The organism is Photorhabdus africana, assembly GCF_035181445.1.
In the GTDB taxonomy this organism is placed as follows: Bacteria; Pseudomonadota; Gammaproteobacteria; order Enterobacterales; family Enterobacteriaceae; genus Photorhabdus; species Photorhabdus laumondii.
In genome coordinates this window covers 1-57,671 of sequence record NZ_JAXBVE010000019.1, presented here as the reverse complement: position 1 = coordinate 57,671, position 57,671 = coordinate 1, and the positions used below count along the sequence as shown (strand labels likewise).

Genomic DNA, 57,671 nt, shown 5'->3' with positions numbered 1-57,671 from the left:
ATTAATCTACCGGAATATATCAATTAATAGAACTTTTATAAAATTATTGGCTGATAACGCTATTTATTTTGGCAAAAATTTATAAATACCGTTTTTAGATAGTTATAAATAGCCATTTTTTAATAGAAAATATTAGCTTGTAAGTTTTGTAATTATATATTTGAAAATTATTTAACAATAAAAAGAAACTAAACAGAATGCACCAAACTGTAAATATGTTCCTATAAAACGACCGACTAAGTCAAATTTTGTGTAATGCCAAATTACTAATATTTAACTATTTATAATATATGGATTTTTTTCATTATTTTTTACTATTTTTCATATTTTGCCATCAAATTATTGTAAAAAATTAGTGGGTTCATCTGAATTCAATCAAATACTAATTGATTAATTAGATTATAAGTTCAAATTAATGTCTTTTTTCGAATGTTAACTCCGAAATATTATGCACTCTTAGTGTTTTTGACTGAAAAAAACAGTTTGGTGCATTTTGTTTGGTTTAGAAAATATTAATCCGAGATTTTTAAACTATTTTGCGCTGAATATCAGGTGTATGGCGCTGGAGTCCTGCACGGTTATTTTTTTATGGTTATGGGTATTTTATCCTTAAATTCAAGGAATTAGTTCACATGAGATTGAATAAATTGGTTATGGCCCTGGGGTTAGGTGTGGCTTTGGCTGCGGGTTCGGTAAATGCAGCGAATCCTAGCCAAGGTCACGGAACGGTGACTTTTACCGGGTCTATTACTGATGCACCTTGTTCTATCACCCCAGAAACGGTTGATCAGGTAGTCCCACTGGGCTCTATTTCTAGCGCATCTTTGCAAAACGGTGGCCGCTCTTCTTCCACGCCATTCAAAATCTCTTTAGATAACTGTACGACTGAAACGATAAGTACAGTCACCACGACGTTTGTTGGCGCTAAATCTGGCATCGTCGGCGGTAATGGTTTACTCGGTATCGAAGGCATTGCTAAAGGTGCGGGTATTGCGATCACGGATGCGGGCGGTAACAAAATCAAACTGGGTACCCCTTCACCCGCTGTCGCTCTGCATGATGGTAATAATGATCTGCATTTTGCTGCCTATCTTCAGGGTGATACTTCACCTGATGCCGTCGTTCCAGGTAATTTCACCGGCATTGCCAACTTCCAGCTGACTTATCAATAAGTCTTTTCATGCACGGAAACGCTGACAAGGAGGCGGGCGTTTCCTAATCAAAAGTTTTGGATAAGTTGAGTTGGAGAGAAGTCATGAGCCGATATGCTGCCGTTGTTGTAGTGCCCTGCCTGTTAATGTTTTCCTGTGTTATTGAAGCTGAAACGGCTGCTCCACAAGGAACGCAAGGATATGGTCGCGTTAGCATGCAAGGCACCATTATTGATACGGCCTGTGCGATTGACGCAGGTAGTCGTGACCAGACGATTGAGTTAGCCACGATCCCGGTAAGCCGGATGATACATGATGGACAGGGAGCAGTGCGCCCCTTTTCCATCCGTTTGATTAACTGTGTACTGACTTCTGCCACCTTGGGTAAACCCGATTGGCGCCACTTTCAGGTGACGTTTGATGGCGTACCGGATGGGAACAATTTCCGGTTATCTGGTGTGGCTCGCGGAGTCGCGTTACAAATTACAGACATATACGGCAATCAGGCATATCCGGGAACTCCTCTACCGGCGGAGGGGTTACAGACGGGGCGGATGACCCTTAATTACGCAATGCGATTAGTGGGTAATCACCAGTTATTGCAAGCGGGGCAGTATCGAACCACGGTTCGGTTCAGGCTGGATTATCACTAATCATCGATCTGGGAATGTTATGGCTTTGTTTTTGGGTTTGACCACTGAATATGACAGGGTGGTCTCGGTTCGGTGTGTCCTGAAACCTCTGATTGTTTTGGTATTGCTTACTTTAATCGGTACTCATGCTGTGTATGCGGAAGAGGAAATTGAATTTAATACGGACGTGTTGGATGTTCAGGATCGTTCTCGGATTAGTTTAAAAGAATTTTCCCGCGCGGGTTATATCATGCCGGGGGATTATCAGATGGCGGTACGTCTGAATAACAGCGAACTGCCGGAGATGCCGGTGACTTTTATGGTCCCACCGGATGATCCGAAGGGGAGTGTGGCGTGTTTGCCGCCTGAGCTGGTGACACAGTTGGGGCTGCGGGCGGAATGGGAATCAAAGATGACCTGGTGGAACAATAATCAGTGTCTGGAGATTAAAACGCTGCCTGGCATGACAGTACGCGGTGATCTGAGCAGTGACACGTTATACCTGAGTATGCCTCAGGCCTATCTCGAATATAACTCACCAGACTGGGACCCGCCGTCACGTTGGGATGAGGGAATTTTCGGAATGATGTTTGATTATAACGTCAATGCTCAGATCGCTAAACCGGCGAAGGGAAGTGAAAATCAGAATGTCAGTGCTAATGGTACGACCGGGATAAATTTGGGGGCGTGGCGTCTGCGGGCAGACTGGCAATCACAGTATAACCACGTTACGGGGCGGGCAGGGAGCACGGAGAAAAACTGGGATTGGAGCCGTTATTACTTGTATCGGGCAATACCACATTGGCAGGCTAAGCTAACGTTGGGTGAGGATTACCTTAATTCAGATATCTTTGACAGCTTCCGTTTTACCGGTTTGAGTCTGGTGACGGATGACAATATGTTGCCGCCGAACCTGCGAGGCTATGCGCCAGAGGTGACGGGGGTGGCGAAAACCAATGCCAGAGTGACGATTCGTCAGCAGGGACGGGTGTTGTATGAGACCCAAGTTGCGCCAGGGCCATTCCGTATTCAGGACATCAATGATGCAGTGAGCGGCAAACTGGATGTGCGGGTAGAGGAGCAGGATGGCGGTTTACAGGAATTTCAGATCGATACCGCGAATATTCCCTATTTAACGCGTCCGGGCCGGGTTCAGTACAAACTGGCCGCGGGTAAGCCGACTAACTGGAAACATCACAGTGAGGGATCGGGCTTTGGTCTTGGTGAGTTTTCTTGGGGAATAAACAATGGTTGGTCGCTGTACGGTGGGATATTGGGGGCCGGGAATTATAACGCGTTGTCATTGGGGATTGGGCGTGATCTGATGGTTTTTGGCGCGCTTTCCTTTGATGTCACTGAATCCCGCGCCCATTTACCGGCTGAGGACCAAACATTGACTGGTGGCTCTTATCGTCTCAGTTATTCCAAGCGTTTTGAGGAGTATGACAGCCAGGTGACTTTTGCCGGTTATCGTTTCTCGGAACGTGACTTTATGAGCATGAGCCAGTATCTGGATCGCCGTTATCACGATGGTGATGCGGAGAGTAATAAAGAACTTTACACCATTATGTTGAATAAGCAGTTTACGCCTATTGGGACCAGCATCTACTTAAATTACAGCCACCAGACTTATTGGAACCGTTCGAATAACGATCGCTATAACTTATCGATATCACGTTATTTTGATATTGGCAGTTATAAGAACATTAACCTAAATCTGTCTGCTTACCGTAATAAATATGAAGGTAAAAATGACGACGGGATGTATATGACATTATCCCTGCCGTGGGGTAATTCAGGAACGGTCAGTTATAACGCAATGGCCAACCGGCAAGGTAACTCCCACACGGTAGGTTATTACGACCGGATTAATGAAAACAGTAACTATCGTTTAGCGGTTGGCTCCAGTATTGACGGCAAGGCCGCGGCTAACGGTTATTTAACTCATTATGGTGACCGTGCTCAACTGACGACCAGTGCGAGTTATCAGGATGGACGTTATACCACGGCGGCGCTTTCTCTCCAGGGGGGAATGACCATGACGCCGAAAGGCGCGGCATTGCATCGCATTAATATGCCGGGGACCACCCGTTTGATGGTGGATACCGATGGTGTCGGTGGCGTACCGGTGAAAGGCTTCGGCGCGATTACCCATACCAATATGTTCGGTAAGGCGGTGATCTCTGATGTAAACAACTATTACCGTAACAGTGCGAGTATTGATTTGAACAAACTGCCGGACAATGTGGAGGCAATCCGGTCGGTACAACAAGCCACGCTGACGGAAGGGGCGATTGGTTATCGTAAATTCCAAGTGATATCCGGTGAAAAAGCGATGGCTATGATCCGCTTGTCGGATGGTAGCTCGCCACCGTTTGGGGCAACGGTGCTGAATGAGGATCAACGGGAGATCGGTATCGTCAGTGATGGTGGGAATGTCTATCTAAGCGGGATCAATCCGGCAGAGAAACTGGATGTGCGTTGGGATGGAGAGTTGCAGTGTGTGATTGAGCTGCCACATCAATTACCAAAAGTCGAAGAGATGGCTTCGTTATTACTGCTCTGCCAGTCAATCGACGGTAATAAATAGTTTTATTCTAAGAATGAGTCATTGAATATGAAATTGAAGAAAACAATCAATGTAGTCACGATCGCTATCCTAAGTCTGTCGGTGATCAGTGAGGCAATGGCGGCGATTGCGCTGGATCGTACCCGGATTGTGTTTAACGGTGGGGACAAATCCACCAGTATGGATATCAGCAACCAGAACAAAGAGTTACCGTATCTGGCGCAGGGATGGATAGAAGATGAGCAGGGTAACAAAATCAATGGTCCGTTAGTGGTGACACCACCGGTGCAGCGGGTGGAACCGGGCGCTAAGAGCCAGGTGAAAATACAGTCACTGCCAACAATCGCACAGTTACCCCAAGATCGGGAAAGCGTGTTCTATTTTAATTTGCGTGAAATTCCACCGCGCAGCAAGAAACCGAATACCTTGCAGATTGCGCTACAAACCCGGATCAAGCTGTTCTATCGTCCGAAAGCCATTTTTGCCAGCCGTACCGATTTGGATAATCCGTGGCAAGAGAAGATGACTTTGACGCGTCAGGGGGACCGATATCAGGTGAACAACCCGACACCCTATTACATCACCGTGGTGGATGCAGCAAGCCAGCTTAAGGGTAAAACGGTGGTGGACTTTAAGCCATTGATGATCGCGCCCAAAAGTAATGTGGTGCTGAGTGGGAGTGCCGGGGCCTTAGGGAGTGCGCCGGTGCTGACATATGTCAATGATTATGGTGGCCGGCCGCAATTGATTTTTAGTTGTTCAGGCAACCATTGTCAGGTGGCTCAACGTTCGTCGTGACGGGCGAAGCCGGGAGGAACGACGATGAACATCAAGCGGATAGGCTGCGTACTTAGCTTGGAATATTACGTGACGCCAGTACGGACGCCGAGAGCACTGGGGGTTGGGCAATATCGCGCGGTGGTGGATTTCAGGGTGAATGATGACTAATTCTCTGTGTTCTCTGCGAATAAAGAAACGGTATCGCAGGCAAAAAAAATGGCGAGTATTACTGCTTGGCTGTTTATTGAGTGTGAGTGCTCAGGCTGATTTACTGACAACAAGGGGAAATATAGCCGCAAGACCTGCCGGTAATTTTTCGGGTAAAACCCCGGTCAACATTTACGGCGTGGTTATCGCACCTCCACCTTGTGTGATGAATAATGGCAATACTATCGATGTAGATTTTGGCGACGTGATGATTACCCGGATTGATGGGGTTAATTATATGCAACCCGTCAAATACAGCGTGAAATGTGAAAAAATGCCAGCCAATGCCATGAAAATGATGATATCGGGTAACACCGCCAGTTTTGATCCAGCGGTGTTGCAAACCAATCACACTGGGCTTGGTATCGCTGTTATTCATAACGGACGAAAATTGCCCGTCAATGACTGGATGAAATTTAACTATCCTGATTTTCCTGAATTACATGCGGTGCCGGTAAAAGATATGGCTACGGTATTGAAAGGCGGCGACTTTGGCGCGGGTGCGACCATGATGGTGGAATACCAGTGAGCAGGAGACTGCAATGAACCATTTGATCTATCGTGTTTTCTGGGGGGCGTGCGTGGGGCTAATCAGTGTGATGCCGGGACAGGCAGCCGATAATATGTGGTTTCACGGCACACTGCTTGAAGCGCCTCCTTGCGTTATTAATGACGGCAATATGATTGATGTCTATTTTGGTCACAATGTTGGCATCCATCAGGTGGATGGGGTGAATTATACCCAGCCCGTGAATTATCAGTTGGTCTGTGCGCCTAATATCTCAGGTTGGCGTTTAGGATTGACAGTGATTGGCCCGCCAACCTCATTTGATGCCGCCGCGTTGCAAACCAATATTACGGATTTAGGCATTCGTCTGACGTTGGATGGTAAAACATTCACCCTTAATGAGCGTATTCCGGTGACATCACAGAAACAGCCGGTAATACAAGCGGTGCCGGTGAAAAAACCAGGAAGCACGTTGCCGGAAGGGGCATTTGAAGTGACGGCGACATTGCTGGCGGAATACCAGTGAAAGGAAACTCAATGAAATATTTAAAATTATTCGTGTTGCGGGTGGGTCTTATGGTTATTGCTGCCACGGTTTATGGTCATCAAGGGGTACAGGCTGCGGATAATATGCGTTTTCACGGTGCATTGATTAAAGAACCTTGCACGATTAAACCGGGTGATGAAGATATCCAGCTCGATTTTGCAACAATTGCTGAAAAATATTTGTATCTGCATGGTAGGACCCATAGCGAACCTTTTCTGCTCAGATTATCTGGTTGCGATATGAGTGTGGGCAAATCGATCAAACTGACATTTAGCGGCATAGAAAATAGGCAGTTGCCGGGCTTATTAGCATTAAGTGCGGGAAGCCAAGCCGATGGGATTGCCATCGGTATAGAAACGGCAGAAGGCAAACGGTTGCCGTTGAATAAAGAGGGGGATGCCTATCCGTTAAAAGAGGGGGAAAATTTGATTGCACTGCAAGCCTATGTGCAGGCAGAACCCACTGCGCTAGCTAACCAGACGATTACGCGAGGCGTATTCCATGCGATTGCGACATTTAGTCTGAATTATGACTAATTTGCCCAGTTTTATTAGGTAACTTAAATGAAAAAGTTATTCTCTGTTTGCCTGGTATTTTTATCACTGTTTTCATCAAGTGCGGCTGCATCAATATTTTCATATATCACTAAATCCGAAGGTGTTCCTACGAATGCCTATTATACTTTTGTCATTGAACGTTGGGACCAAGAAAACGATTTTACGCCAAATCCTTGTTATGGTTATTCTGCATGTTGGATATCGGTTAACCATCGCCATTTTGCTGATGGTTATTCAGGGCAGCCCTATAGGATATTTAATACTCGCGTGGAGAGATTCAAGACAATGAAACAAGTGCAGGCGGAGATATTGAAATATACCAGTTTTCCGATCACCGGAGTGGCAAAACATTTCGGCCCTGCGATTCGGTCTCATCAGGAATGTGTCGGGCTATTTTACGAAACCGATCAAAATGGCTTTCATGGAAGATTATTACCTGGATCTTTATGTGGTGTTGCACCGCCGCCGATAGGCTTTTGTCAAGTCAGTGAAGGCTCAGTTGAGCTTAATTACGGCAGCATTGATGAGGCAAAACTAGACGGTGCAACTCAAACGGGAAATATCAATGTGACCTGCAATGTAGACATAAAGATTATCGTGATAGCAACGGGCCTTAATGGAGAATTTGTACCGTTGAGAAACGATGGTAGCTTGAAAGCTAAGTTGCTATTAAATGATAGCAAAGGTGAAGATGGTGTGGCTGTGTTTGTACCGGCTGGAGGAAATGTACCCGTTACAGTGAAATCAATTTTACAAAAAAATGGCAGAGTAGAGGCCGGACCTTTCTCAGGATCAGGGACAATAATTTTGGCGATGCCATAAAAAAGGTGTTTTTTTAATTTAAAGGCTGGGATGAAAATGAAACAAGATCATCTATTAGTAGGGAAGCGTATTCAAAAAAGAAGGAAAGAGTTGGGCATGACCGCGGTAAAATTGGCGGAAAAAATAGGCATTAGTCAGCAACAACTCTCACGTTATGAGAGAGGGATAAACCGAATTAATTTATCCCATTTGGTGCAGATCGCTTCAATATTGGAGACACCGATAAACTGGTTTTTCCTTGATTGTAGTTATCCTGCAACCAATAACAGCATCAATAAATTAACAGACCAATATATCCCTATTGCGGAAGCGACATTGGGTAAATTTGGATGTTAACTGAACTCGACGCCAATCGGGGGATCGATAAACCCGTTGATGGCTGAGTTTCGTGACCGACGGAACGGTCACTTTTATGATTTTTCTGTCAGCCATGTTATTACCACAAATTAAAAAAACCACTCTTGTTCATATCCCCTTTTGACGAAGTTATTAGAATTCAGATAGTCGTTTGAATCCGCCATCGCCATGTTGAATAGCTGCCATCATTATGGAATTGAGTTGAAGATCATGGCTCAAAACGAATCCTTAATTAATCCCTTCAATGCTGAAAATCAATAAGAATAACTAATGTAATGCTTTTGCGATGCTGGAGAGTCGTGTTTCTGCGTAAGGGTAAGAAAGTGTAAACGTGGGGGAAAATGTTACTCGAAGTAGCGGTGTGGCTTTCAATGACATCAGTTTTTGATATGGGATAAAAAACCGAACATTTAGAGTTATTTTGTTCGGTTATTGTCAACCGCCGGGGCAGTATACGGAAAATTTCATCACTTAAAAGCGATTTTTTGTATTATTTTGTAAAAACTTACTTAATTTTTTGATTCCAAAAGGAAATTATTTCTTTCGTTATGGATATTGCGGCCTGTTTGGAGGTCGTTTTTTGAGCGATTTGATATTCATTTTCTTATGCAACAGGCTGAAATCCTGAAACCAAATGGCATAAGGCAAAAGTAATTTTGTAATGTGAATATTAATATTCATATATTTCATATAGTTAATAACCAAACAAAATAACTCTAAATGACCAGTAAATGCACCGCGCTAGCGGCCCGGTTGTTTAATCTGTCATGGTGTTGTTTTAGGCAAAATGTATTAACGACGAGATGTAGATAAGGAATTAATGAAATGAAAAAGCAAATGATGAAAACCAGCGTATTAGCCGCAGTGCTCTTAAGCATGGGGATGGGGATGGCACATGCTGCTACGGGCGATGTGCTTGGTCACAGTACAGTGGTCGTGAATGGCTCCGTAGGAGCGGCAACTTGTGAAGTCAAAATCGACAAAGGCCCTGAGATCAAACTAGGCAGTGTTATCGCGAGCGATTTTAAGACAAAAGACACCTTAATCGCTCCGCAGGATTTAAAAGTTTCACTAACTAACTGTACTAAAATCACTGACTCAAACGGCAAAGTTACATCCAACGTCGATTTGCAAATTGTTGGACCAAACACCCAAGATGGAAACAAATACTTTGGCTTGAGTAGTCTCAAAGTCGGGCACGTAGCGGTGGGTATAGCAGAGAAGAGTTCCGCCATCACCCTTCTGGAAAATGGTCATAAAATTCCATTTGCTGGCATTAGTGATGCCTTGGCTACTAAAAATAAAGAATTTACAGTTGGGCTGGTTGCAAAAGACCCTACCACTTTAGAGGCAGGGATGGATATAAGTGCACCACTGACTTTCCAACTTATTGAGAGATAATCAAATTTATCATTAATCAACGCCATCAGGCATCAGGAACACATAGCAGTGAAATTGGACAGGGAGGTCCAATTCTTGCTTACGTAACACCAAAACAGACATTTTCAGGTGACCCAGTGAAAAGATTGATGACAGCGATGATAGTGGCCGGTCTGTTAGGCTGTCCGGTCACTTCCGTACAGGCGGAAGGAGTGGGGATCAATGCCACCCGCATTATCTACCCGGCTGATAGCCACGCGACAACCGCTTCAGTACGCAACAGCAGTAAAGAGGCCGTCTATCTGATGCAGGTGACGGTCAGTTCTACCCCAGAGGGGGGCAAAACCGCGCCATTTATGGTAACGCCGCCCCTGTTTCGTATGGAACCCGGCAGCCAGAATCAGGTCCGTATCATCAAAACAGGCCAGTCGCTGCCTGCTGACCGGGAATCCCTGTTCTGGTTTACCGCGAAAGCCATCCCGTTAAGCCCCGAATCCAGTAATCCCTCGGGTAAGCAGATCACCGGGGGCGTACAGATTGCTCTGGCTAATACAATTAAGCTGATGTATCGCCCGTCAGGGCTGCCGATTGGGCCGGAAAAGGGCTTCGGTGCTTTGCGCTTCAAACCGACAGCCGAGGGGATAACGGTCACGAATCCGTCACCCTATTACATCACCTTCGCCTCCTTAAAAGTGGGCGGCCAAGAGCTGATGACGCAGAAACAGAAAGAGAGCATGGTCTCACCGTTCTCTGCCTTGTTTTTCCCCCTCAAAGGCGTGAATTACCCGGCCAAAGTGAGCTGGACAGTGATTAATGACCTCGGTGGAGGATCATCCTATCAAGGGGAGATACCGTAATGTGCAAACCGTGGACTTTTATCGGACGGACAACGCTGGCCGGTCTGCTCTGTACTGCCTCCCTGCCCGGGGGAGCCAGTTCAAACACGGCAGAACTGACGCTGGCCCTGACGCTGGAACAGCCAACCTGTGAACTCAACGTACAGACCTCCCATGTCGAGTTTTCATCCATACCGCTTAATGAAGTGCAACGCAGTGCGGAACATATCGCAGCGGCGGACAACAAGCCTGTGACGCTGGCGTTGTCAGGTTGTGCGAACTCAGCCAGAGCGGGCCGTACTCCGGCGATTAAAATAGCCGGCCCCACGCCGGAAAACCACCCGACGTTATTTCGGGATGAAGCCTCCACTGCGGCAGGAAACGTGGGATTTGGCCTGCGTTATCAATCACCGGGAGGCGGGCTGGGAAGCTACCTGAAAAATGGCGATTATGTGGATTTGGCATCACCGGGTAACACCGTTAAAGACGGCCAAATTACCTTCCAGATGGATATGCGACATGAATCCGGCACGGCGGTCCCCTCCCCCGGTGAACTGACCGCGCATATTCAATTTCAATTTGACTATCACTGAGTGTCGCTCAGGTAACAGGTTTCAGGAGGCGTTGTGGAAATAGGTCGGATGCGCACAACGCGGTACAGGCTGGCACCACTACTCTTCTGGCTGGGGTTAGGTATGGCCGGCACAGAACCCTGTCAGGCAGCCGGTATCAGCCTGAATAAAACCCGGGTGATTTTTACCCAAGGGGCGCGGGCACAGACGCTGACGGTGGTTAACACCACACCTCAGGCGTGGCTGGTTCAGGTGAGGATCACGGGCGATCAGGCGAAAACCGCACCGGCGTTTGTGGTGACGCCGCCGCTGTTCAGGCTGGAGGCCAACAGTCAGAACAGTTTGCGTATTTTGCCGACTTTTCATCTGCCTCCCTTTCCGGTGGATCGGGAATCGCTCGGGTATGTCCAGATGAATGCTATCCCCGCCGCCCATCCGATGGCGAATGAGCACGCTCGGGATCAGGCGTCGATGAGCGTGGGAATGCGAATTAAGTTTTTCTGGCGGCCGCATGGCTTGCCGATGTTGCCGGAACAGGCGTATGGACAGTTGCGATTTCAGTCGCAACCCAATGGCATTAAGGCGTGCAATCCCACGCCGTATTTCCTGTCGCTGGACAGCCTCACGCTGGACGGACAGACGCTCGATCTGAATCGCTATCCCTCCATGATAGCGCCGCAGGATTGTGTGACCTATACCGGACAGGCAGGCAAAAAAGCGGTGAGCTGGTCGATGATTAATGATTACGGCGGGGCTTCAAACCTGTTTACCGCCAACGTGGCGGGTTAAATTCGCCCTTGTTTTATCCAGAGGTGGAAAGTGAAGAGAGTCAGTAACGGGAACAGGCAAGCACACGCGGGATCAATGATTTACCCCTTCTGTTTCGCCCTGCTGCTGGGCGGCCTGTTAAAGGCGCAGGCGGCTGAGAATCAGGGGTTATCGTTCTCCCCGATGCAGTTATCGTATGTCGCTAAAGACAGCCCCGGCGGGGTGACCCTCAGTATGACCAACCATACGGCGCAGGGCTATCTGGTACAGGGATTTGTCAGCCCGATGGACCCCGATACCGGCCGCTTTGACACCCAAACCGGGCAGGTTCCCCCTTTTGTTGTCCTGCCGCCGTTAAAGCGGATTGAGGCCGGCGGGAAATTTTCGTTCCGTATTCGCCAGCTTGGCGGGCAGTTACCGCCGGATCGGGAATCGGCCTTTGTGGTCTCGCTGCGGGCTATCCCCGGCGTCGCCGTACCGGACACGCGCGTGCCTGAGCGCCAGACCGGCAAGAACTCGCAGGTGCAGGTCGCTTTACAGATGAATATCCGGCTGTTTTATCGCCCTAAAGGCGTCCCCGCCCGGGATAACACCGCGGTGGCAAAACAGGTGAAAGTTTCCCTTCAGGGGACGCAGTTGCGAGTGGAAAATCCCACACCCTATTTTCTGGCCTTTTCGGTCCTGAAAATGGGCACACAGCATGTGGATGACCACACCCGCCAGACGATGGTGCCCCCGAAAGGCATACAAACCTATTCGTTTACCGCCGGGGGACAGGGGCCACTAATCTGGCGTTTTCCCGGCGACAATCAGGATCGCCACGTCCCGTTATAAACCCGCCGCATCGGCGGACGGTATACCGGCAAAGCGACCTCAATATCAACAGCACAGGCTTAAATTAGAAGCAGAGATGAGCTATGGCAATAAACACTTTATTTCCGTCTGCACTGCGGACGGGTAACCAGCGTGCGCCCGGTCAACCGGGTGGTTTCCGGCCGCGTCCGGTATACCTATGTCTGCTGTGTTCACTGACGGCAACGGCCCTGCCCGCCTCGGCGCGGGAATACTTTAATCCGGCGTTCCTGATGGGCGCTGACGGTGAACGCAGTCATGTCGATCTTTCGGCGTATGAAAACGCGGGCTATGTCGCCCCCGGGCGCTATCTGGTGGATGTCTACATGAACCAGAATCGGGTGGACAGCCGCGAGATTGAATTCAGGCAGGTTAACGGCCATCTCCAGCCGGTATTAACCGTCGCACAACTGGAAGGATATGGGGTCAATACCCGTGGATTACCGGCTTTTCAGGGTAAAACGGATGACAGCCTCATCACCGATCTGACGAAACAGATCCCGCACGCCAGCGCCACACTGGATTTCGCCCGTTTGCGTCTGGATCTCAGTGTCCCGCAGATCGCCATGCAGCCCCACTATTCCGGGATGGTTGATCCGTCTCTGTGGGATAACGGGATCCCGGCCTTTTTGATGAACTACACGGTCAACGGGTCGGAAGGGCGTTATGACCGTCAGGGAAACTGGGGAGGATCACGTTCCCGTAATCTGTTTGCTTCTTTTCGTAACGGATTGAATCTGGGGCCGTGGCGTCTGCGCAGCACACAAACTTACAGTTACAATCGTCAGCGCAACGAGGGCACCTCCGGCTTTTCCACGCCGGCCCAGACCCAATGGCAGGTGAGTAATACCTATCTGCAACGTGATATCCCCTCACTGCGCAGTGAGTTCACGGCGGGTGAAACCTATACCGGCGGCGACATTTTTGACAGCATCCCGTTTCGGGGCATGAAACTGGCTTCTGAGGAGGCGATGTTACCCGACAGTCAGCGCGGTTTTGCCCCGGTGATAACCGGTGTGGCGAACGCCAATGCGCAGGTGACGGTATCCCAGAATGGCAACATCATATATCAAACCGCGGTGGCACCGGGACCGTTTCGTTTCACCGACCTCTATACCACCGGGAGTGCCGGCGACCTGACGGTGACCATCAAAGAGGAAAATGGCCGTACCCGCGTCTCGACAATCGCCTCGTCATCCCTGCCGGTGATGCAACGTCCCGGCGGTGTTAAATATGAATTGACGACCGGTCAATATCACGGCGGCAACCTGACCGATGGCAGCCGTTCCCCGGTATTTGCGATGGGCACGCTGGTCTATGGTTTGCCCCACAATATCACCCTGTATGGCGGTGGACTGGCCGCAGGCAACTACCAGTCGGGTGTATTAGGCTCGGGGGTGTCGTTAGGGGCATTCGGCGCACTGTCTGCGGATGTGACGCTGGCCCATGCACAGTTGCAGAGGAGCAAAGATCAGGAAGAAAGCGGACAATTCGGCCAGTCTTATCGCGTGAAATATTCTAAAAACTTGCTGAGTACCGGTACCGGCATTGATCTGGCCGCCTACCGCTATTCCACCCAGCATTACTACAGTTTCAGCGATGCTAACAGCATGGGCTACAGCCTGAATGAATATCAGGCACCATGGGCGCTTGACCGGCGTCAGAACACCTGGCAGGTGAACCTGCGTCAGACACTGGGACGCTGGGGCAGTCTTTACGCCTCCGGGACGCGCAACAATTATTGGAATGGCCGTACCGACAACAACCTGAGTCTGGGTTACAACGCGATGCTGATGGGGATCAGCTATAACCTGAGTTATAACATTTCTCGTATCAAGGGCGAAGGCCACTGGCCGGAAAACCGTCAGGTGTCATTCAATATGCAGGTCCCGCTGAGCCTGTTTGGATCATCGTCGGCATTACGGGGCGTTTACACCCGCTATACCGCTTCGCGCGACTCGCAGGGTAACCTCTCTCAGCAGACCGGCATCAGTGGCATGTTATGGGATAACCGCCTGAGTTATAACCTCCAGCAAGGCTGGGGACACAGCGGCCAGCAAAACAGCCGGGCCCTGTCGCTGGGTTATCAGGGCAGTCAGGGGAGCGTTAATCTGGGTTACAACGACAGCGCAGACAGCCGGCATGTTACCTATGGCACGTCCGGTGCCCTTCTGATCCATCCTTACGGGGTAACGCTGTCACGCTCGCTGGGAGATACTGCCGTGTTAGTCCGCGCGCCCGGGGCGAAAGGGGTGACGGTCAGCAACGGCAACGTACAGACCGACTGGCGTGGCTACGCCGTACTGCCGGGCGGATCGGTCTACCACAAAAACACCATCAACCTAGATCCGTCCACTTTGCCGGAAGGGGTCGATATTGACCAGACCAGCCGCAACGTTTACCCGACCAAAGGGGCGGTGACGCTGGCTAATTATCAGGTTCGACTGGGCAGCCAGTTGCTGCTGACCTTGACACATCATGGCAAACCCGTGCCCTTTGGTGCCACCGCAACGCTGGCAGACAACGCAGCCCAAGCCGGCAGCGGCATTGTGGGCGATAACGGCCGGGTTTATCTGAGCGGCATGCCGTCCGCCGGTCATGTGAAAGTTAAATGGGGAAACGAGGCCAATCAACAATGCACCACCCGTTATCAGGTATCGTCCGATACCCCCGGGAAACTGGTGCAGGCCGATGCCGTGTGTCTATAAGCGTGACCTTCATGTGGGCAGCCTGAACCGGCGTGCCCGATGAGATATCGCCAGTCTCGCTTTGACGTCCGGGGCACCCCCAAAGCAAGGTTAGCCCCAACCGTGAAAGAGCGAGGTGAACAGATGAGTAATTTGGAGAGAGAAAGATGTTAAACACTGAACGTTTGTGGGGCGGTGATGCAGAAAACCCCGTCCCAACCATCATGGGGCTGGGGGCGTCACTGCTCTTTTTATTGACCGCATTACCCCTCCAGGCGGCTGAGACTTATCAGGACTGCGGGACTGAACTGGTGAATAAGGTGAGCAATGTTACCGTCACCGGCTATGCCATGATGCCGAACAACAAAGATAAGCGTGATTATTCACGGGATGAAATCGTGGGTTATACCACCAGTGGCCCGCTTGACTGGTCGACAACCTGTCGCGTCCCCACCGGGACCCAGTTGATGGCCTACACCGTAGGATCGGGGACCGACTCATTGATCTCTTCGTCGTCACCGGGTAGCGTCCGGGTAGGAAAGGCTGGCGACTTTATGGTTGATATCGGGCAATCGTCACTCTCTTGCCAGACGCATGGTTCACCCAATACTTATCAATCAGCCAGTCTGGTCAAAGGAAATGCTGGCGTTAACCTTCCCTGCGTCCCGGATGCCAACGGTCTGGTTGATATCAGTGTTCGCTCAGTGACCGGAGCCATTTACCCGGACCATGACGGGAATTTCAATGCAAAACCCGGTGGAAGTTATTTGTCTGTGGGCTCTATCGGCTGGGCTTCAACGGCCGTATCGGGTTCCAGCAGCATACCGAACCCCCTGTGGACCACGGTTATCCTTTCACCGGTCAAAAAGCCGTCCACCTGTGCAGTAGTGCTTACTCCGTCATCGGTGGATTGGGGAACGGTGAAAAGAGCCGGTAAACAGGCGGGAGAGACACTGGCGTCGGCCAGACAGATCGGGATAAACAGCACCTGTTCCGGTGATGACGAGGTATTTCAAAATTCACGCCTGCTCTACCGGATCGATGGCCCCTTCGTGCCGGGCAAACCGCATGCGCTGGCCTCGTCAATAGATCAGGTCGCCTTCGCGTTCTTCGATTTTGCCAATAAACCCTTATCACTCAGTACCGGGCACAGAGGTACAGGGGCGGAAGCGAGATATGTTAAGCTCGGGGACGACAGTTATACCGCTTCAACGCAACTGTCTGTGGTACCGGTTCTGTTGAAGACTGACGGCGCCGGAGGGCTAGCCAGAGCCGTCGCGGTCATTTCCGTGTGGTCGGATGTTAACTTCGTCGACCCATCTGCTTAGTTATTGTTATCGTTGCAGCGCCTACCGGCGCTGCATAAACCAGCTTTTTCGCTCCCTTGCCGCCGCGATGCATCTTGAAATCCATAGGGTATATACCGTATCTAACCTCGCATTTCTGTTATTTCTATTTCTTTATCGAAGCGTAAATGCTCATCGGCCGCCATAGGGATCAACCAACGTAAATTATAGATCACATTATCGGGTAATGAATTTGCTTCATAGATATTAACGATCTCTTTTTCAATAGAATTGACAGAATAGACACGATCATCATACATATAGAGAAAATTTACCTGATAAACGTCAGGACGAGTTAAGACGGTAAATAGTCGCCACTCTTCAGGACGTGTTTCAATGCCAGCTTCTTCTGCAAACTCCCTTGCCATTGCCTGTTGGGGGCTTTCTCCCGCTTCTATTTTTCCACCAATCCCATTGAGCTTCCCTTTTTGCCAACTGGGTTGTAATTTTGAAATGAGGGAGACATGTTTTTTATCTTTAGAAAACATAAACCCTGTTACATAGTTAATCATTATTTTCTCCACGCTTTTATTTCACTACTAATGTCTGATTCCTGTCTGGTCCATATGAAATATACTTAATTGGGACACCAGCATAGTCTTGAATAAAAGATAAGAAGTCAATTAGCTCAATAGGTAACTCCGTTAAATCTGTATAGGATGAATTAAGTGCGCTCCAAGATTTAAATGTCTTATAAATAGGTTTGGCTCTATCGAGCTGCAATAATGCATCATCGCAACAGACGAGTTTATCATCAATTTCATAGGCAATAGCGGCTTTTATTTCATGTAAACCAGCAAGAACATCAACATTCGTTATGGCGAGTTCTGTTACACCATTGAGTTTCACCGCATGTTTAATCAGGGATAAGTCCAGCCAGCCACAACGCCTTGGCCTTTTTGAAACGGTGCCATATTCATTCCCACGTTCTCGAATATAATCAGCCTGTTCTGTCGATAATTCGGTGGGGAATGGCCCGTTGCCGACACGGATCATATAGGATTTCATCACACCGACAATATGCATTTTCTGTGCCGGTATACCTATCATCGCAAAGCAGGTTTGCACTAATGTCTGATATGCCACGGTATAAGGATAAGTACCAAAACTATTATCTAAGAAAGTAGCTTGTGATGTTTCAAGTAAAACACCTTCTCCCGAATTAAGTAAATCACCGATAATGTCATTAGTGAACGTGAAATAGGGTTTTATCCTCTTGCCATATTGATGTGTTGTTTCTAACATCTCTTCAAAATCTAATGAAGCTTGTGCATTAAAAACATGGTTGATCTGCTTTTCCCTGATACCCCAAAGAAACTCTAATTTACTTCTTAATTTTTCTTTATCAAGGGTATCAATAAGACGAATGCCATGACGATTGGCTTTGTCTTCAACACAGGCCCCGACACCAACACCAACTGAACCTATCTTCTGCTTACCTTTATATTTTTCTGACGCTCGATTTAACTCAGAGTGTATTGGTAAGACGATATGGCATCGTGGATCGATAAATATATTAGAATCAATTTTTTCTTTTTGTATAAAGTCGATCTCTTTAACCAGAATGGGAAGACTGACTAAAGCGCCTTGGCAGATATATAAATTCTTTTTGTTGAGTGAGGCCGGTAATTGGGAAAATGAGCCTCTTAGATTGCCATGTTGTACACAATGACCTGCATTAGCGCCGCCATTAAATCGAGCAATGTTATTGATGTTGCCAGACAAATAATCAACAAATTTTCCTTTACCTTCATCTCCAAATTGGAGTCCAACTATAGCCGTTAACATGAATCTATTCCTTAATTACTTATTTGCTTATTCCAAAAAATAATAACTAAATCATCATGTTGGATGATGATTTTTAAAATGAATAATCTGTTTTAAAATCTTTTAAAGCTAATGTGCTAACTATCTATTCGTATACTGTTATATACCCGTTATCTTTCAAGTTGCCTCTTTGTTGGCTGCACTCGCTCACCCCGGTCACATAGTTATCTATGCTCCCGGGGATTTGCTCCCTTGCCGTCGCGATGCATCTTGAAATCCATAGGGTATATGAACCAAAGAATCTGCTATTAATAGCGCTTCACTTAATGTATCAACAATAGGAACACCCGCGGTTTCAAGACTGACACGGCTGTGGGTGCCTCCGGTATAAAGAATGGCATGAGTGCCTGCTGCTAATGCGGCAATTGCGTCATCAGTAGCGTCTCCAATAACCACACTTTGCTCGGGAGCAACATTGAGTTTTTTGAGATGGTTAGCTAACTGCTCTGATTTGCCGGTTGTCAATAATGGCGTATTTCTACCATCTATTTGGTTAAAGAATTTGCCAATACCATGATTATCAAGCATAGGGACTAATTCATTATGCTCCATCAGTGAACATAATGATTGGGTTGCACCTGTTTCATAGCGGGAAGCGAGGAGTTGGCTCACACCTTCCGTTAAACTGGCTTTCTGAATACCTGGCCGATAGTGAAAATTAAATGTTTTTCCGATCACTGACCATTCAGAAGATGAAGGTTCACGTCCAATGACTTGTTTATAGAAAGTTTGTACGGGAACACAATAATATTCCCGATATTGCTCCAGCGTTAGAGGGTCAATACCAATTTCTGCCAATGCGAAATTGGTTGCACTCAATGAAACATTGACATCATTAAGTAATGTACCATTCCAATCCCAAATAATATGTGCTGTTGTCATAATTAACTCCCCCCTTTTCCAAATTAACTTTTGCGCGCTGAACATTCAGGACATTGATATGCAAGGGCCTTAAATGCATCAATTGGCTGTTCATAATTCAGTGATGTTTGTGCTTTTAGATTTAATAAAAAATGCAATAATTTGGCTGCCCATGTTGAATCTGTCAGGGTGTCATGAAGCACAGACAATAAACTGTATGAATAAGCAACCCAATCCGCCGTGGTTGTATGAGCATATTTATCATCAGCGAAAGGCTGATTAACTAAACGATTCAGGACCTGATGATGTCTGAAACACCAAGGCGTCAAGACATCTAAGGTTTCAGGATTGAATACACGATCAGCATGCCCATAAACGCGAGTACGTAATAATTTTTCCCAATGTAGTTCGACGGCACGGGCCTTTGGGCGTTGTCCGGTTTGGGCCATGACCAGATCGATTGCCTGACGTAAGGTATCTCCTGTTCCGCAATTATCATCAATAATTGTCACGGTTCGCCCGGATGGAATTTTGCGCCCCCAGAGATGATTGCTCTTGCGAGACGTATCATCGTAACGTGAAACTTTTACTAAATTGAGTTCACTATCCCATGCTGCGGCGGTGACTGCCGCTGCCGCTGATCCTCCTAACATGATGCCAACAACGGAGGAGTTGGAGCATATGTCAATTTGGGCGGCGGCCAAAGTTAACAGATGATTGTCCCCTTCAATAAATGGTCTGGGCACTTGGTGTTCCGTAGACAACGGCAATTTCAGGTCATGGATCGGCGAGGGTGAAAAAGTAAATGGTGTTCCCGTCAGCGTTGAACTGACGACCTTAGCGTACTCCTTGATTCCATCGATGAATGGCACAATATCTTCGTTAACAATTTGCGGTGCATTTAATAAACTATCAACGATTCTGAGCAATTTTGCCAAACTATGATCGGCCAATATATATTTTGATGGGGCAGTACACAGCTTGTCGTTACACTCAAGTTGAGAGATGTATTCTGTGTAATATTTCGCCATCATCAGTAGTTCGTGACAAGATTTTTGTTCGTAATAGGCGGTACCACGAGATCCGACGAATGCTGGCTTCTCTGTGAGTAAACCAGGCAGCGCCATTACTTCTTGAGTTAAATAGTCTGTTTCCGGTATGCCACGCAATTCGCCCAGTAAACCAATAGAGCGAAGATCCAATGCAGGAGATAAAGATTTAGACATATTCAACGTCTCGGTGATTGTGTTGCAGCAAGGGCATCCTCAAGAGGAACCTTACCAATATGTAGCGCTTGACCAAGAATGGCGCCTTCGACACCGATAGTGGACAAATCGGCTAAAGCGCGGAGATCATCCAGGCTCGATATGCCGCCGCCGGCAATGACGGGGGATGACGTTTTCGCGCAGACTTCCTGTAATAGCGTGAAATTTGGCGAACTCATCATGCCTCCCCGCTCAACATCGGTTACGACGTAGCGTTGGCAACCCTGTTTGTCGAGGCGCTCAAGGAGATCCCAGAGATGACCTTTGCTGACATTCCATCCATGCGTTGCCAATTGGTAACCTTCCGATGTGCTTTTTACATCCAGAGCAATGGCGATCTTATCGCCATATTCTGCAATGGCTCGGGCACACCAATCTGGATTTTCTAATGCTGCGGTCCCTAAATTAACGCGCTGGCATCCCGTTGCTAATACTTTGCGCAAGATGGTTTCATCTCTGATTCCACCACAGACCTGTACGTTAATATCGACCGCAGCCAGGACATCGGCAATAAGATGGCTGTTTGAGCCACGTCCTGACGCAGCATCAAGATCAACAACATGAATCCATTTTGCTCCGGCATTTTGCCAGGCTAGTGCGACTTCTGCCGGGGTCCCTAAAGGTCTCCGTAATGTTGGATTTTCACCTCGGGTTAATCGAATTGCGGAATTCGATGTCATTGCTATTCCGTCAACAATATCCACAGAGGGAAATATCTCGAATGTTTCCTTACTTATCATTAAATGCATCCTAATTAATTATACCCGTCATCTTTCAAGTTGCCTCTTTGTTGGCTGCACTCACTCACCCCGGTCACATAGTTTGCTATGCTCCCGGGGATTCGCTCCCTTGCCGTCGCGATGCATCTTGAAATCTATAAGGTATATTTATAAATTAATAACGTTTTGTGATTAATGAAATTACAAGTTGTAACGCAATAAATATGCCCAATAATAGGAAGGTTAACTTAATGAGCTTAATAACCGTTCATCAATTTATAATAGTGGAAAGAAAAAATTTCTCAATAAGGTTATTCGCTGAATATAACAATTTGGATAACTTCGTTCAGCCAATTAATCTTATATTTACTTAAGAGGAGTTAATTTGTAAGGCGGTAAAAAGAGATTCAGTTTAAATATATAGCAAATGAATTTCTCTAATTTTTATAGGGAAAATTTCGTGTTATTCATCTAATATTTTAATTATTTTAAATAATATAATTCTTTTTTTTATGTAATTTATTAAATATACTCTAACTTATCTCAAATAAACGTGATTAATAATTGTTTTTATTAGGGTGGTTAATTTTAATCATAAGGGGGATATAATTACCGAGAATTTAAAATAGTAACGATGATTAATATGTAACTACATTCTATTCATTCCGTGGAATTGTTTTTTATATTGTATATAAACATGTTGCATAAGGGGGGTTAAAATATTTTATTTTTGGTAAATATAATTTCATTGGTGATTCTATATGGCTGTATATTTATAATGATATTGATTTCAACGTTTAAAATGTAGAATTTCGCTTATTAACCTGAGGTTATTATTCAATAATAGCATCAATCAGCTTCTGAGAAACCGTTGAGAATTGACTTCCTTTAATGACTGACTATTTTGGATGTTGGCAATAGTGCTTATTTATGACTTTAAATTAACAAGAGGCACTTATTGGGTACCTCTTGTTGCGGGAGTTTAACGGGAAGAAACTACTTTAAGGCGACTGGCTGAACAGTTATACCCTATGGATTTCAAGATGCATTGCGGCGGCAAGGGAGCGAATCCCCGGGAGCATAGCGAACTATGTGACCGGGGTGAGCGAATGTAGCTAGCAAAGAGGCAACTTGAAAGATAATGGGTATATTTTAATCATTCAAATATCGAGTCGCTTAGTTTGCCATTTTTTAGATTTCCAACGCCAGATATTAGTGAGCCCACGTAACCATTCGTCACAGAAGAAACCGATCCAGATACCTAAAATGCCCATTTCCATTTTGATCCCTAAAAAGTACGCCACTGGAATAGCAATACACCACATAAAGAATATGGCTGCATATAGCGGGAAACGAGCATCACCGGAAGCACGCAATGCGTTCACCATAACAATATTTGCGGTACGGATTGGCTCCAGAAAAACGGAGAGCAAGAATAGTGGTAACAACAGTTTGATAATGGCTTCATCTTGCGTCAGAAAATGCAGAATCGGCATTCTCAACAGCCAGAAAGCAGTGACCACGCCAATAGTGACGATACAGCCGATTTTCAGACTATTAATGCCACGAATATAAGCATCTTCAAACCGCTTTGCACCGACCAGATGACCAACCATAATTTCGTTACCAATGCTGGTGGCAATGCCAAATAACATCACAAACAGTGATAGCTGGAAATAGAGTGTTTGTGCTGCCAGTGGAATTTCACCCATCAGTCCAATGAATGCTATGGCTGCCATATATTGCAGTATCCACACTACGTTTTCACCCGCAGCGGGTAAACCGATATATAAGATTTTGCCCAACATACCTTGTGACCAGCGTAGGAAACCTGCCAGTGTAAATTTGATCCGCAGGCCATAACTGAGCAGACAGAATAATAGGATCACGGCAACAATCCGGCCAAAGACTGTAGACCAGGCGACACCTTCCAGACCATATTTAGGTAATCCGAAGAAACCATACAGGACGATCATATTACCTAGCACTGTCAGCACGTTAGCAATCAAAGTAACATACATTGCCGGTTTTGATTTCCCATAAACCCGTAAACAAGCAGCCAGAATAATCGAAATAGCTTCGGGGATAAGACAGATACCCAGAATGTGCAGATAGTTAAAACCATCTTCCATCAGATGTTCCGGCATATTCATGATATACAAGATCTTATAGCCGAAGAAGATGGTAATCAGTGCACAGCTAAACCCAAGCAAAAAGTTGAATGCAATAGAAATATGGATCGACTGGCTGGCTTTATCCCGTTTGCCTGCACCAATATATTGAGCAATAACGACACTGCAACCAACACTGATAAAGTTGAAGATAGTGATAAACAGATCAAATACCTGATTACCTACAGCCATAGCAGCCAGATAAGAAGTAGAAACATGGCTCACCATATAAGTATTAATTAATAAAGTGGCCAGATGGAGAAGAATATCAATAAAAATCGGCCAGCTTAACGAAAAGAGCGAGCGCTCAGTAACATCAGTTTGATGCATTTGAAAAACCTGCTTATTGAAAAAGGTAAATGAATTATTGCTTGAGATGCCGCATATTCAGAAAATATTCAGGCATTGTACATGGTTTATTTATCCGTTAACAGAGATGAGATATAAAAAGATGAATTCTGTGATGGGGTTTTTTCTGCTTGAACAATGCCTTGTGGTACCAAGCAAATAACGATCAATGAGCATCATAAGGGAGATGATTGGCAGCAAATATTAGCATTGCTATTTGTCGGATATGTTAGAAGAATTGATAAATTTAATTGTAAATAATTAAGATACTTAAATGATTATCTGAATTGATAAAAAATTTAAACGCCAAATTTTAAAAATATTTAATATAATTATTTTAATGTGTTATGGATATTTATTCGATACCAACTTTATCAATTAATTGATGTCCTATATACTTAATGAATCATTAGATAATTTTATTTAAATGTTATGTATGATTTTATTAAGTTAATACACCATTATATTTTCTATGAATTGGCTGAAACGTAGCAGATAGCCGTCAGGATCTTGCACAAGAAATTCTCGTTGGCATGCAATGACTTCATCAATACGGTAGTGATTATCTTTAACTTCTCGGTATAGTTTGATGTTATTAACTTTTAAGTTGTGCAGTAAAGGTGTTAAATCATCAACTTCAATCTGAAAATTCACCCCCCTCCCAAGAGGATAATTTAATGAGGCTGTGTTCCAGCCATCATCATGTAACGCTTCAAGCATGAGTTGTGCTTCACCAAGTGCTAAGTATGCAAAATCTGGATTACCTCGTCGAATAAGCAACTGGAAGCCGAGAATTCGTTGATAGAAATCCAGAGATAGAGAAAAATCAGTAACCGTAAGTTCTGGAACCATACGATTCCAATAGGGTTTATGTTGTTCCATATTTTATCTGTTCCATATTTTATCTGTTCCATATTTTATCCAGAATAAAAGTATTATAGTCTAATGAATTAAATAGTAACAAGTCTAATAAAGCTATTTTTTATTCCTGTAAAGATCTGGTGAATAATTCTATTAATTTTTACGTTATTTAACTTGGTTTTTTTAACCGCCTATGGTGGGGTTTCTGTGTTAGTAATTTATACCCGTTATCCTTCAAGTTGCCTCTTTGTTGGCTGCACTTGCTCACCCCGGTCACATAGTTTGCTATGCTCCCGGGGATTCACTCCCTTGCCGTCGCGATGCATCTTGAAATCCATAGGGTATATTTAATTGATGTGGTTAATTGCATTGTTATATTTTTTTATTAAATCTATTATCTATCTCTCTTGATAATTTATCTGATTCATTAAGTTGAATCTATATATAAAATTATATTTCTGATGTTTTCTATTTTTGTGGAATTGGTCACGGATAATTTAAATATTATCTATATCTTAATGGCTGATTTTAATCAGGGAATAAGTTAATTTTATGATTTCTATATTTTTACGTTATTATTTTATCTGTTCTTGTAATATGCAGGCATGGTTTAATGTCGATCACCGTATTTCTCATTTTTTCCCTGATTAACTGTTCTGGTTATATTTAAAATTAAATCTTGTAATCACTACATTTATTTTGGCGTATTTCTGGCTGTTTTTGGAAATTTGTCTGAATTATGCGGTATAGCTAATTATTGGATAAAAATATATATGAAACGTATTCCAGAACCTTTCCGTATTAAAATGGTAGAAAATATTCGCATGACTACTCGTGCCGAACGTGAAAAAGCATTAGAAGAAGCTGGATATAATCCATTCCTATTACCCAGTGACGCGGTTTATATTGATTTGCTGACAGATTCTGGCACTGGAGCAATGAGTGATCGCCAGTGGGCGGGGATGATGATGGGGGATGAAGCTTATGCAGGTTCCCGTAACTATTATCATCTATGTGATAAAGTCAATGAATTAATTGGCTACCAATATACTATTCCAACCCATCAAGGGCGTGGAGCAGAACAGATTTTATTTCCGACATTAATTGCTCGTAAAAAAGCGCAAGGTGGTGCAACGCATCCGGTCTTTATTTCTAATTTCCATTTTGATACGACAGCGGCTCATGTTGAATTAAATGGCGCGAAAGCGATTAATGTTGTTACGTCAAAAGCCTTTGATACAACCACCTATTATGATTGGAAAGGCGATTTTGATATTGATGAATTGGAAAAAACGATAGCAGAATATGGCGCTGATAATGTTGTCGCGATTATTACAACCGTTACCTGTAATAGTTCCGGTGGTCAGCCCATCTCTCTCGCTAATATGAAAGCCGTGTATGAGATTGCAAAGCAACATGATATTCCTGTGGTGATTGATTCAGCCCGTTTCTGTGAAAATGCTTGGTTTATTAAGCAAAGAGAAAAGGGTTATGAAAATAAATCCGTTAAGCAGATCGTCAAGGAGATGTATCAATATGGTGATATGTTAACCATGTCAGCTAAAAAAGACCCCTTGGTCAATATTGGTGGTCTTTGTTGTTTCCGTGATGATGAAGATCTCTTTAATGAAGTGCGTATCCGCTGTGTGCCAATGGAAGGGTTTGTGACTTATGGGGGGCTTGCCGGACGCGATATGGCGGCATTGGCAATTGGCCTTGAAGAGGGGATGAATGAGGATTATCTGGCATATCGTATTAATCAGGTGGCTTATTTAGGTAATAGATTAAGAGAGGCAGGTATTCCTATTCAATATCCAACCGGTGGTCATGCGGTATTTGTTGATGCTAAATTATTATTACCACATATTCCAGGGGAGCAATTCCCCGCTCATGCACTGAATAATGAATTATATCTGGAGGCGGGAATAAGAAGTGTGGAAATTGGTTCTTTGTTATTAGGTCGTGATCCAAAAACCGGAAAACAGAAACCATCACCAATGGAACTTTTGCGATTAACTATTCCTCGTCGCGTCTATACTAATGATCATATGGATTATATTGTAGAAGCCTTTATTTCCTTGAAGGAGCGAATTCCTCAGATTAAAGGATTAACGTTTACTTATGAGCCATCCGTATTACGGCATTTCGTTGCAAAATTAAAACCAATTTAATAATAAATATTGGGATGCTCCTTGTTTAAGAGCATCCCTAATTTTACTGCTTACTATACCCAATGGATTGAAAGATAACGGGTATATATAAAGCCACGCTAGGGTAATGCATATGGCTACTTTGCCGATAAAAAAATCGTCTCCATCTTTATTTGGCGGCGCCATGATCATTGGTGGAACGATTATTGGTGCGGGCATGTTTTCTTTACCGGTTGTCATGTCAGGAGCATGGTTTTACTGGTCAATTGCCACTTTGATTTTTACCTGGTTTTGCATGTTGCATTCAGGATTAATGATATTGGAAGCCAATCTTAATTATCGAATTGGCTCAAGTTTCAGTACTATAACAAAAGATCTGTTGGGCAATGGTTGGAATATCATTAATGGTATTACCCTTGCTTTTGTTTTATATATACTGACTTACGCTTATATTTCCGCGAGCGGTTCGATTATTCAACATGCTATGCGAGAAGTATCGATAGATTTTTCATCTGGGTTTGCTGGTTTTTTATTTGCTCTTGTTGTTGCATTTATTGTCTGGTTAAGTACTAAAACTGTTAGCCGGATGACGTCGATTATTCTTGGTGCTAAGATATTAACTTTCTTTATGACGTTCGGCGGTTTGGTTTATAATGTTAAACCAGCGGTATTGTTTAATACAACTGAAGTTAACCCAACTTACTGGCCTTATGTATTAATGACTTTACCCTTTTGTCTGGCCTCCTTTGGATATCACGGTAATGTTCCTAGCCTGATGAAATATTATGGAAAAGAACCAGAGAAAATAAAGAGATGCCTGTTTATTGGGACATCAATGGCCTTGGTGCTTTATTTGATCTGGTTGGTTGGAACAATGGGAAATATTTCCCGACCTGATTTTGTCGAAATCATAGCAAAGGGGGGCAATATTGATGTTTTGGTTCAATCATTAAGCGGAGGATTGAACAGTTCTGCTCTGGGCTTATTATTGACTCTCTTTTCTAACTTTGCGGTTGCCAGCTCATTCTTGGGTGTCACGCTTGGGTTGTTCGATTACTTGGCTGATCTGCTTAAATTTGATGATACCAAACTGGGGCGCTTTAAAACGGCATTAGTGACGTTTCTTCCGCCAATGGTTGGTGGAATGATTTATCCGAATGGTTTTATTCATGCGATAGGTTTTGCTGGCCTTGCTGCAACAGTTTGGGCTGCTATCGTTCCCGCGTTACTTGCCAGAGCATCCCGTAAACGATTTGGTAGCCCTATGTATCGAGTTTGGGGAGGTAATGTGATGATCGGCTTGATTTTGCTATTTGGCGCACTAAATGCTGCTGCCCATATCTTATCAAATTTTAACCTGCTGCCTGTTTATTCATAAAAAAACTCCTGCGGTGGGGGCCGCAGGAGCCTGGTGTTGACGGAAATAAGCTCCGAAAGGGAGAGAACAAAGCCGGTATTTTTATGTGTTAATTTAGTTTGTTAACTCCTAACATCTTATAGCAAGGTTATTAACAGGAAGTTCTTATGGCTTCCCTTTAGAACACGAATAGTTAACTGCTTTAATTTATTTTAGTACAACGTCCTGACAGACATGTCGTAAATTCATCCCTGATAGAACAATAGCATTAGAATGCCCTCTTTTGGCAACTTTTTGCCTAGTCATTAATTAGTTGTATATAATCTTTCAGTGTCAGTGTTGTTTTTGCAACAGTATTACCGCTGGCGCTAAGCCACCATTTGCCGGTATTCGCTAATCACTTGTTGGCAAAAATCAGGTGAATTCACATGATGAGGGCTTTTAATAATTGTATACAAGGGGTCGTCACGCCAAACATTGTCAGGCCGATAGCCGGTTTATCTTCAATAGTGTTCTCTTCATGAAAATAGACTGCCCCTGCAATTTGGTTGGCCGCATTTTTGATCAGATCCCTGACGTAGAAAATTTCTGCGCGCTTGGTATCAAAAATAGTAGCGATATAAACATAGCCTTGACTTTTTTTCATTATAATTATGAATACTTCCCTAGTGCTGACTACTCATTCATGGACAGATTATAGTCAAGATGAGACTCAAGTATCACTGTTGTGTTACCAAATTGAGACAGTCATCTCATTTTATATATAAATAAAATGAATCAATTTGGTCGTTTTGTAGATGGTTGAGTAGAGTGATGATAGCGAAAAAATATTTTAACCATAAGTGTTAATATACCCTATGGATTTCAAGATGCATCGCGACGACAAGGGAGCGAATCCCCGGGAGCATAGATAACTCTGTGACCGGGGTGAGTGAGTGCAGCCAACAAAGAAGCAACTTGAAAGATGACGGGTATGTAGCGATTTTTATTGTGAAGAGTCATGGCAATGATAGATTCGAAGACGAAAACTCATTTTACTGGTACTCGGAAAAAAACTTATACATTGCTAATCAATGCGGCATTGGAGCTTTTTGAACAGGGGGCGATACCTTCGGTTTCTGAATTGGCAATGCATGCTGGTGTTTCCAGGGCAACGGCATATCGCTATTTTCCGACACAAAGTGATTTAATTGATGCGATTGTTGGCGCCAGCCTTGGGCCGATCCTCACCTGGAAGCCTGCTAGTGAAAAGACCGAAGAGCGGATTACTGAGTTGTTGGATTTTGCTTATCCCCGAATGTTTCAATACGAAGGAGCATTGCGAGCTGCTCTGTTAGTTTCCTTGCAACAATGGTCTCAGGGATGTTTATCTGAGGGTAAGCAGGAAAAGAAACTGGTACGTGGGCATCGTAAAGATATCCTGGCAATGGTTGTTGAACCATTAAAAGGGCATTTTCCGCCGGATACTTTGGAAAATGTCATTCGGTCTTTTTCCCTAATTTATGGCTCCGAGGTCTTTCTGGTGATGAAAGATATCTGGCAGATGGATAATGCGGAAATTATTGAGATCACCAAATGGATGGCAAAAGCAATAATTAATCAAGCGTACAGAGATTCTGAATTATAGGTATTGTTTATAGGTATTGTGGTAAGTCAATTTAGTCACAACCTTTACTATTGACGAATTTTTCTGGTGTGAATATTTTGTCTGATATTTTATATAACTTGTGGTTATTCCTATGAAAAATATTCCTGTTTATGATGATGTCGTTGCTGCTGCCCGCAAAATGTGTGAGCCATTGCGAGGCCAGAGGGTAGGGATTATTGTCAGTGGCGGTAATGTGGATATCGAACGTTACTGTTCGTTGCTGGCAAAACAACCTTAGACGTAATAAGTCACGTAGAAGGGGCTCTTGATATCCGCAGAAATTATAATCTATTTTTTACAGTGTAATTATTGCTTTTTGTATTTGAATATTAATTATATGGCTAATATTATATATTAGCTGTTACATGTTTTTTGTTAATGTTTCACTGTATTATAATTTCATTAATATATGTTATGCTTATCATATATATCCTAATTGATTGTTAATCTATTAGGGTAAATTGAATAATGTATATTTTTAATTCAACTTATGTCTAAGTTGGCAATAGAGCACGAATATAAATTATTCTAGTGATTACTTTCATATACCTTATGGATTTCAAGATGCATCGCGACGGCAAGGCAACTTGAAAGATAACGGGTATATTATTGAATTAATATGATGGTGGCAGCTATTGTCTAATACGCTTCCTCTAATAACAAATCTTTTATGACGTCTAAAATAGGTGATTATATGACCACAGAAAATAGCATTATTGATGATTTTAACGGTAAAACAAAGACTCTGGGATGGGATATTGTTGCTGCCTATGATAGAACTAAAATAAATATGCTGTTTGAACAGCAATATGTAAGAAAAGTAAGTGAAGGTACACATTTTTCACCTATTTTCTGGGAAAGCGGAAATAAAAAGATAAAATTTGACAACTTGATATTGGGAGTACCGTTAATTTCCTTTGAAAATTCATCAATTGAGAGTTCTCAGGCAACGGTAAAATTAAACTTTATTTCTGGCACGATAGTAGAGCTTTATGATGATGGTAGAGTAAAGAATTATCAAAGAATTACGCCGAATAATGATTACCATATGGCAATAACCGTAGACTTGATTGCGGCGACAGGTTCTGTTGGTAATGATGGAAAAGTTGTCGTTGAGTTCAAAAAAGGGACTTTGGGTGAGGTCAATGTTATCAACGATGCGCCAGCAGAAGTTAAGGAGTTTTTCCGTAATTGGCTCAAAGATAATGACGTAACTTATGAGTTAGGTATTTTGAAGCTGGATAATACGGTTGAACTGGTTCCAAAAATGTTTAAAATTAGAACGCAACCGGCACCCGGTGCTAATTTATATGGTTCTGATAATTATGGTCATGGAGCGGTGTTGTTATTTATTGCAACAAACTATAATCCTAACGGTGGGGTATTACCAACTAACTCAAGTAATTTTCCTTATTTGATACCGGATAATCGTTCTGCGGTATTAATTATCAGTAATAAGACACTTTTTGAGAATATTCTTAAGCCGCAATATGAACATTTATTACCTAGCCCAACGGGTGTAAATTTAGAATTGGTCAAGATTGATAGCCAGAAAGATGACTCAGCTAGCTATTTGAATATAACAAGTGGGTATGCTGAGAGCGATGAACCTGTACAATGTGAAGGAGGAGGGTATAAAGTATGGACGGGAACGGTGAAATATCATGATAACAGTAATATGTGGTTAGAGAACGTCAAGATCCCCTATTCAGGAATGCATATTAAACCAGGCAAAGAAAAAATTGTCTTTTCTGGGGAGGATAATAATGGCCACTCTTATCATTTTACCCAACTAGTTGGTATTCTTAACGATTCTGCGATAAGTGGTGGTTGGTACAAGTCTAAAATTGATTTTTATATTGATGGTTCGATAGATATTACGCCTCATGTAAAATCTAATGATAAGATTGAATTTCTATTAAATAATAGAATGAGCACCAGATATGACAAACAAGATGAACCTGTTTGGGGAATACACTTTTACCCTAAAGAAAAGTTTATTAATAAAACAGCGGAAATTGTTAAAGATGTTGTTGAAAATAATTTATCCAACGTTGCAAAGATTGAATTAGATAGCATTAGTCTATTTGCAGTTGAGCACCTTTTATTCCCTGAAAGCAATTATCTTGAATTTGATAAAGTGTATGTACCTGGGGATATGGTGCTGTTTGGTGATATTTCTCCAACATCAACTGCTTTTAAAATCAATGATCTTCAATTAACTATGCCAGTGAAAACTAAGCATAAATTTACAACCAACATCAATGCAACGGTAAATTGGTCTATTGCTCCAGTAGAATTGGGCAGTATTGATGCGAATACGGGAGATTATACGGCACCGGCTAAGATAAAAGGGAATAGCCAAATTGTGACAATTACTGCGACAGATTCAAAAACAAACGCTAAAGCTTCAGCGGTTGTCACTCTGTTGCCTTCCTCAGTATCGGTTAGTCCTTCTTTTGTTGTTATCAATGAAAATGATGTTAATAAGAATGTCAATTTTACTGTTTATGGCAATAAGAAAGTGAATTGGCGTGTGGAAACGGGTACTGGCTATGGTGTTGTTGATGCGAATGGCAAATATACGCCTCCAGCTTCTTTCCCGGCCGGATATAATATGGTTACGGTGACGGCTGTTGCTGATAATGGCGATTTAGATAAAGTTAATATTTTGCTTATCAGTAAAAGTACTATAGCGGAATTCAAGATTGATCCTAGCTATAATCAAGAGTTATTAACACCCGATGCCGTAATAAAGTTCTCTTCTGTCGGTAATGATTTGACTTCTCCAAGTGAATGGAGCCTTATGCCGGCAAGAGGAAATATTAAGGTAGGTGAACCAGAAGTCATAAAAAATGAGTTTGGTGATGACATCGAAAAATATACTGCAACTTATACTGCACCAAATGATATTACTCGTTCGGAAATTGTTTTACTCAGAGTGACACATAAGAATAAACCCAATCGTGCGGGATATGCTCTGATTACACTTGAGCCGAAAATCAGTTGATAACTAACTGCTTTTAATAACTATCAGATGATGCAATAAACTTCTTATTCTTTATTGCATCTCTGTTCTCAATCCTATTATCGTTTTTAGATAAAATACCCATCCATATATTTACAATAAATAAAGGCGACTCTATGAATTATGATATCAGCCCGTTGCTAAAGAAAATAGGTAATAAATATAACTTTACCGATAAGATAATGGAGTCAGGTTATAAATCTATTTTTGATATTATAAGAATACCCCGTCATCTATTTTTAGAGAAGTATAATTCAAATCATCAGGTAGCAGATATTTATGATATGGCAAACAGCTATGCTATACAAATAGCCCGTAAATTTCGCCAGCAGCATTACAATCATAATACATATGCCAGAAATTATTCTTCGCTTTCATTAAAAGAAGGTCCTCAATATCAATCCTTATTTCAGGATAACTGGCAGCAGTATTGCCAAAATGGCGCACCGGAAGCAAATAATTCACCGGTTGCTTATTTAGCAGAGATTTATAAATTAGCGATGGATATTGAATCCAATTCGGATGCTGAGGCCATTAAAATAGATGTGCGACGCTCTGATTTAGCGCATTTAATGCTGGATGAGGTGAGTATTAATCAGGAGATTTCAGCACTGTCATTGGTTAATACTATGTTAAGTCAACGTTTGGAAGTTATATTAAAACAACAAGGAAAGACAAATTTATCCAGTTATGATCTTTTGGCTAATATACGTTATCCATTTCAACTTCCTTATGATTATGCACAAAACCAAATTAATCTAACATTTGATAATAGAAAACTTTTTTGTTTGAAAATGATGCAACAGACAGATAAGCGTTATCCTTATTTTCTTAAATCTAATCTGAATACTGCTAATGGAGAATTTTTCTCCCCTTTAGCAAATCAGCTAGGTATTTACCAACAAAAAATAATTAATGAGCCCTTAAACCCATCTAATAGCCAATTCTATCGGGATAATTACGGTGTTAATAGTGCAGACTTACTTGAATTGTTATCGACTTTTATTGCACAAACAACTCTTTCTGTCGCAGAAGTTGAGCAATTATTATGTATAAAAGGAATATCTACCAATAAAGGGGGGACATTAGAGCAAAATAATGTGAGATTATCTCAAAATGTGCTTAATTTAGGTATAGCTGCGGCTCCTTATCGTTATGGTGCCGTTTTTATTAATGGACCGAATGCAAAAGAGAGTGATTTCCTACATTTGTATCGTGAGTTTGCCTCAAGTGATAATTTACTACAAGTGGTAAATAAATTATCAGGTGTGAATCATGAACGCTTTGATAGATTAAATCGCATGATACGGTTGTGGAAATGGATTAAATTGCCGGTAGATAAAATTGATTTATTGGTGACTGCAACGATGCGGGCAGAAGGGGATGCAAATAAGCAATTACAGATGAATGAGAATACCTTGCGTATGTTAAGTATTTTCCATCATTGGAGCAAAAAATATCATATTTCACCTGATGATTTTGCCGCATTGATATATCAAATTACGCCTTTCTCGACGGGTACAGCGATTCCTTTCTTTGATCAGATATTCAATTTATCTTCGTTATTTGATGCACCATTGGTGATTGATGAACGTGAGTTTTATTCAGAGACAAAACAGGATGATACTATTATTAGTAAGTTGTGTGCTGGATTGAAAATTGAAGCGAAGGATTTTTCTCTATTAGCGCCATTAGTTGCTGAATCGATAGGTGAAAAGAGTTTAACATGTTCACTTCCTGTTGTTTCTGCATTTTATCGCATTGTGCAATTGTCGAGAATTTTGGGATTAACACCACAGGAAGGTGTGGTTATTTTAACGTTGATAGGTGGAAATAAAGTATTAAAGCAGGTCACGGGTATGCCTTATTTATCGCAATCAGGAAATAATAGGCAAACAGATATTTTGGATATTATGATTGCAATGGAGCAAACCATAGAATGGTTGAGAATAAATAAATTATCTGTTGGTACTCTGCAATTATTCTTATTACCGGCTAATGAAGTTATTATGACCGGAAATGCGGCGCAGGTGGCCTTTATTAATCAAGTGGGATTGCATCGTAATTCAGAAAGTTTAACCCTGGAAAGTTTATCATCAAATATCTTACCAGCATTAGATGATAATAGTGATTTGATTGATTGGTTAACTCCACGTCAAACTGTTTTAAATGCAGTATCTCATCAAAAATATGGTTTAGTTAAGCCTGATGTTAATATTACTGATGAAATTAATAAAGCAATAAAAAGTATATTACTTAATGATAAAGTCAAAGTATCTATTACTGAGCAATGGGCTGCAGTTATTACTCAAGCCCAATCTGCACAAAATGCAATATCGGCCAGTATGTTGGCAAATGCATTTCAGCTATCACAACCGTTTCCTTTATTTATTCTAAACTGGATCGGCTCAAGTAGTTATGATTTTTTATTGAAGTCATTTGAACTGTTTGATAAGAAAAATTTACAGCCAGAGATGATCAGTCAGGATTATTTGATACTGATGTATGATTTATCGCGATATATTTCAGTGATTAAGACTTTCCGACTGAGTACTGTGATGTTGCATCATTTTTCTGAACATCCTGAATGGTTTGGCTGCCAGAACACGCAACTTTCTTTGTCGGTTATTTATTATTTCAGTCGCTACCGAGATTGGATGAAATTAGTTGCTTCTTTAGATAATGCGGAAGATAAAATATTGCGTTATTTGGAGTTAGTTAATACGAATAATCAAAGTAATGATAAAACTAATATGGTGAAAATATTAACTGAACTATTGTCATGGCAGCGTGATGAAGTGCTATCAGCTAATTCACATATTATTGGCAAGGAAGATAATACAGCAAAAACATTGGCTGAAATAGATATCATGATGAGACTTAAATTTTGGTCTGAGGAAATGGCACTTTCCATGCATTCATTATTGGCAACGATAAATATCAATGCTCATTCCTCTTATGAGGATTATAAACAGGTCGGTACAGCGATGGTAGCAACTCTGTAAATATATACCCGTTATCCTTCAAGTTGCCTCTTTGTTGGCTGCGCTCGCTCACCCCGGTCACATAGTTTGCTATGCTCCCGGGGATTCACTCCCTTGCCGTCGCGATGCATCTTGAAATCCATTGGGTATAACTGTCATAGTGGAATAAAAAAATTTTAATAGAGGTTCAGGATATGAAAAATATTGTTGCTAAAAAATTAGCTGAGAGTGTTCGTGATGGATTGGTTGGTTATTACTTGGGGCATATTTCAAAAACAGCTAATGTACCTGATTTAAAAACGCCGGATGATTTGTATCAATATTTACTTATTGATAATCAGGTATCTAGTCAGGTTAATACCAGTGTCGTTGCACAAGCGATTTCCAGTGTTCAGCAATATATTAATGGCATTATGCTTAACATGGAACCAGGGTATGATTATCAATATGAAGATAAAGTAAAAACATGGAATAATGTTTTAAGCCAATATAATATTTGGGCTGGTTTTCAACAGTTGTCTAATTATCCAGAGAATTATATTAGCCCTATATTGCGTCGTAGTAAAACAAGTGATTTTAAAGAGTTGGAAGATAATTTAAATAAAGGTAAATTGAGTGATGAGGTTGTTCAGGAAGTCATATTGAATTATTTGAATAAATTTGAAGAAATAAGTAATTTAGAGTTGATGAGTGGCTATATCAATACGACTAAAGAATTAGCTCCTGCTCAGGCTGAATATTATTTTGTTGGTAAGATGAATATTACGCCAGGCCAATATTATTGGCGTTCGCTGAATATGGCTAATCGAAATATGCAAGATGTCATTAATCCTACCGCTTGGCAAGAATGGGAAAAAATTGGTATTCCTGCTACTGGGGAAGTGATTAAGATCCGCCCAGTCGTTATTAATGGTCGTCTTCATATCGTTTGGTTGGCACATGAAGCAGATAATAATAAAGAAGAAAATTATTATAGTATTAATTTGATATATCGAAAATTTAATGGTGAATGGAGTCTGCCAAATAAATTACGGACTTTTACGGGTGATAAGAATAAAATTAATGATAGTTTTGAACTCATTGCATTAATGGATTTGCGAGCTGAACCTGTATTAGTTATTTCTGCTATTTGTAAATCAGTAAAAGAAGAACATTATCCGTACTCCTGTAATGTACTATTTAACGAAGTTCCTGTGCCTCTGGTGGGTGAAAAGTCATTAGATCTCTATATTTATCAACAGATGAAATCTAATCCTACGCAAGATCTGACACAATCAAATATGTTGTCAGCCTATTTTGGGGATGCATATAAATTAGTTGATAAACCTGTTTATCTGGAGTCAGGAAGTTACCCTGGGCTTGCGACAGGGAAAATGACACTATTTGTTGAAATGGGTAGTAGAAAACTACGTCTCAGTGGTAATAATAGTTTGTCGATTGGGAAAGAGATTATTAGATCTGTAGCATGTGATATTGATCTTAAAAGTAAATCTAGTGAAGCAGGAAAGGTTAATATTTCACTCGCTGATGGCGCTAAAGAAAATAATGGAAAAATAACAGTTTCTGTCGCGGTGACTATCAATGATAATAGTTATGCATCAGGTGACTATTTTTATATTATGTTTAATTCTAGTCAGAGTGGTTATCCTGAGTTGAATGTTAATTTTTCTGAATGGGGACAAAAACAAGGTAATGTTTATCATTTTACTAAAGAAATGGAAGTGCCTCTGTCTGGATTACAAGAAGCTAAAGTATTTAGTTCCGAACTTAATAAATCGGGTGGTAAGCTTGTTGCTTCTGGAGAGGGAACGCCAAAAGTGGATATTGACCATTCAGGTTATCGGGAGGCTGATTTCTGTTTATGGCATACTAACGGGGGGAGCGATAGTCTGTTACATTCAGAACGCCAATTCCTCAATGGAAAGAGTATTATTTCTACTGTAAAACTTGATCTCGATGAAATAAATGGTAATGATTCGAGTGTATTTTTAAAATTAGGTTATAAGAAAGAGGGCGAAGATGCGGATTTAGGTTATGACTATTATGAAGTTAAAATAAGTAAAACTCCCTATCCTAATTTGCTGTTATCCTATGATAAAAAAACGCAAGCACAGTATCTGGATATTACTGAATTGCAATTTAAATATCGATCTATCAGATTAAATACCCTATTTGGTAAGGAGCTTATTGCGCGGGCTAACCATTCTATTGCTGATGTCCTGAATTGGGAGGCACAACATATTAAAGAGCCGCCTATTCCGGGGAGTAATGAACGTAATGATTCTGTGCTTAACGGGGCAAATAGTATTTATTTCTGGGAGCTTTTCTTCCATGTACCTTATTTAGTTGCGTATCAACTCAATGCTTCACAACAATATCAGGATGCCCAAAATTGGTTGCACTATATTTTTAACCCAGGAGTAAAAAATAAGGCTAATGGTAGTCCAAGCTATTGGAATTGCAGCCTGTTAGAGGTTTCTCAAGATAGCTCAGTACAATTAAAAGGATTACAAGATCCAGATGCGATAGCTTATGCAGATCCGGTACATTATAAGAAAGCCATATTTCAAATGTATGTGCAGAACTTGATTGATTTTGGTGATAGTTTTTATCGCTTTCTGACTAATGACGGACTTAATAATGCTAAATTACGCTATCTTCAAGCACAGCAATTACTTGGCCCCAGACCCGATTTTGATTTAGTGAGTCATTGGCTACCGATTGAATTGGCAGATGTCACCTCTTCAAAGAATAATAAATTACGCGAATTTGAGAGTAATATTGATCCTGATATATTAATTGATCTTCCGGCGACTAAAGTCAGTGCTCATACGGCGGTGGATAATGCGATATTCAGAGTGCCTTTGAACAATGATTTACTGTGGTATTGGGATATTTTATCTAGCAGATTTTATAATTTGCGCCATAATTTAACTTTAGATGGTAAACCTTTGTCGTTACCATTATATGCAACACCTGTTGATCCAAAAAATTTGCTCGCTTTACTGGCAAACGGTGGATCATTATTGGCAGCAGGTAGTACCGGTATTTTGAATATACCGCCTTATCGTTTCCGGGCATTATTACCCAGTGTTTATCATGCAGTAGATACATTAAGTCATTTTGGTGATTTACTCTTGAGTGCGCATGAACGTAAAGATCGTGCGGAACAGGAAGAGTTGAATCAATTACATTTAAAAGAGTTAGCTATTTTCACCATTTCATTGCAGAAAGATGCTGTCGCAATTGCTGAAAAAGGGAAAGAGGCATTATTAAAAAGTCGGCAGACAATACAACAGCGGATTGATCATTATAAGGCGCTTTATGATGAAAACATTTCTACAGATGAAACCAATGCACTGAATTTACAAGGTACGGCAAAAATTATTTCTTCTGTTGAAGAAGGAATGTTAACCGCCGCTGGTGCCGCCTCGCTGATACCTAGCATTGCGGGAACATCATTTGGTGGACAACGATGGCATATGCCGCTTGTTTGTTCTGCGGGTATTACACGTACTGCATCATCAATCATGCAAATGGCGAGTGATACATTGAGTATTAAAGCGGGTTATAACCGGCGACGTGAAGAGTGGGAAATTCAATATAAACAGGCGGAAAGTGAGCTGGAAATGTTGAAAAAACAGATTGAACAGCAAGAGGCACAAATCTCCGCTGCGAATACAACATTACAACAATCTCAGGCTCAACTGCAAAAAGAGCAGGATATGTATCAGTTTTTTACTGTGACCAGGGTAACGAAATCTTCGCTTTATCAATGGCTGAATGATCAGATGATGTCATTATATCGTCAGGCTTACGATGCGGTGCTTTCGCTATGTTTAAATGCACAGGCATGCTGGCAATATGAAATGGGGGATTTTGCCACCCAATTTATTGTGCAAAATGGTTGGGATGATAACCATAATGGTTTATTGGTAGGAGAAAAGATTAAACTGAATTTACTGAAAATGGAATCGGCTTATTTGAATCGTAATGAACGTCGTTTAGAGTTAACTAAAACGATCTCGTTAAAAAATCTATTATCTGGTACGAAAAAATGGCAAGATATTCAATCTGAACTTAAAACTGGTGAAGGAATTACATTTATACTGAATGAAAAATTATTTGATCAAGATTATGCCGGGCATTATTTACGCCAGATCACTTCTGTATCGGTCACGCTGCCGACATTAATGGGTCCTTATCAGGATATTAAAGCGACTTTAACTCAAACGAAAAGTTATACATTGAAAACACCGGATATTAATGGTGTGAAATATTTACTTTTAAATAAGGAAGGCGATAATAAACAAATTGTCACGAATTTGAGAGCCAGCCAACAAATCGCACTTTCATCAGGTATTAATGATAGCGGTACATTTAATCTTAATTTTGGTGATGATCGCTATTTACCTTTTGAAGGAACGGGAGCGGTTTCTGACTGGAAACTCATTTTCCCATCAGCGGCAACAGACAGTATACAGCGAGATATTCTGGATAATTTGTCAGATATTATTTTGCATGTACGTTATACCGCGAAGGATGGCGGTGAGGCATTTGCCGGTCAGGTAAGAGAACTACTTAAATAATACATTTATTTATTGTTGTTTTTGTATCTATACCCTATGGATTTCAAGATGCATCGCGGCGGCAAGGGAGCGAATCCCCGGGAGAAGGTTGTTTTGGCTCTTGATGTTAAACAACCGGCTATGGCAGGTATGGAAAAGCTTAGCCGTGACTTGAAATTGTTGTTCCTAGAATCATAAAAATCTTGTGGTAGTGTCATAAAGTGATACTATAGACTCATGAACAAACGACATTACAAAACGCTGTCAGATGTATTTACCCGACCTGTCAACAGTTCTATAAAGTGGTCTGATATTGAGGCACTTTTTATTGCATTAGGAGCGGAGATACATGAAAGAGAAGGTTCGAGGGTTGCAGTGCTATTGAAAAATCAAAAACGGATTTTTCACCGGCCTCACCCACGACCAACTACTGACAAAGGGGCTGTTAACTCTATTAGGATATGGTTGGATAGCTTAGGAATTAGGCCATGATGAACAATACGTTAAAAATTGACGGCCATGTGGCTGTTATCGCTTTTGATCCAGAAATCGAGATGTTTCGTGGTGAATTTGTTGGGTTGAATGGTGGCGCAGACTTTTACGCCTATAGCGTCGATGAGTTGAAGAAAGAAGGAACTAAATCTTTGGCGATCTTCTTTGAAGAGTGTCAAAAAGATGGTATAGAACCTTACAAATTGTATAGCGGCAAAGTAACCACGCGTTTGTCACCAGAGCGTCATCGGACGCTTGCTATCACTGCACAATCTACTAATCAATCTATCAATGAACTGCTTAATGAGGGTGTTGATTTGGTCATTGAAAAGCATTCTTGAGGATTATAGGCCGCCATTTAGCGGCCTAGCCTCTTGATCTAAAAGTCAGGATTTTTTGCAATCAAATTAACTGCTGCTTTTCTCGGCCAAAATAAACATTCCAAACGGATGAATTTCCAGATAGTAATTATCGCCAACATCGGGTTGCAATTGGGTGGCGTTAATCTGTAATAGCAGCGTTTGCCCTTGCCAATCTACGGTGACTTCATATTGTGGCCCCATGTAAGCCACATGGCTAATGGTGCAGCGTTGGCTGATATTTCCATTACGGCTCAGGGTGATAGCTTCCGGTCTGACGCCTACCGTTACCGATTGCCGGTTGGTGGTGAAGTTGGCTGGTCGTGGCAGGCGATATTGGAAAATCTCAACATAATCAGTACCTAAAGTCGCCGGGAAGATATTGGCATCTCCCATAAAACTTGCCATAAACTCAGACGCCGGTTGGCGATAGAGTGTTTGTGGCGTGCCAATTTGCATGATTTTACCTTTATTCATCACCAGTACCGCATCGGAAACGGCAAATGCCTCACTTTGATCATGAGTAACATATAGCGAGGTGATATTAAATTGCTGCTGCAATTCGCGGATTTTCTCGCGCATACTGCGGCGCAGATTGGCATCGAGGTTACTCAGTGGTTCATCGAAAAGTAACACTTTAGGCTTGAGGATCAGTGCACGAGCGAGAGCAACACGCTGTTGTTGACCACCGGAGATTTGGTCTACGTAACGATCTTCAAAGCCGCCTAAATCCACCAGCTCCAGCGCCTCTTTAACCCGTTCGCGTATTTCTGCTTTAGGCCGCCCTAGCATTTTCAGCCCGTAGCCAATATTTTCCCCCAGTGACATATGCGGGAATAGGGCATAGGACTGAAATACCATGCAGATGTCCCGTTGCTGAATAGAGCGATCTGTGACGTCTTCACCGTCAATGAAAATTTTACCTGTGCCAGGTTTCTCCAGCCCGGCAACCAGACGTAATACGGTGGTTTTTCCGCAGCCGGATGGCCCTAACAGCGTGACCATATGTCCCTGCGGAATAGAGAGCTCCAGATTATCGATCACGGTGTTGCTACCGAACCGTTTGGTTACATTTTTCAGTTCGACAAAATTTTGTTGTGTCATGTCGTCACTCCGTGATTACTGTGTATTTTTGGCTTTGGAACGAGAGATCCGCGCTTCGCCAATCAGGTAGTCAAATAAGAAAATAATGGCTAGCATCACCACAATCAGGATCGAGCCATAAGCGATAGCCACTCCGTATTCACCATCTTCCACTCGATTCAGAATATAAGAGGTTGCTACGCGGGTGTCGGGTGTGACCAGGAAGACAATCGCGCTGACGGTGGTAATCGCACGCACGAAGCTGTAGATCAGGGCAGATAAAATCGCCGGGCGCAGTAAGGGTAACAGAACATGGAAGATGGTTTTCATCGATCCGGCGCGCAGGCTGAGTGAAGCTTCATCTAGTGATTTATCAATTTGTCCAAGACCGGCAATCCCTGCCCTGATACCTACCGGCACATTGCGCATGGTCATGGAGATAATGACGATTGCCGCCGTTCCGGTGAGATAAAAAGGTGAATCGTTGAAGGCTAGAATGTAGGAAACCCCAGCGACGGTACCCGGTACGGCAAAGCACAGCATAGTGGTGAATTCGATGGTTTTTTTACCGCGAAATTCCTGGCGTACAACAATGTAAGCAATCAACAGACCGAGGATGGCGGTAATGGGGGCCGCGATACCGGCGTAGAGTAGGGTATCCAGTAATGATGGCCATGCGCCATCGTGTATACCTTGACCGAACAGTTTGATGAAGTTATCTAAGGTCAGGGTGTAATCCACTCCCCAGTTGACGGTGAAACTGCCGTAGAAGATGCTGCCGTATAACAAGATGTTGAACACAACCCAGATAAATAGGATGGCACAGACTCCCCAAACCAGTGACGTTGGCAACGGTTGTACATCACCACGGTAGGATTTGCCGGAAACCGTGACGTAGGAACGTTTACCAATCCACAGATATTGCACGCAGAAGATCAGCAGCGAGAAAACCAGCAGCGAAGCGCCGAGAGTACTGGCGGCTTGATAGTCGAGTTGAGAACCGGTGATATAGAAATAGATCTGGGTCGCCAGTACGTCAAAGCTACCGCCCAGTACCAATGGATTACTGAAATCTGCCAGCGACTGGACAATGACAATCAAGAAAGCGTTCGCCAGTGCCGGTTTCAACAGCGGGATAAAAACATTGAAGAACGTCTGATAGCGATTGGCGCGCAGAGTATAAGCCGCTTCTTCCAATGAAGGATGGATGGTTTTGATAGCGCCATCAAGGATCATAAAGGCCATTGGCGTGAAAGCCAGAACTTGCGCCAGCCAGATGCCGGTAAAGCCATACAGCCAGTGGGTGTTGGTTAGGCCAAACCAGGTTGCCATAAATTCAGTGATATAGCCGGAACGGCCCATCATCAGGGTGACGCCTAAACCGACAACAAACGGTGGTGTGACGATGGGTAAGATGGAGAATACCCGGCCAATCATGGCGGAGCGGCGGGCGATGCGAGCGGTATAAATTGCCAGTACCAGCCCGAAGAAGGTGCAACCTGCGCCAACCGCCAGCGAGAGTAGAACAGAGTTGATGATAACCTGAATAATATGTGCTTGCCCCAGGATCGATATAAAAGCAAATGGGGCAAACTGACCGGTATCATCCGTAAACATCGGAATAAAGATGGCAATACTCGGATAAAGGATAAATAGGCCGATGAGGGCAATAACCGCGACTAATGAACCGATAACAAAACTGTCACCACCTAGCCATTCAAGGCGAGACAGGGCCAGAGTAATCATCGCGCCCAGTGAGATAAACAGGAAAATCGTCGAGTAGCCCAGCCCACGACCGATAATGGTTGCGCTAATAACCACAAAGAGAGCGCATAATAAGGCATAACCAGCGTCAAAATAGTGGCGTCGATGTTGATTGCGGTTTGCTGGTGTGAGTGGGCGTAGTAGCAGTGCTGAGGGTAACAGGAACCACAGTAAGCTGATGTTTAATCCGCTCCAGCCGTAGGCGGCGAGCAGTTCATCTTGAGTAGATTCAAAAAGGCCGTAGTCCAGGCTCCATGATGGCAAAAGCGCGAAGGCCAGCCACATCAGCGCAATCCACCAGAACACGGCATCCTGCTTTTGTCTGAATGCGTGAGACATAATTTCCTTCCATTTTATTATTGTGTGGTAGCAGCAGTAAGCAGCTATCCATTGGTGCGGGAACATAAGGCAGCCTGACGGATAGCTTCTAAGGGCGGAAGTGAGCCGCCTTTGACTGACTTTATTTAGCCATTTTCACTTCTGTCACCCATTTGGTAATTAACGCTTTGCGTACATCACTGGCACCATATTTATCCATGTCGTAATTGATCAGTTTCAGATTGGATAATTTAAGTGCCAAAGGAGAAGCTTTCGCCTTAGTATTGGTCAGGATCTGATAGGCTTTCCCTTTCTTCCAACTCAATTCCTGAGCTTCTTTGGATAACACCCAATCAACAAACAGTTTGGCGTTGTCCATATTGCGGGCATTTTTGATGATACTTACGCCGCCGATTTCGTAACCGGTGCTTTCACATGGTGCGATAAGTTTCAGTGGTGCGCTATGTTCTACTTCCAATGAGTAATCATGCAGGAAACCGATACCAATCGCAGATTCGCCACGGGCGGCATTTCGTGCTGGCGCAATGCCGGATTTGGTGTACTGAGAAATATTGGCGTTTAGTTTTTTCAGATAATCAAATGCCTGATCTTTGCCCCATAACTGAACAAAGGTTGCCAACGCGGTGTAAGCGGTGCCTGAACTTTGAGGATCGGCAATCTGAATTTCGCCTTTATATATCGGTTTGGTGAGATCTTTCCAACAGGTTGGAATCGGCAGATTTTTCTCTTTTAGACGTTCAGTGTTGACGCCATAGCCAAGAATACCGACGTAAACGGCGGAGCTGTAGTTGCCTTTGCGTTTAGCCGGGTCGCGGAACTGCGGCATGATTTGTGTCAGATTAGGGGATTTATAAGGTTCCAGCAGATCCATCTCTCCCGCTTGAGATTGTGGGTCCAGAGTCCCGCCGTACCAGACATCTGCTTGTGGATTGCGTTTTTCGGCTTCAATTTTTGCCAGAGTACTGCCTGAACCATTACGGACAAAAGTGGTTTTTACATTATATTTTTCACCGAATGCTCTGGTTTCAGTTTCACACAAGGCGTTAGTCGCGCTGCAATAAACGATCAAACGTCCGGTGGCCTGAGCACTGTTGGTAAATGCAGCAACGGCCAGACCGGCTGCGATAAGTGTAGAGAGAGGCTTCAGTTTCATTATTTTATCCTTAGTATTCAAAACTGCTTATTATTGGAAAGTCGCGAGGCTACCCATGTTCCCTTTTACCAACGTCTGCCATTAACAGTGGCATCAACAGCAAACCCATCATGGCGGCTGCGGCGGTGAGCAGGGCAAACATCCCAGACCAGCCGTAGTAGGCAACCACCTGACTTAGCGGCCAGCCTGCGATTGCTGCGCCCAAATAGGCGTACAATCCTAGATAACCCGTGACGGTGCCGGCAGCTTGTTTATGGCAATATTCTGTTGCTGCCAGCCCAATCAGCATTTGCGGGCCAAATACAAAAAAACCGATACTGAAAAAACAGACTGCCAACAGCGCGTAATGATGAATGGGAGTGAGCCACAATGCGGTGACAGCCATAAATAGCCCAAGAGCAAACAGGAGAATCATTGGGGCGCGTTGGCCGCGGAACAGTAAATCGGATCCCCAACCGGAAAACAGAGCACCGGTTAAACCACCGAGTTCAAACAGTGAGAGCGTCGCATTGGCACTGAGCAGATTGGCGCCATGTGTTTCTGACAACCACAGGTTTCCCCAATCGTTAATCGCCATTCTGATGAGATAGACCAGAATGTAGGAGAATCCTAGCAACCAGATAGTTTTGTTAGTTAAGATGGTATCCCGCAGTATCTGCATCATCGGCATGGGGTGCGATAGCTGTTCATGTCGAAGCTCCAGTGAATCCTGCCGCCATTGTCCCACACTGGGCAAACCGTGCTGTTGTGGGGTGCCACATAACTGATAGCAGAGCCAGATGCCTAATAAAATCCCGATAATTCCCGGCATCATCAGCGCTGTTTGCCAGCCGTAAGTTGTCGCCAGAAAAGCGGACAATATCGGGACGGTAATACCGACGATATTAATGGAGGTATTCCAGTATCCCCACCAGAAGCCGCGCTCATTGCGGGAGTACCAGTGTGTCAGCAATCTGGCGCAGGGGGGCCATCCCCAGCCCTGAAAGAAGCCGTTCAGTGTCCAGATGATCAGCAGTGCGGAAAATGATGAACAGAAAGCGAAGATAATGTTTAACACACCTGTCATCACTAATCCGGCCCCCATAAACCAGCGATAGCCGGTGCGATCATGAAATACGCCGGAAATAAATTTTGAGCTGCCGTAAGCCAGATAGAACAGAGTGGTTATCCAGCCAATATGCCCTTTATCCAATCCCAGTTCCAATTGCATAACCGGCATGACAAAGTTGAAGCTTTTTCGCGTCAGATAAAATGCGGCATAGCCAATGATCATGGAAATCAGCAAACGATTGCGCCGGCGGCGATAGTGTTGTGAAATTTGTTTCTGGCTGGTGGCTTGCATACCCGGCTCCTCTATGAAAAAGAAATATAAAGAAACGTTGATGAAAATGGATGGGATAAGGTTTTAGGCAACTAGGAATCATTCTTAGTTATGCCTGATTTTCATCAGAATGTGTGGGCAGCTTAACAATTATACGCGTTCCGTTATCATTGCTTAACTGCCAATCTCCACCTAACGCACGGATACGTTCTTCAATACCCTGGAGGCCAAATCCGCCTTTTCTTTTATCTTCTGTCATGCCGATGCCGTTATCACTGATTCTGAGTTCAATCACATCCCGGTGCTGTCGCAGAATGATAGCGATTCGAGTCGCTTTGGCATGTTTGCTGATATTGTTCAGTAACTCCTGAACCAGACGGTAAAGGGTAAAAACCACGGTTTCATTGGTTGGATTTTGAGGAAGCTGGTAATTCAACTGGCAATCAATATCTCGTTCTTTAAATGCCAATTCATGGATCAGATGGTGAAGTGCTTTTTCTAAGGACATCTCTTCCAGAACCGGCGGGCGCAATTGGCGTAATAATTGACGGGTGGATTGATGAATTTGTTGGGCCAGGTTATTGATCTGTTCTGCGATCGTTGCTGTTGCCGGGGTGGTGGCGGTACGTTTTATCAGCGTTGCCTGAATCTGAATGGCAGTAATATTCTGACCAATTTCATCATGTAACTCGCGGGCAATACTTTTACAAACGTCTTCTTCTGTGTGAACCAGTTTCTTCATCAGATTATGGCGGGCAGTTAACTCCTGCTCTAAGAGTTCACGGTAACGTTGTAAATTTTCAGCGAGCTGTTGTTGACGGCTGATGGCTATCCCCAGACCTATGCCTAATAAAGCCTGAATAGTCAGAAACATTTCCAGTTCGCCTAAATCGTTAAAAGCTCCACTGAATTGTCGAGCTGATGTGATCATTAGGCTCCCGAGTAAAGCCGCCAGTACGCCGCCTTGCCAGCCGTAACGGTAGGCCATAAAGACATTAGGGATAAATATGAGAATCACCCAAAGATTCTCAATTTCTGGTGACATAAAGATCTGGGCGCTCAATCCTAGCAAGCAGAATAGACAACACCACATCAACAACGAAGGGCGTAACTGCGGATCAGGGTCACTGGGTTGCAGCATATTTTTTAGATGTTGCTGACGTAGATATTCATAGATCAGATAAACAAAAGGTGACAATAAAACGCCACCGGTTAACGAAGTGAGAAACAGGTGGCTGGCACCGGCAGTCAGCGTAAATCCCAGACAAACAGCCTGCAATACGCTATTGGCGGCGACGCCAGCCAGCAGAATTGAGAGCCGTTGCCAATACAGGGGATAGCGCCACCAGAATTGTTGCACCATAAGTATGGGTATTAGGCTGAGAAAGGGGGATAACAGAATGATATTGTGAGTAATAAGTTGTTCGCTGCCAAGCCATAGCAAAATGATAATCTCAGTGGCTAACAAGGTGGGTAAGTAACGACGCCCCAGTAGGATAAACAGCGCTAGCCGCAACCCTTGTGGCAGAAGTAGTGCAGCTTGTTGCCCATTGTCATTCAGGTAGAAGCTGATGGTCCACAGAGCAAGCCAGCTCAGCGAATAAAAAATCAGCAGAAACAGTGATAACAGGCCAAATCGTGATCCTCTGTTCATGGATTCCCCATTAGAATCTGGTGTTGCAGAGCGTAATGGACCAGATCAATGGTGCTATCACACTGGAGTTTGCTGAGAATATTGGCACGATGCACATGAACCGTTTTATGACTGAGATAGAGTTGTTCTGCAATAGTTTTAACATTGATACCATTGATCAGGAGATCAAATATTTCCCGTTCTCTGGGGGTCAGAACTTGCAGTGCTGTAACTTTCTGTGATGTTTGACGCAGTGCCTTTAATGCATCGGCACACAAATAGCAACCGCCTTGATGTACGGAGCGCACTGCCTGTACTAATTCTTCCGGGCCACATCGTTTGGTGAGATAGCCACAGGCACCGGCATCCAGTGCACTTTGGACAAATGCTGTGGTGTCATAAATGCTGAGAATAATAGTGCGAAAATCAGGCCGCTTTTGCCGTAACCGAGTGAGCAGATGTAAACCACTTTCATCTGGCATAGCGATATCCATCACGGCAACGTCAATCGGGTTTCTGAGTAAACCCGACCAGGCTTCGCTAGCACTGGCGTATTGACCGGCAATTTCAAGATCACTTTCAAGCGTGAGTAATTGGGCAAAACCGGAACGGACGACTACGTGGTCGTCAATAAGTGCAATTCTAATCATAAGTTTTAGTTAATGGGTAATGGTAAATACAATAAGTTGCATGATGTGCAGGAAAAGGCAGGTTGTGCAAATTAATCAACTAAATCTGTAAGAAAGCTAACAAATTTAGGGCGTTGTCGGATGACTAAGTAGATGGAGGGAAAGGATTGTTTGTTAACTATGCGTTTATCTATCAGTGTAGTTTTAAAAGCTGGAAAAGAGGCCAGGCTAACCACGAAAAAACAGGTAAAAACTTTAATCATCAAAAGTAAAAAGAATTGATTAAGGATTTTTAAAAGCGGGTAAAAAGTCCGATGTCATGCTGACATTGGAAGAGAAAACATCAGAAAAAACAGGTTTTAAATTGATTAAATAAGGTGAAAAAAATGACAGTATTAACCGCATTAAACCAACTTGCTTAAATAAAAGATTTTGCCTGACTGCAACAAGTTTACGAAAAATCAGAGACTATAATTGTAGAAAACCGAGAAGCATCCCCGAAAAAGCAAGAGTATTTAACAGCATTAAAAATGATTAAAGAAATGAGCATTAACTTTAATACCGTTAACTCTCTGCTATCCTCATTAGTTTTAAACCTAAAAAATCAGATATAGAAAAAGGAGAAACGAGAAACGAGAAAACCTAAATATCAGTTTAATGAAAACAAGGAGGTTAAATACGATTCAGAAAATATAAAAACCATTAAACCTACCACAATTAATCAATAAAAATCACTTATTAAGCAGATTTACAATTAAAAAAACAGCCTGTAAGAATGAAAACCACAGCTCAAGTTTTCACATTTTTAATATTATTTTTTTACTTACATTTCCCTTTTACCGGTGATTAATCAATTAAGGATTAAAAAATAGGTAGTACACTGATGCCAACTTTTTAAAAGGCATATACCCATCATCTTTCAAGTTGCCTCTTTGTTGGCTGCACTCGTTCACCCCGGTCACATAGTTATCTATGCTCCCGGGGATTCTCTCCCTTGCCGTCGCGATGCATCTTGAAATCCATAGGGTATAGAGTGACTAAAAACAACCTATTCTCCGCTATGTTTAATCCATTTATCGGTAAATCGGTAATACTATCCTCCACTTATTTTACATTTACCTAACCAGCCATGACTATTTAAAAAGACAAACAGGGAGAGATTAAATATTTCACTCAACAGACTGATTTAACACAACGAATCAAAATTTTCAGTAGTGTGATTAATGACATTTAGTCGAAATTCACTAACCATTAACCGAGGGTTGAAAAGCAATAATCACGTAAAATAACATTAATAAAATAAACTGACATTCAAATATTTTCTCACTATCATTTTACGAAGCAATCAATAAAAATGCGATTAAAGAAGAGATAAAACGATTAATTTAGCTGGATTTAAACGCTAAAAAGGCGTTATCCTAAAAAACATTAATGGTATCTCTATACTAGAAAACTATTTATTAGTGATTTAATAAAGAAAAAACAAAGGGTGATGTTCTATAAAAACCCACAGAATTGTCAGTAAAACAATGTTGGTAAAAAAATGTCGGTAAAACAGTGTCAGTAAAAATAAATCGGATATGATTAATGTTCGTTTAAACGTAAAACCACGATATACCCGTCATCTTTCAAGTTGCCTCTTTGTTGGCTGCACTCGTTCACCCCGGTCACATAGTTATCTATGCTCCCGGGGACTCTCTCCCTTGCCGTCGCGATGCATCTTGAAATCCATAGGGTATATATCATAATTTTTAAATTTAACAAAAAGCATATATCCAAAAGATAAAAAACAGTTAAAACCAGATACCGATTAAAATCATAGGTTAAAAAAATAACTTTTAATCACAGTTTAAAACCTGCTCCGGTTTTATGGGTATTTCAATTAAAGGCTTTAGCATTTGATAGTTATGACCGTACCTTTAATCGACAAGCGCCAGTCGGGCAACCACAATTAACAAGATGCCCCTCCAGCGCGACAGGTATTCCTTGTATATTGAACAAGTTAGAACCTTCCGCAATCGCGCCGGTTTGTTTACAGGCGGGACAAAATACCGAGTCACCTTTACAGGCAACCGATAGGTGTTGGTTTACCAAATCGGAACCCTTTAAAACCTCGCCTCCGGTTGTTGTGGTATCACCTTTAAGGATAATTTTTTTACTTTCCACTACACTGCGCATTATTTACTCCGCTATATTTTCCGTTTCTCGTATTAAATGCCAGAGGGTTGTGCCCGGTTCTGCACCTTCAACATCAAAAGCCATTGTCCCCTGAGCAAAGAAGTACTGTTTGTCAGGCAGGCTGTCGGTTTGCCAGATCCCGCTGACCAGTGCCGGATGGTCACCTCTCAAAGGAGTCACTTGCAGCGGACCTCGGTCATAACGGGCATACCAAGCCAGTGTGGAAATATCATCAAAATGACCTTCACCATAAAAGTGCAGGGAATGGCCTTCACGGGGAATGACTCGTATTGGGCGTATCAGTTGGTTAATAGCAAAATAACTCTCCGGGACACTGCCCGGCAGTGGCGTTAAGTCCGGGTATTGACCGGCCCGGATCATCAGACCATTGGAATAAGAACTAATCACCACATCCGGGTAGCGGCGCAGCACATGACGTATCCAGTATTCCCCACCCAGTCGGTTTACAAAACGTTTGGACAGCAGGGTGATCCAGTTAATGCCCCGGATGGAGTGTTCATACTGTAATTTAGCTGTATGAACCGCGGAGTTCACTTGCAAGGAAGGGTAACGTTGTGCCAGTTGGTACTCTAAAGGAAAGTAGTCATAGAAGTCGTTGGGTAAGGCCAAGCAGTAACCACAGTCTCCACTGTCGGGTTCGAGTTGGTCACACAGAAAGTCCAGCCAGGCCATAAAACGAGCCATGCCGTCTTGTTCTTTCAAATAATCCCAGGGCAGCACCAGACTCAGGTAGGAGCTATCATCGTCACCATTAGCTTCCCGAGAATCCAGGTAACGCATCAGATAACGAGGCGCGTCATCTTCATTTTTAGCATCACTGACGACCCAACCAGAAAACTGGTTTTTTTTCTGGCTAAGAATGCCTTCTTCCACTTTGGCAATATTTTCTGGGGAATATTTTTTTAACCCTTTAAATTCATGACGGTGAAAACGCAGGTAAGTACCAAACTCCTCCCGAAAACGCTGGTAGCAGGCCAGAATGCGCTGTTTTTTCTCCTGAGTGTAGCCTTGTTTAAAAAACAGGGTGATAGAAATCCCCAGACGGGAAACGGTCAGCCCATCGCCATTTAGGAAAGTAAACGCGGCCAGTTGTGATCTCAACTGGGCAAAGTTATCTACAGTTTCCATCATTTTCTCCATGAACTATGAGGCAGTGGATAATCTGTTATTCCCACATACTTGCCGCTTCCCGTACCAGATGCCAGAGGGTTGTGCCCGGTTCTGCACCTTCAACATCAAAAGACATCGCACCCTGAGCAAAGAAATACTGCCTGCCCGGCAGGCTGTCGGTTTGCCAGATCCCGCTGACCAGTGCCGGATGATCACCTCTCAAAGGGGTCACTTGCAGCGGTCCCCGGTCATAACGGGCATACCAGGCCAGGGTAGAAGTTGAATTAAAATGACCTTCACCATAGAAGTGTAATGAATGGCCTTCACGGGGTATCACCCGTATTGGGCGTATCAGTTGGTTAATGGCAAAATAACTCTCCGGGACACTGCCCGGTAGTGGCGTTAAATCCGGGTATTGACCGGCCCGGATAATCAGGCCATTGGAATAAGAACTAATCACCACATCCCGGTAGGGGCGCAGCACCTGACGTATCCAGAATTCTCCACCCAGTCGGTTTACAAATCGTTTGGACAGCAGGGTGATCCAGTTAATGCCCCGGATGGAATGTCCATACTGTAATTTAGCTGTGAACACTGCGGAGTTAACTTGCAAGGAAGGGTAACGTTGCGCCAGTTGATACTCTAAAGGAAAGTAGTCATAGAAGTCATTGGGTAAGACCAGACAGTAGCCACAGTCACCACTGTCCGGTTCGAGTTGTTCACACAGAAACTCCAGCCAGGCCATAAAACGAGCCATGCCCTCTTGTTCTTTCAGATAATTCCAAGGAAGTGTCAGGCTTAGGTAAGAACTGCCGTTATCACCGCTTATTTCCCGGGAATCCAGATAACGCATCAGATAATTAGGTGCCTCATCTTCATTTTTGGCATCACTGACCACCCAACCACAAGGCTGGTTTTTTTTCTGGCTAAGAATGCCTTCTTCCACTTTGGCAATATTTTCTGGGGAATATTTTTTTAACCCTTTAAATTCATGACGGTGAAAACGCAGGTGAGTACCGAACTCCTCCCGAAAGCGCCGGTAACAGGCCAGAATGCGCTGTTTTTTCTCCTGAGTGTAACCTTGTTTAAAAAACAGGGTAATCGAGAGACCCAGACGAGAAACAGTCAGCCCATCGCCATTGAGGAAAGTAAACGCGGTCAGTTGTGATTTCAACTGGGCAAAGTAATCTACAGTTTCCATATTTTCTCTCCGTTAATTATGAAGCGGTGGCGAATGTCACACTCGCCAATATTGCCAGAACGGCAGCCAACGCAGCGGCGCTTACCGCAGCAGCAGCGGCTAAAATTTCCACCAGTGCAATCAGCGCAGCAGCGACGGCAAGGGTGACCAGGATAACAACGGCAACACCGGCAATAATCACCACCATTTCCAACATGCCTTCACCCACCTCTTTCAATATCTGCATCCAGCTAATGTTTTTAAGCTCTTCCAGGGTGATGTCTGAACCCTGTTGCACAGTCTGCCATCGGGCTTTTATCTCACTCTCCGTCCAGGTCACGATTTTTCCCGTTTGTTCACTGACCCAGGAAAAAGCGTAGCTGACTTGATGAGTGACCGGATCAATAATCTCTTCACACACCCACTTCCCAGCTTGATTTAACCAGGTACCAAACTGGGCAAGGAGCTCCCGGGTACTGTCGCGGACATAATTCAGCCCATTTTCAGCCAGACCCGCCACCTCCTGCCCGAGGACAACCCAGTCTTCATAGCTGGGTAAGAAAGACCAACGGGAAGTGCTGAGAAGCGGTGGATTTTTTGTCAGGGGTTGCGGAATGGTCCCCGGCACACCCTCTGCGGGAGGAGCGGGTAAAACTTCATCATCAGGAGGCGAGCCGGGCGGCAGCGGGGCCAGTGGAATGGGATTTTTATAGTGCTGGGAACCGGGTTGATAATGTTTTCGCCACGCCTCATCGTACTGCTTTTGCTCCTCAGTGCGATTATCCGTGACACGCATCACACCAAAGCGATCTTCTGTCGCAATCTGGATGTAATCAGCTTGTTGTGCCTGAGTTAGGTCATCGCCCGGAAATTTCACCTCAATCAACATTTTTAGATTATCAGTGTGCACAGAACCATCGAAGTAGGTGGCACTTCTGCCCGGCCAACGGATAGCTTCATCTTTAACCAGAATAATATCGGGCCGACGGATACCAACAATTCCAAATTTCTCCATGTCTTCGGCAGAAGGCCGGGCAAACGGATTACTGGATTGCGGTAAATTATCACCATAACGTTGTTTAGAGATTTGACTAGTGGCTAGCATGGGTAAGGGCGCAGCCTCTTCTCTGATAGCAAACACCACTTCTGCTTTATAGGGCCACAGGAAGTCATGCTTAAGCTCCTCAACCTTAATCAACCCACTCATAATGACTTGATTAAGAAAGCGAATAGCGCCCAGTTTGGTCATAATCATTGCCGGCAGACGCAGAGCGTATTCGGCTTTTCTCGCCAGATAACAGGGATCTTCATCGGCGGGAAAGACCCCTATTTCCATCGTACAGGTGATTGATGTGACAGCCGGGCACATCTTGCCGTTGTTGGATATTGCCATACTTATTTCTCCGTAAATTCCATAACATGCTCTACCGGTGTGTTATCACTGGCCTGATATAAGGTTTGCTTCGGTTTAGGTGGGTTTTCTGGTGAACGCAGTTGCAGATTTTCTTCTGCCGCACTCTGCACCATCACCGTTCTGCCCAGCGCGTCAGTTTTACCCGGGATAATCTGACCCTCGCCAGTGGTGATGGTGTAGGGGACATTCACCAGCGGCTTATCGCTGTGCTCACTGAGCAGGGTATAGCGGGCGGAGTAGTCAAACAGCGCACCGGCGGATTTCTTGCCGGTGATATGGTCGGTCATGGTGATGCTGACCCCTTCGATACGGATATTGCCCATCGGGTCAATAACTATCTGTCCGCCTGCGTTCCCAATGGTGATTTGCCCGCTTTCAGAGTGCACCGTGATATGTTTACCCACGGTAATTTGCTGGTTATCGGCGATGTTTAATTGATGGCTTTTACCAATGGAAAGGGCTTGCTGACCTTTAATGGTCACCGTTTGATTTTGACCGACTTCAAGCGTCTGGCCGCCCTGCACGGCTTCATCATCATCGTTTTTAATTATCGCCGTGCGGTTATGCGCTACTTCTGTTTGCTGGTCATGGCCTATCTGCGTGGTTTTATCCCGGAGAATCTGCGTTTTCATATCCCGCTGAGCATGAATAAACACTTCCTCGCTTCCTTTATTATCCTCAAAGCGCAGTTCATTAAATCCCTCTCCTCCGTGAGTCCGGGTTTTAAAGGTGGTACGGGTTTTCTCCGCCGGTAAATCAAGAGGCGGACGGTTGAGGCCGTTATAGGTACACCCCGTCACAATCGGGCGGTCGATATCGCCGTTGAGATAGCTGACGATCACCTCCTGCCCGACGCGCGGTATCGCCATAAAACCGAAACCGTTGCCGTTCCAGCCTTGTGCCACCCGGACCCAACAAGACGCGTTGTCGTCCGCTTTATCGTAGCGGTTCCAGTGGAAATGGATCCGTATCGCGCCGTGTTCGTTAACATAAATCTCTTCGCTTCCCACCCCGACCACCGTGGCGACTTCATCACCGTCCGCCAGCGGTTTGTAGCGGTAAGGCGGCCGCCAGTCCTGGTTTCCGGGAATAAAGGCGACCTCGTTGGTCAATGTGGTCCCTTCACCCCCGTCGTCTGATGCGACAGGTTGCCACCCATGATGCGTGACAGAGATTAACTGCCAGCGGGCGTTCATGGCTTCTATGGGATGGGATTGCAGGGTAAAAATCTTGCCCGGCCGAAGCCGGATACAGTTGGTTTTGGCGGTACCGACTTTACTGTAGTTTCGTAACTGTTCCAGCCGCAATTGGGTAAAAGGTTTTCCTTCCTCGTCCCACTGGAAACGCCCGTAACTTTCAAACACCGAATGGTGCCCGCTATCGTCGGATTGCTTCTGATGCTCAAGCGAATATTTGGGGTTAAGAAAGTTATGATCTTTCTGGACCGTGCCATTCGAGCACAGGTATTCGCCATAACTCCACTGGTACGCCGTGGTATCGGTCTCGTCCGTTTCAGGATGCGTATTGTAAGTCAGAGCGATATCCGCCTGCATGCCCAGATGGCAATCACAGAACAACGTCTGTTCTTCCTCAAACCAGAAGATAATGCCCTCTTCCGCCGCCAGCCGGCACCAGAAATCATAGGCGGATTCGCGTTTTTGCGTGGTGTATTCCCGTTCGGCATGGCGTTTATAGAGCGTATCGCGGGCAAAGAAAATATAATGCTCTTTAAGCAAGATCGTTAAGATTTCCGGTACAGACTTCCGATGGAAAATACGGCTATCCTGATTGAGCGTCATCAGCCACATTTTGGGGCGGACAGTGAAAATATAAAAAGTGCGACGGCCATCGGTATTACCCTGTTCAGCGCCGGTTATCATGCCATTAATGGTCCGTTCGGTGACGCCATTACGGGTAATAACCAATGATGCACTGTCACCCAGTTGTTCATTCAGGGGAATGTCATCACGTGAACTGACCACCTTTAACGTCAGGCGATAAAGCTGTGACAGCTCTTCCTGTAAAGTAAATTGCGCTACCTGAAAGGTGGTTTGGGGCAGTGCGCCAATTCGGCAGGTGAAAACTAATCCATCCATATTTGAAACCCTACATAATTGAACCATTATCCTGAAACGGGGATAACGCAAGAGGCTATTAAACGAGCCATGACATGCAGCTCTTTTAAATAGCGCCGGTCTGTTCCGCGGTAAAAAAATGACAGCGTAAAATAGCCATCATTTAATACGTGGCGTTAGAGAGAACAATAGACCGCGTCCAGCTGAGTAGGATGGAGTGGAGACAAATAACAGAGAATTTCGCTCTCTAAATATTATGACCACAAGATCACGATATTTATCATATGGACATAAAAAAATGTGATAAATATCACATAAAATGGCTCATTAATCGCTATCAATATATACCCATCATCTTTCAAGTTGCCTCTTTGTTGGCTGCATTCACTCACCCCGGTCACATAGTTTGCTATGCTCCCGGGGATTCGCTCCCTTGCCGTCGCGATGCAACTTGAAATCCATAGGGTATATCTCTGTTTTCACATAAAATTTAGCGCCCTGAAATTCCGTTTTCTGGGCGAGTGGTTTTATTCGTTCAGCATTTTTACATTAATAATCCTTT

44 protein-coding genes and 2 pseudogenes are annotated in these 57,671 nt (G+C 43.6%); 27 read left to right on the top strand and 19 right to left on the bottom strand.

The window, feature by feature from the left end:
* Nucleotides 1-632 precede the first annotated feature (632 nt).
* The 16 genes from SLS51_RS12615 to SLS51_RS12540 all read left to right on the top strand — a co-directional run bounded on the left by SLS51_RS12615 (nucleotide 633) and on the right by SLS51_RS12540 (nucleotide 16,553).
* Nucleotides 633-1,172: a fimbrial protein gene (locus SLS51_RS12615; RefSeq protein ID WP_323838922.1), complete on the top strand. Its 540-nt coding sequence runs from the start codon at nucleotides 633-635 to the stop codon at nucleotides 1,170-1,172.
* 83 nt (nucleotides 1,173-1,255) lie between these two features.
* The gene (locus SLS51_RS12610; RefSeq protein ID WP_323838920.1) at nucleotides 1,256-1,804 is read left to right on the top strand and encodes a fimbrial protein; all 549 of its coding nucleotides are present in this window, start codon (nucleotides 1,256-1,258) and stop codon (nucleotides 1,802-1,804) included.
* A gap of 19 nt (nucleotides 1,805-1,823) precedes the next feature.
* The gene (locus SLS51_RS12605; RefSeq protein WP_323838918.1) at nucleotides 1,824-4,373 is read left to right on the top strand and encodes an outer membrane usher protein; all 2,550 of its coding nucleotides are present in this window, start codon (nucleotides 1,824-1,826) and stop codon (nucleotides 4,371-4,373) included.
* Between the two features lie 27 nt (nucleotides 4,374-4,400).
* Complete coding sequence (locus tag SLS51_RS12600; protein WP_323838914.1) at nucleotides 4,401-5,150, top strand: fimbria/pilus periplasmic chaperone; 750 nt, start codon at nucleotides 4,401-4,403, stop codon at nucleotides 5,148-5,150.
* A gap of 139 nt (nucleotides 5,151-5,289) precedes the next feature.
* Nucleotides 5,290-5,868 carry a fimbrial protein gene (locus tag SLS51_RS12595; RefSeq protein ID WP_323838912.1) on the top strand — a complete coding sequence of 193 codons (579 nt, stop codon included), beginning with the start codon at nucleotides 5,290-5,292 and terminating at the stop codon, nucleotides 5,866-5,868.
* 13 nt (nucleotides 5,869-5,881) lie between these two features.
* The gene (locus tag SLS51_RS12590; RefSeq protein WP_323838910.1) at nucleotides 5,882-6,373 is read left to right on the top strand and encodes a fimbrial protein; all 492 of its coding nucleotides are present in this window, start codon (nucleotides 5,882-5,884) and stop codon (nucleotides 6,371-6,373) included.
* A gap of 11 nt (nucleotides 6,374-6,384) precedes the next feature.
* Nucleotides 6,385-6,930 (top strand): fimbrial protein, encoded by a 546-nt coding sequence (locus SLS51_RS12585; RefSeq protein ID WP_323838908.1) that lies wholly within the window; start codon nucleotides 6,385-6,387, stop codon nucleotides 6,928-6,930.
* A gap of 27 nt (nucleotides 6,931-6,957) precedes the next feature.
* Nucleotides 6,958-7,773: an MrpH family fimbial adhesin gene (locus SLS51_RS12580; protein WP_011145151.1), complete on the top strand. Its 816-nt coding sequence runs from the start codon at nucleotides 6,958-6,960 to the stop codon at nucleotides 7,771-7,773.
* 30 nt (nucleotides 7,774-7,803) lie between these two features.
* Nucleotides 7,804-8,109, top strand: coding sequence for a helix-turn-helix domain-containing protein (locus tag SLS51_RS12575; RefSeq protein WP_058589287.1), 306 nt, complete (start codon nucleotides 7,804-7,806; stop codon nucleotides 8,107-8,109).
* 846 nt (nucleotides 8,110-8,955) lie between these two features.
* The gene (locus tag SLS51_RS12570) at nucleotides 8,956-9,531 is read left to right on the top strand and encodes a fimbrial protein (RefSeq protein ID WP_323838905.1); all 576 of its coding nucleotides are present in this window, start codon (nucleotides 8,956-8,958) and stop codon (nucleotides 9,529-9,531) included.
* Nucleotides 9,532-9,647: 116 nt separating this feature from the next.
* Entirely contained in the window at nucleotides 9,648-10,367 is a 720-nt protein-coding gene (locus SLS51_RS12565) for a fimbrial biogenesis chaperone (RefSeq protein WP_323838903.1), read from the top strand.
* Nucleotides 10,367-10,939, top strand: coding sequence for a fimbrial protein (locus tag SLS51_RS12560; protein ID WP_323838901.1), 573 nt, complete (start codon nucleotides 10,367-10,369; stop codon nucleotides 10,937-10,939). Before SLS51_RS12565 ends, SLS51_RS12560 begins: the two co-directional genes overlap by 1 nt.
* Nucleotides 10,940-11,041: 102 nt before the next feature.
* Nucleotides 11,042-11,707: a fimbrial biogenesis chaperone gene (locus tag SLS51_RS12555; protein ID WP_323838899.1), complete on the top strand. Its 666-nt coding sequence runs from the start codon at nucleotides 11,042-11,044 to the stop codon at nucleotides 11,705-11,707.
* Nucleotides 11,708-11,782: 75 nt separating this feature from the next.
* Entirely contained in the window at nucleotides 11,783-12,520 is a 738-nt protein-coding gene (locus SLS51_RS12550; protein WP_323838897.1) for a fimbrial biogenesis chaperone, read from the top strand.
* A gap of 83 nt (nucleotides 12,521-12,603) precedes the next feature.
* The gene (locus SLS51_RS12545; RefSeq protein WP_323838895.1) at nucleotides 12,604-15,246 is read left to right on the top strand and encodes a fimbria/pilus outer membrane usher protein; all 2,643 of its coding nucleotides are present in this window, start codon (nucleotides 12,604-12,606) and stop codon (nucleotides 15,244-15,246) included.
* A gap of 146 nt (nucleotides 15,247-15,392) precedes the next feature.
* Nucleotides 15,393-16,553, top strand: coding sequence for a hypothetical protein (locus SLS51_RS12540; protein WP_323838893.1), 1,161 nt, complete (start codon nucleotides 15,393-15,395; stop codon nucleotides 16,551-16,553).
* Nucleotides 16,554-16,654: 101 nt separating this feature from the next.
* Here the strand turns inward: SLS51_RS12540 and SLS51_RS12535 are convergent, their stop codons facing one another.
* From SLS51_RS12535 to SLS51_RS12505, 7 genes are all read right to left on the bottom strand, one after another.
* A complete protein-coding gene (locus SLS51_RS12535) occupies nucleotides 16,655-17,083 on the bottom strand; it encodes an NUDIX domain-containing protein (protein ID WP_011145167.1) in 429 nt (142 codons plus the stop codon).
* A 16-nt stretch (nucleotides 17,084-17,099) separates the two neighbouring features.
* The gene (locus SLS51_RS12530) at nucleotides 17,100-18,359 is read right to left on the bottom strand and encodes an adenylosuccinate synthase (protein WP_323838888.1); all 1,260 of its coding nucleotides are present in this window, start codon (nucleotides 18,357-18,359) and stop codon (nucleotides 17,100-17,102) included.
* Between the two features lie 207 nt (nucleotides 18,360-18,566).
* The gene (locus SLS51_RS12525; RefSeq protein WP_323838886.1) at nucleotides 18,567-19,280 is read right to left on the bottom strand and encodes an HAD family hydrolase; all 714 of its coding nucleotides are present in this window, start codon (nucleotides 19,278-19,280) and stop codon (nucleotides 18,567-18,569) included.
* A gap of 23 nt (nucleotides 19,281-19,303) precedes the next feature.
* On the bottom strand, nucleotides 19,304-20,485 hold the full coding sequence (locus SLS51_RS12520) for a phosphoribosyltransferase (protein WP_323838884.1): 1,182 nt from the start codon (nucleotides 20,483-20,485) through the stop codon (nucleotides 19,304-19,306).
* 2 nt (nucleotides 20,486-20,487) lie between these two features.
* Nucleotides 20,488-21,264, bottom strand: coding sequence for a HisA/HisF-related TIM barrel protein (locus SLS51_RS12515; RefSeq protein WP_323838882.1), 777 nt, complete (start codon nucleotides 21,262-21,264; stop codon nucleotides 20,488-20,490).
* 1,139 nt (nucleotides 21,265-22,403) lie between these two features.
* Nucleotides 22,404-23,744 carry an MATE family efflux transporter gene (locus tag SLS51_RS12510; RefSeq protein ID WP_323838880.1) on the bottom strand — a complete coding sequence of 447 codons (1,341 nt, stop codon included), beginning with the start codon at nucleotides 23,742-23,744 and terminating at the stop codon, nucleotides 22,404-22,406.
* 468 nt (nucleotides 23,745-24,212) lie between these two features.
* Complete coding sequence (locus SLS51_RS12505; RefSeq protein ID WP_323838878.1) at nucleotides 24,213-24,644, bottom strand: bleomycin resistance protein; 432 nt, start codon at nucleotides 24,642-24,644, stop codon at nucleotides 24,213-24,215.
* A 531-nt stretch (nucleotides 24,645-25,175) separates the two neighbouring features.
* On the opposite strand from SLS51_RS12505, the gene tnaC reads away from it, so the two are divergent.
* The 3 genes from tnaC to mtr all read left to right on the top strand — a co-directional run bounded on the left by tnaC (nucleotide 25,176) and on the right by mtr (nucleotide 28,151).
* Nucleotides 25,176-25,274, top strand: coding sequence for a tryptophanase leader peptide (gene tnaC / locus SLS51_RS24130; RefSeq protein WP_181147885.1), 99 nt, complete (start codon nucleotides 25,176-25,178; stop codon nucleotides 25,272-25,274).
* A 122-nt stretch (nucleotides 25,275-25,396) separates the two neighbouring features.
* On the top strand, nucleotides 25,397-26,794 hold the full coding sequence (gene tnaA / locus SLS51_RS12500) for a tryptophanase (RefSeq protein ID WP_323838876.1): 1,398 nt from the start codon (nucleotides 25,397-25,399) through the stop codon (nucleotides 26,792-26,794).
* A gap of 112 nt (nucleotides 26,795-26,906) precedes the next feature.
* Nucleotides 26,907-28,151 (top strand): tryptophan permease, encoded by a 1,245-nt coding sequence (gene mtr / locus SLS51_RS12495; RefSeq protein ID WP_323838874.1) that lies wholly within the window; start codon nucleotides 26,907-26,909, stop codon nucleotides 28,149-28,151.
* Nucleotides 28,152-28,572: 421 nt separating this feature from the next.
* On the opposite strand, the pseudogene SLS51_RS12490 reads toward mtr, so the two are convergent.
* Nucleotides 28,573-28,704 (bottom strand): annotated as a pseudogene (locus SLS51_RS12490) (Tm-1-like ATP-binding domain-containing protein); the annotation flags it as partial.
* A gap of 426 nt (nucleotides 28,705-29,130) precedes the next feature.
* Between SLS51_RS12490 and SLS51_RS12485 the strand changes: the two are divergent.
* From SLS51_RS12485 to SLS51_RS12450, 8 genes and pseudogenes are all read left to right on the top strand, one after another.
* Complete coding sequence (locus SLS51_RS12485; protein ID WP_323838872.1) at nucleotides 29,131-29,757, top strand: TetR/AcrR family transcriptional regulator; 627 nt, start codon at nucleotides 29,131-29,133, stop codon at nucleotides 29,755-29,757.
* Between the two features lie 145 nt (nucleotides 29,758-29,902).
* Nucleotides 29,903-30,016 (top strand): annotated as a pseudogene (locus SLS51_RS12480) (serine dehydratase); the annotation flags it as partial.
* A 456-nt stretch (nucleotides 30,017-30,472) separates the two neighbouring features.
* Nucleotides 30,473-32,788, top strand: a complete 2,316-nt coding sequence (locus SLS51_RS12475) for a hypothetical protein (RefSeq protein ID WP_323838870.1) — start codon at nucleotides 30,473-30,475, stop codon at nucleotides 32,786-32,788.
* A 134-nt stretch (nucleotides 32,789-32,922) separates the two neighbouring features.
* The gene (locus SLS51_RS12470) at nucleotides 32,923-35,811 is read left to right on the top strand and encodes a Tc toxin subunit A (RefSeq protein WP_323838868.1); all 2,889 of its coding nucleotides are present in this window, start codon (nucleotides 32,923-32,925) and stop codon (nucleotides 35,809-35,811) included.
* 173 nt (nucleotides 35,812-35,984) lie between these two features.
* On the top strand, nucleotides 35,985-40,379 hold the full coding sequence (locus SLS51_RS12465) for a Tc toxin subunit A-related protein (RefSeq protein ID WP_323838866.1): 4,395 nt from the start codon (nucleotides 35,985-35,987) through the stop codon (nucleotides 40,377-40,379).
* A 48-nt stretch (nucleotides 40,380-40,427) separates the two neighbouring features.
* Nucleotides 40,428-40,556 carry a hypothetical protein gene (locus SLS51_RS12460; RefSeq protein WP_278249242.1) on the top strand — a complete coding sequence of 43 codons (129 nt, stop codon included), beginning with the start codon at nucleotides 40,428-40,430 and terminating at the stop codon, nucleotides 40,554-40,556.
* A gap of 39 nt (nucleotides 40,557-40,595) precedes the next feature.
* Nucleotides 40,596-40,850, top strand: coding sequence for a type II toxin-antitoxin system HicA family toxin (locus tag SLS51_RS12455; RefSeq protein WP_046395863.1), 255 nt, complete (start codon nucleotides 40,596-40,598; stop codon nucleotides 40,848-40,850).
* Entirely contained in the window at nucleotides 40,847-41,191 is a 345-nt protein-coding gene (locus tag SLS51_RS12450; RefSeq protein WP_323838862.1) for a type II toxin-antitoxin system HicB family antitoxin, read from the top strand. Before SLS51_RS12455 ends, SLS51_RS12450 begins: the two co-directional genes overlap by 4 nt.
* Nucleotides 41,192-41,257: 66 nt before the next feature.
* Here the strand turns inward: SLS51_RS12450 and fbpC are convergent, their stop codons facing one another.
* From fbpC to SLS51_RS12395, 11 genes are all read right to left on the bottom strand, one after another.
* Nucleotides 41,258-42,313 carry a ferric ABC transporter ATP-binding protein gene (gene fbpC, locus SLS51_RS12445; RefSeq protein ID WP_323838860.1) on the bottom strand — a complete coding sequence of 352 codons (1,056 nt, stop codon included), beginning with the start codon at nucleotides 42,311-42,313 and terminating at the stop codon, nucleotides 41,258-41,260.
* A 15-nt stretch (nucleotides 42,314-42,328) separates the two neighbouring features.
* Entirely contained in the window at nucleotides 42,329-44,395 is a 2,067-nt protein-coding gene (locus SLS51_RS12440) for an ABC transporter permease (RefSeq protein ID WP_323838858.1), read from the bottom strand.
* Between the two features lie 121 nt (nucleotides 44,396-44,516).
* Nucleotides 44,517-45,548, bottom strand: a complete 1,032-nt coding sequence (locus tag SLS51_RS12435; RefSeq protein ID WP_323838856.1) for an ABC transporter substrate-binding protein — start codon at nucleotides 45,546-45,548, stop codon at nucleotides 44,517-44,519.
* 49 nt (nucleotides 45,549-45,597) lie between these two features.
* Complete coding sequence (gene uhpC / locus SLS51_RS12430) at nucleotides 45,598-46,890, bottom strand: MFS transporter family glucose-6-phosphate receptor UhpC (protein WP_323838854.1); 1,293 nt, start codon at nucleotides 46,888-46,890, stop codon at nucleotides 45,598-45,600.
* Nucleotides 46,891-46,978: 88 nt separating this feature from the next.
* Nucleotides 46,979-48,523: an MASE1 domain-containing sensor histidine kinase gene (locus SLS51_RS12425; protein ID WP_323838852.1), complete on the bottom strand. Its 1,545-nt coding sequence runs from the start codon at nucleotides 48,521-48,523 to the stop codon at nucleotides 46,979-46,981.
* The gene (locus SLS51_RS12420) at nucleotides 48,520-49,152 is read right to left on the bottom strand and encodes a response regulator (protein WP_323838849.1); all 633 of its coding nucleotides are present in this window, start codon (nucleotides 49,150-49,152) and stop codon (nucleotides 48,520-48,522) included. Before SLS51_RS12420 ends, SLS51_RS12425 begins: the two co-directional genes overlap by 4 nt.
* A gap of 1,884 nt (nucleotides 49,153-51,036) precedes the next feature.
* Entirely contained in the window at nucleotides 51,037-51,309 is a 273-nt protein-coding gene (locus tag SLS51_RS12415; protein WP_323838847.1) for a PAAR domain-containing protein, read from the bottom strand.
* A gap of 3 nt (nucleotides 51,310-51,312) precedes the next feature.
* Nucleotides 51,313-52,458: a DUF3396 domain-containing protein gene (locus SLS51_RS12410; protein WP_323838985.1), complete on the bottom strand. Its 1,146-nt coding sequence runs from the start codon at nucleotides 52,456-52,458 to the stop codon at nucleotides 51,313-51,315.
* A 37-nt stretch (nucleotides 52,459-52,495) separates the two neighbouring features.
* Nucleotides 52,496-53,641, bottom strand: a complete 1,146-nt coding sequence (locus SLS51_RS12405; RefSeq protein ID WP_323838845.1) for a DUF3396 domain-containing protein — start codon at nucleotides 53,639-53,641, stop codon at nucleotides 52,496-52,498.
* A gap of 16 nt (nucleotides 53,642-53,657) precedes the next feature.
* The gene (locus SLS51_RS12400) at nucleotides 53,658-55,013 is read right to left on the bottom strand and encodes a VRR-NUC domain-containing protein (protein ID WP_323838843.1); all 1,356 of its coding nucleotides are present in this window, start codon (nucleotides 55,011-55,013) and stop codon (nucleotides 53,658-53,660) included.
* A gap of 2 nt (nucleotides 55,014-55,015) precedes the next feature.
* Entirely contained in the window at nucleotides 55,016-57,157 is a 2,142-nt protein-coding gene (locus SLS51_RS12395) for a type VI secretion system Vgr family protein (protein WP_323838841.1), read from the bottom strand.
* Nucleotides 57,158-57,671: the final 514 nt, after the last annotated feature.

Coding starts and splice junctions, on each gene's coding strand:
- SLS51_RS12475 (WP_323838870.1), top strand. CDS start 30,473: ATGACCACAGAAAATAGCATTATTGATGATTTTAACGGTAAAACAAAG.
- SLS51_RS12450 (WP_323838862.1), top strand. CDS start 40,847: ATGATGAACAATACGTTAAAAATTGACGGCCATGTGGCTGTTATCGCT.
- SLS51_RS12465 (WP_323838866.1), top strand. CDS start 35,985: ATGAAAAATATTGTTGCTAAAAAATTAGCTGAGAGTGTTCGTGATGGA.
- SLS51_RS12570 (WP_323838905.1), top strand. CDS start 8,956: ATGAAAAAGCAAATGATGAAAACCAGCGTATTAGCCGCAGTGCTCTTA.
- mtr (WP_323838874.1), top strand. CDS start 26,907: ATGGCTACTTTGCCGATAAAAAAATCGTCTCCATCTTTATTTGGCGGC.
- tnaA (WP_323838876.1), top strand. CDS start 25,397: ATGAAACGTATTCCAGAACCTTTCCGTATTAAAATGGTAGAAAATATT.
- SLS51_RS12555 (WP_323838899.1), top strand. CDS start 11,042: ATGGCCGGCACAGAACCCTGTCAGGCAGCCGGTATCAGCCTGAATAAA.
- SLS51_RS12605 (WP_323838918.1), top strand. CDS start 1,824: ATGGCTTTGTTTTTGGGTTTGACCACTGAATATGACAGGGTGGTCTCG.
- tnaC (WP_181147885.1), top strand. CDS start 25,176: ATGATTTCTATATTTTTACGTTATTATTTTATCTGTTCTTGTAATATG.
- SLS51_RS12595 (WP_323838912.1), top strand. CDS start 5,290: ATGATGACTAATTCTCTGTGTTCTCTGCGAATAAAGAAACGGTATCGC.
- SLS51_RS12575 (WP_058589287.1), top strand. CDS start 7,804: ATGAAAATGAAACAAGATCATCTATTAGTAGGGAAGCGTATTCAAAAA.
- SLS51_RS12405 (WP_323838845.1), bottom strand. CDS start 53,641: ATGGAAACTGTAGATTACTTTGCCCAGTTGAAATCACAACTGACCGCG.
- uhpC (WP_323838854.1), bottom strand. CDS start 46,890: ATGCAAGCCACCAGCCAGAAACAAATTTCACAACACTATCGCCGCCGG.
- SLS51_RS12460 (WP_278249242.1), top strand. CDS start 40,428: ATGCATCGCGGCGGCAAGGGAGCGAATCCCCGGGAGAAGGTTGTTTTG.
- SLS51_RS12530 (WP_323838888.1), bottom strand. CDS start 18,359: ATGTTAACGGCTATAGTTGGACTCCAATTTGGAGATGAAGGTAAAGGA.
- SLS51_RS12410 (WP_323838985.1), bottom strand. CDS start 52,458: ATGGAAACTGTAGATAACTTTGCCCAGTTGAGATCACAACTGGCCGCG.
- SLS51_RS12510 (WP_323838880.1), bottom strand. CDS start 23,744: ATGCATCAAACTGATGTTACTGAGCGCTCGCTCTTTTCGTTAAGCTGG.
- fbpC (WP_323838860.1), bottom strand. CDS start 42,313: ATGACACAACAAAATTTTGTCGAACTGAAAAATGTAACCAAACGGTTC.
- SLS51_RS12400 (WP_323838843.1), bottom strand. CDS start 55,013: ATGGCAATATCCAACAACGGCAAGATGTGCCCGGCTGTCACATCAATC.
- SLS51_RS12525 (WP_323838886.1), bottom strand. CDS start 19,280: ATGACAACAGCACATATTATTTGGGATTGGAATGGTACATTACTTAAT.
- SLS51_RS12395 (WP_323838841.1), bottom strand. CDS start 57,157: ATGGTTCAATTATGTAGGGTTTCAAATATGGATGGATTAGTTTTCACC.
- SLS51_RS12540 (WP_323838893.1), top strand. CDS start 15,393: ATGTTAAACACTGAACGTTTGTGGGGCGGTGATGCAGAAAACCCCGTC.
- SLS51_RS12435 (WP_323838856.1), bottom strand. CDS start 45,548: ATGAAACTGAAGCCTCTCTCTACACTTATCGCAGCCGGTCTGGCCGTT.
- SLS51_RS12615 (WP_323838922.1), top strand. CDS start 633: ATGAGATTGAATAAATTGGTTATGGCCCTGGGGTTAGGTGTGGCTTTG.
- SLS51_RS12425 (WP_323838852.1), bottom strand. CDS start 48,523: ATGAACAGAGGATCACGATTTGGCCTGTTATCACTGTTTCTGCTGATT.
- SLS51_RS12545 (WP_323838895.1), top strand. CDS start 12,604: ATGGCAATAAACACTTTATTTCCGTCTGCACTGCGGACGGGTAACCAG.
- SLS51_RS12550 (WP_323838897.1), top strand. CDS start 11,783: ATGATTTACCCCTTCTGTTTCGCCCTGCTGCTGGGCGGCCTGTTAAAG.
- SLS51_RS12470 (WP_323838868.1), top strand. CDS start 32,923: ATGAATTATGATATCAGCCCGTTGCTAAAGAAAATAGGTAATAAATAT.
- SLS51_RS12535 (WP_011145167.1), bottom strand. CDS start 17,083: ATGATTAACTATGTAACAGGGTTTATGTTTTCTAAAGATAAAAAACAT.
- SLS51_RS12580 (WP_011145151.1), top strand. CDS start 6,958: ATGAAAAAGTTATTCTCTGTTTGCCTGGTATTTTTATCACTGTTTTCA.
- SLS51_RS12415 (WP_323838847.1), bottom strand. CDS start 51,309: ATGCGCAGTGTAGTGGAAAGTAAAAAAATTATCCTTAAAGGTGATACC.
- SLS51_RS12440 (WP_323838858.1), bottom strand. CDS start 44,395: ATGTCTCACGCATTCAGACAAAAGCAGGATGCCGTGTTCTGGTGGATT.
- SLS51_RS12590 (WP_323838910.1), top strand. CDS start 5,882: ATGAACCATTTGATCTATCGTGTTTTCTGGGGGGCGTGCGTGGGGCTA.
- SLS51_RS12610 (WP_323838920.1), top strand. CDS start 1,256: ATGAGCCGATATGCTGCCGTTGTTGTAGTGCCCTGCCTGTTAATGTTT.
- SLS51_RS12520 (WP_323838884.1), bottom strand. CDS start 20,485: ATGTCTAAATCTTTATCTCCTGCATTGGATCTTCGCTCTATTGGTTTA.
- SLS51_RS12420 (WP_323838849.1), bottom strand. CDS start 49,152: ATGATTAGAATTGCACTTATTGACGACCACGTAGTCGTCCGTTCCGGT.
- SLS51_RS12515 (WP_323838882.1), bottom strand. CDS start 21,264: ATGATAAGTAAGGAAACATTCGAGATATTTCCCTCTGTGGATATTGTT.
- SLS51_RS12560 (WP_323838901.1), top strand. CDS start 10,367: ATGTGCAAACCGTGGACTTTTATCGGACGGACAACGCTGGCCGGTCTG.
- SLS51_RS12600 (WP_323838914.1), top strand. CDS start 4,401: ATGAAATTGAAGAAAACAATCAATGTAGTCACGATCGCTATCCTAAGT.
- SLS51_RS12585 (WP_323838908.1), top strand. CDS start 6,385: ATGAAATATTTAAAATTATTCGTGTTGCGGGTGGGTCTTATGGTTATT.
- SLS51_RS12485 (WP_323838872.1), top strand. CDS start 29,131: ATGGCAATGATAGATTCGAAGACGAAAACTCATTTTACTGGTACTCGG.
- SLS51_RS12455 (WP_046395863.1), top strand. CDS start 40,596: ATGAACAAACGACATTACAAAACGCTGTCAGATGTATTTACCCGACCT.
- SLS51_RS12505 (WP_323838878.1), bottom strand. CDS start 24,644: ATGGAACAACATAAACCCTATTGGAATCGTATGGTTCCAGAACTTACG.